Below are 57,671 nucleotides of genomic sequence, written 5' to 3'. Positions count from 1 at the left end.
TATGCGTAAAACTAAAATTGTATGTACTATAGGTCCTGCTAGTGAAAGTATTGAGAAATTAGAACAATTAATCGAAGCGGGTATGAACGTTGCTCGTTTAAACTTCTCTCATGGTAGCCATGAAGAGCACGGCGCTCGTATTAAAAACATTCGTGAAGCTTCAAAGAAAACTGGTAAAACAGTTGGTATCTTACTTGATACAAAAGGTCCAGAAATCCGTACTCACGACTTCGTAGACGGACAAGCTGAGCTTGTAACAGGTGCAGAAGTAGTTCTTTCTACTGAGCAAGTATTAGGTACTGCAGAGAAGTTCTCTGTATCTTATGCTGGTCTTTATGACGATGTAGACCCAGGTTCTCGTATTCTAATCGATGACGGTCTTATCGAACTAGAAGTAATCGAAAAAGCTGACGGAAACATCCGTACAAAAGTTTTAAACAGCGGAACTGTAAAAAATAAAAAAGGTGTTAACGTACCAAACGTAAGCATTAAGCTTCCTGGTATCACTGAAAAAGACGTAAAAGATATCGTCTTCGGTATCGAGCAAAAAGTTGATTTCATCGCAGCTTCATTCGTACGTAAAGCATCTGACGTATTAGAAATCCGTGAATTATTAGAAGGGCATAACGCTCAATACATCCAAATCGTACCAAAAATCGAAAACCAAGAGGGTATCGATAACATCGATTCAATCTTAGAAGTTTCTGACGGTTTAATGGTAGCTCGTGGTGATATGGGTGTAGAAATTCCACCAGAAGAAGTACCATTAGTACAAAAACGTCTAATCAAAAAATGTAACGTGTTAGGTAAACCGGTTATTACTGCGACACAAATGTTAGATTCTATGCAACGTAACCCACGTCCAACTCGTGCGGAAGCAAGTGACGTAGCTAATGCAATCTTCGATGGTACAGATGCAATCATGCTTTCAGGTGAAACAGCTGCTGGTCAATACCCAGTAGAAGCAGTAACAATGATGGCTAACATTGCAGTACGTGTTGAAAAATCATTACAATATGAAGATATGTTCAAAAAACGTATTAAAGAGTTCACTCCAACAATTACAGATGCAATTAGCCAATCTGTTGCGCATACAGCACTTGCTCTTGATGTAGCTGCAATCGTAGCTCCAACAGAAAGTGGACATACTGCGAAAATGATCTCTAAATACCGTCCGAAATCTCCAATCGTAGCTGTAACATCTGACGAGCAAGTAGGACGTCGTCTTGCACTTGTTTGGGGTGTACAAGCATTTATGGCTGGAAAACGTGCAGCGTCTACTGACGAAATGTTAGATACTGCAATTCAAACAGGTATGGATGCAGGTCTAATTGGACTTGGAGACACTGTAGTAATCACTGCTGGTGTTCCAGTTGCTGAAACTGGTACAACAAACTTAATGAAAATCCATGTTGTTGGTGAAGAAGTTGCGAAAGGGCAAGGAATCGGTCGTAAAGCTGCAAAAGGTAAAGTAGTTGTAGCGAAAACAGCTGCTGAAGCTGTAGCGAACGTAAACAAAGGTGATATCCTTGTTACAACAAGCACTGATAAAGATATGATTCCTGCAATCGAAAAAGCTGCTGCTCTAGTTGTAGAAGAAGGCGGTCTAACAAGCCATGCGGCTGTTGTAGGTGTATCAATCGGTATTCCTGTTATCGTTGGTGTAAACGGCGTAACAGCAACTTTAAAAAATGGCCAAGAAGTAACAGTTGATGCAGCACGCGGAATTGTTTATAATGGACATGCGGAAGTGCTATAAGTAATACGAAGAGAAGGATCGGAGTCCTTCTCTTTTTTTTACACAAAAACGAGGTGGAATCAGCTTGAAACGCCTGGAATTACGTTTAAAAGCCGTTTGTTACGAGGTTCAATAGGGAAAGGTGTTTAGTTTCTGTGTAGCGTATACGGGCGCTCTGGGTTCGTTTAAAGTGACGAGTGAGAGGAGTATAGAACTATGAAGTGGTTACTATTCTTGTTTATTTTAATACCGGCGATTGAGATTACAGTCTTAATTGGATCGAGTCATGTAATAGGTTTATGGTCTACGTTCGCTATGATTGTATTTACGGGTGTTGTAGGTGTCTATTTGGCGAAAAGACAAGGATTTAAAGTGCTTAGAGAGATTCAATCTAAGTTGAATAGAGGAGAAATGCCAGGAGGAGCGGTACTGGATGGTATTTTTATCTTTGTAGGAGGTATTCTTTTGGTACTTCCTGGATACGTAACGGATATAATAGGTTTGATCTTCGTTATCCCTATGACGAGGGCTTTGTTGAAGCCATTTGTTATGAAGTGGATGGAATGGAAGTTTAGAAAGAGTTCTACTATTATTGTGCAGAAATAGTGCTTAGATTATAGCGATCTAAGCACTATTTTTTTGCCCGCAAAAGGATGAGAGATGGATGAAGTTCTGTTGATCATAGTTTTGCTGTATCATGCCTTAAAATGTGGTGAATGCGAAGGAGTTAAGTGGAAATCAGACTGCTCATACAAGTCCGGTTGGTGAAAGTTAATAATCGGTGGTGGACAAAATCCTTACTGATCATAGTTTTGCCTTATTATATTTGCTATGTATTTTTCGATTGGATATGGAGGTAGTTCTTAATGAATGTGTTGTAGGGGAATTCATATGAACTCAAGCTGGTTTTTGTATATAAAAAGAGTCAATTGGTATGGAAAAGTTAGATACGAACAGGAAAAATGTTAGTTTAAGTCTTATTTTATACCATTTTGCATATTTATTCATTTACATAAAAAGTAATAAATGTAAGTAATAATTATAAAAATAACAGAATAAATATGTAAAAATACCTCGGAATATGCGTTTTCTATGCAAAAAAACAAGAGTATTATCCTTTTTGTGGGAAATTCTCTTGTTGTATGTAATGAGTGTGAAAAACAAGTATAAGGAATAATCAGTGGGAAATTCCCACTGATTACATATAAGTTTTTTGTTGTATATGAATTAGAAACTATTATCTTGAAGGTGAGCCTTTAATATATTTCCACAAATCATGGAATACACGAGCTTTGTGCAATGTATTAAGTAGTACTAAGATGACTGGACCGATGATTAATCCTAAAAAGCCAAAAAGCTTAAAGCCGACAAATAGAGCGATCAGTGTTGCTAATGGATCGAGGCCGATATTAGATGAAAGTACTTTAGGCTCCATAATTTGTCTTTGGACAATCACGACGATGTATAAGATGAGAAGACCGATGGCGAAAGCAGTATCGCCAGTGAAAAATACGTATATAACCCAAGGAACGAAGACGGCACCTGTTCCTAAATACGGGAGTAAATCTACAACCCCTGTAATAATCGCGATAGTAATGGCGTATGGTACGCGTAATATTAAAAGTCCGATTAGTACAATAACAGTTGTCATAGATACGAGTGTAAGTTGCGCTTTAACAAAACCAAATAAAGCTTTTCTTAAGTCCACAAAAATAGTTTTTCCATAGCCATGAACACGATTGGGCAAAAATTTTCTTACTTTCTGAGCAAGACGATGCCAATCGTAACTAATGAAGAAAGTGGCTAATAAAACGAATACAAGGACAGTTAAAGTGGTTGGTAATGCACTGATGAAATTTGTTAACCCGCTTATAATAGCAGTTAAAAGTTCTTTCATTTGCGTCGTTGCTTCGGTTCCTAAGTTTTGAATGTTTTGTGTAATCGTATAGCGCTGTGGTTCCCCAAGATGATTAAATTTAGAAATTAAATCATCATAGAGAGGCATAATATGATTAAGTGCAAATTGCTCTGCGAATTTAACGATATCCGGGAACTTTACTGTAACAAGTTGTAGTAAGTATGTTGTGGCCGATATTGCTTCCGTTACAAGATATGTAACGAGTCCGACGATAGCTCCGAATACGAGAATTAAGCTAACGAGTACTGCTAGTGCGCGAGGGAATTGTAGTTTTTGATTAAGGAAATTGACGACGGGATTAATCAAATAAGCAAATGCGAAAGCGATAATAAAAGGATAGATAAGTCCTGACATATATAGTAATGCATAGAACCCGGCTACCGTTGCTACAATGACAAATATGAGTCGCAATATCATATATAGTAAGTTTCGGTTCAAAGATGTATACCTCCCATTCCAATTTGGATTATCCTAATTCGTTCAACTTATAACGAGTGTGCCCCACTGATTAAAGTTTCACTTTACCCCGCATTAACGGGCAGTAAATCTCCTACCCGAAGTGCAGCTGGATCAAAGGAGTTAGATGGAGATAAACTGCCCGTAAATGCCCGATTGGTTCAACTAATAATCAGTGGAAAATGCCCCACTGATTAAAGTTTCACTTTATGTTATAGTGGAATGATGGATTTTTCCTGCTTTTTCAGTACATGAGTGACTGTAAAAGCTTGGTGTTGATGCTTCTACTATATGGTAAAAACTTCATTTTCTCTTCTTTTTATTTTACCTGTTTCTTATTAGAAAAGAAAGGAGGGACAATCGTTTTCAAAAATGTATATAGGCTTAAATTTTTGATGATGAAAGTCTCAGTTTAGCATTTTAAAATACATAAAAAATGAAGTGGTTATTGTTGAATATACATCGATATAGCATGTATAACGATAGGTTTAAAGGTATTTTTGTTTGGAAATGAGTTCATTATTTTCAGAAAGGAAGTGTAAACATGATTAGTCAGTCAACGTTATTTTTATTCATACTACTTATTATAGGACTTGTTGCTAAAAACCAATCGCTTACTGTAGCTATTGGTGTGTTATTTTTATTGAAATTTACGTTTCTAGGAGATAAAGTCTTTCCTTATCTACAAACGAAAGGGATTAACCTCGGTGTAACGGTTATTACAATAGCAGTACTCGTACCGATTGCAACGGGGGAAATAGGTTTTAAACAACTTGGAGAAGCGGCGAAATCGTATTATGCATGGATTGCTTTAGCTTCAGGGGTAGCGGTTGCTTTGTTAGCGAAAGGCGGCGTACAATTATTGACGACGGATCCTCATATTACAACTGCGCTCGTTTTCGGGACAATTATAGCGGTTGCTTTATTTAATGGAGTTGCTGTAGGTCCATTAATTGGGGCTGGAATTGCCTATGCAGTTATGAGTATTATACAGATGTTTAAATAAGGAATTTTATAGTAATATAAAATTTTTGAATTCTTTCTGTTCACAAAAGTCAGATAATTGTTTATAATAGGATTAGAAACTTTGAAAAGTTACATAACAGCAGAGACTTTACACCAGATAAAATAAAAACAACATAAAACAATTTTATAATGATATTGTTTTATGTTGTTTTTATCATAAAACTCTTCGGGATTAATTTTCCTCACTAACTTGTTGTTTTGAGCGTGAGGATTCGGGGAGACATTCACGCTCATGCTTTCCATGTAAACAATGGACAATAAGAGGGGAACATCGCAACAAATTTGCATGATCGTGCATTTTGCTTGCCTAAAGAGTGAACGGGCGTTCATAATTCAAAAGGGAAGCAAATAGATATAAGGAGCAAGGTTGGGAGAATTTTCAGGAAAAGGAGAGAATGTCATGACTGTTATTCGAGGTTTAGAAGGGGTAGTAGCAACAACATCATCTGTGAGCTCTATTATTGATGATACATTAACTTATGTTGGGTATAATATTGATGATTTAGCTGAGAATGCTACATTTGAAGAAGTAGTGTACTTATTATGGCATCGCAAGCTTCCTAATGAACAAGAACTAGCGAAATTTAAAGAGATTGTATCGGAATACTATAAAGTTCCAGGTGAGATTTTAACATATTTGAAACAAGTAGATTTAAAAATCGCACATCCGATGTCTGTTTTACGAACTGCAATTTCCATGCTATCATTATACGATGAGAGCGCTGAAATTATGGATGAAAACTCCAATTATTTGAAAGCGGTTAAATTGCAGGCTCAAGTGGGAACTTTAGTTGCTGCTTATGCAAGAATTCGTAAAGGTTTAGATGTTGTTGAGCCTAGAAACGATTTATCATTAGCTGCAAACTTCTTGTACATGTTAAATGATCGCGAGCCAAATGAAGTTGAAATTGAAGCTTTTGACAAGGCGCTTGTACTTCACGCAGATCATGAGTTAAACGCTTCTACATTTACTGCACGCGTTTGTGTAGCTACACTTTCAGATGTATATTCTGGTATTACAGCAGCAATCGGTGCGTTAAAAGGTCCTCTTCACGGCGGGGCAAACGAAAATGTAATGAAGATGCTAACTGAAATTGGCGAAGAAGAAAATGTAGAATCATATATTCATAATGCTCTTCAAAATAAAGTGAAAATCATGGGCTTTGGCCACCGTGTATATGAGCAGGGTGATCCGCGTGCAAAACATTTACGCGAAATGTCTAAGAGATTATGCGTGCTTTTAGGAGAAGACAAATGGTATAATATGTCTATCAAAATTGAAGACATTGTAACAAAAGAAAAAGGTCTTCCACCAAATGTTGATTTCTATTCAGCTTCTGTATACCATTGTTTAGGAATTGACCATGACTTATTTACACCTATTTTTGCAATTAGCCGTATGTCAGGCTGGTTAGCTCATATTCTAGAACAATATGAAAACAACCGTTTAATCCGTCCGCGTGCTGATTATAATGGACCAACACATCAAGTGTACGTTCCAATTGCACAACGATAAGCGAAAAACACTATTTTGATAGTGAAAATACGCTTTCAAAAGTCTGATTTTTTCGGAAAGACGTAATGATTAGAATATTTTAATTTAAATAACGGTTTGAACTGAGGGGTTATTCCCTCAGTTTCATACATATGAAATTTCAAACATGGGGGTTATCACATTGATGACAGGTGAAAAAATTACTGTAACTAATGGTGTTATGAATGTACCAAACAATCCGATTATTCCATTTATCGAAGGAGATGGAATTGGTCCTGATATTTGGGCAGCTGCATCTCGTGTACTAGAAGCAGCAGTTGAAAAAGCTTATGATGGTGAGAAGAAAATTGTTTGGAAAGAAGTGCTTGCAGGGGAAAAAGCATTCAACCAAACAGGCGAGTGGTTACCAGAAGAAACTTTAAATTTAATCCGTGAATATTTAATCGCGATTAAAGGTCCACTTACAACTCCAGTTGGCGGTGGTATTCGTTCTCTAAACGTAGCACTTCGTCAAGAATTAGATTTATATGTATGCCTACGTCCAGTTCGTTATTTTGATGGTGTTCCTTCACCTGTAAAACGTCCGGAAGATACTGATATGGTTATTTTCCGTGAGAATACAGAAGACATTTATGCTGGAATTGAATATGCACAAGGATCTCCGGAAGCAGAAAAAGTCCTTGCTTTCTTAAAAGAAGCAATGGGTGTTAATAAAATCCGCTTCCCAGAAACATCTGGTATTGGTATTAAACCAATCTCAGAAGAAGGGACAAAGCGTCTTGTTCGTGCTGCAATTCAATATGCAATTAACGAAAAACGTTCTTCTGTTACATTAGTTCATAAAGGAAACATTATGAAATTTACAGAAGGTGCTTTCAAAAACTGGGGTTACGAAGTAGCGGAACAAGAATTCGGCGATAAAGTATTTACTTGGGCTGAATATGATCGTATCGTTGAGAAAGATGGTAAAGATGCAGCGCATAAAGCGATGGCAGACGCTGAAGTGGTTGGAAAAATCATCGTAAAAGATTCTATTGCAGACATCTTCTTACAACAAATTTTAACTCGTCCACGTGAGTTCGATGTTGTTGCAACAATGAACTTAAACGGAGACTACATCTCTGATGCACTTGCTGCACAAGTAGGTGGAATTGGTATTGCACCTGGTGCAAACATTAACTATGTGACTGGACATGCTATCTTTGAAGCTACACATGGTACAGCTCCAAAATATGCAGGTTTAGACAAAGTAAACCCATCTTCAGTTCTTCTTTCTGGTGTATTATTATTAGAGCACTTAGGATGGAATGAAGCTGCGAAATTAGTAACTGATTCAGTTGAGAAAACAATTGCTTCAAAAGTAGTAACTTATGATTTCGCACGCTTAATGGAAGGTGCAACAGAAGTGAAATGTTCTGAGTTCGCTAATGAACTTATTAAAAACATGGATGTAGCGATAATCAAAAACGCATAATTAAAGCGGGGGGTAAATTATGACAATCAAACGCAAGAAAGTTTCAGTCATCGGTGCAGGATTTACAGGAGCAACAACAGCATTCTTATTAGCACAAAAAGAACTTGCAGATGTTGTATTAGTGGACATTCCACAACTGGAAAATCCAACAAAAGGGAAAGCGTTAGATATGTTAGAAGCGAGCCCAGTACAAGGTTTTGATGCTAACATTATTGGAACATCTGATTACGCAGATACTGCTGATTCTGACGTTGTCGTTATTACAGCAGGTATTGCACGTAAGCCTGGTATGAGCCGTGATGACTTAGTAGCAACAAACTCTAAAATTATGAAAAGTATTACGCGCGACATTGCAAAACATTCACCAAATGCGATTATTGTTGTGTTAACAAATCCAGTTGATGCAATGACATATTCTGTATTTAAAGAAGCAGGATTCCCGAAAGAGCGTGTTATCGGTCAATCGGGCGTATTAGATACAGCTCGTTTCCGTACATTTATTGCACAAGAATTAAATCTTTCTGTGAAAGATATTACAGGATTTGTTCTTGGTGGACACGGTGACGATATGGTACCTCTTGTACGTTATTCTTATGCAGGTGGCATTCCGTTAGAAACGTTAATTCCGAAAGAGCGTTTAGAAGCAATCGTAGAACGTACCCGTAAAGGTGGCGGTGAGATTGTAGGCTTATTAGGAAACGGTAGTGCATATTACGCACCAGCTGCTTCTTTAGTTGAAATGACAGAAGCAATCTTAAAAGATCAACGCCGTGTATTACCAGCTATTGCGTACCTTGAAGGTGAATATGGTTATAGCGATCTTTACTTAGGCGTACCAGTAATTCTAGGTGGTAACGGAATTGAAAAAATTATTGAGTTAGAACTTCTTACAGATGAAAGAGAAGCGTTAGATCGCTCTGTAGAATCTGTACGTAATGTAATGAAGGTTCTTGTTTAATAATTAAATATTAAGTAGAAAAAGATTCGGGGCCCCGAATCTTTTTCTACTATTTATTCAAATGTTTTTTTGAAATAATATGAAAACGCTATCATTTGGTGTATCCTATAATGAAACTATAGATTTATACTATACATTGCCCTCATCATAGTAAATTTCGGATAAGGTATCGCTATTAGTAGGATAATAAGGTGAAAAAATCGGAGGGGGTTGTAACATGTTAAAGAAAAAAGTTCAAATTGGTCGTAGAATGGATGAAATTACAGTAGGAGAGAAATTATCTATCACTGAAAAAATTGAGGATAAAGATTTGTTATTGTACTTAGGGTTAACGAATGATGCCAATCCATTATATATTCAGCATGATTACGCATCCCAAACTCCGTATGAAAAGCCGATTGTACCAAGCATTATGCTAACGGGAATGATTACAACGGCAGTTACGAAATATTTACCAGGTCCAGGCAGTCATATTACTAGGAAGGACCTTACGTTCGTGAAGCATGTTCATCATTATGAAACGTTACAAATCCATTTTGAAGTTGTAGCTGTTTCTGAGGAGGAACATACAATTGATATGCTTGTATCTGCTCATGATGAAAAAGGAGAAACGGTTGTAAAGGGTTCTTTAACAGTAACGCCGCCTTTTAAATCAGTTTCTATTATGGAAAAAGCATTAGATAATTTTTAAAACATGAAAATATGAATAGCGCTAGCACACCTTACTATAAGGGGGCTAGCGCTATTTTTAGTTGAAGAATCCTTGTGTGAATCCTTCGGCGAAATCAGAACAGCCTGTTTTAATAGTATCCCAGCTTGGGGCGTTGAAAGTAAGAATACATGTTACTACTAAAGATAGAATAGGTAGAACTAATCGCATAATAGACCTCCGTGTTTTTAATATTTATATATTTAAATTAATAATATAAATATTAATAATGTAAGTCAATAAAAGGGGTGATTTTTAAGGTGAAGTGGAAAAAAGAAGACGTTATCTTTGAAACGATAAGAGAAGCTGAAGTGTGGGCGGACGGGGTCGCGAATGAAATGTATGGAAGACTATTTGATAGATATGAAACACCGGACTATAAAATAGCGTATGCTCTTTCATTTTTCCTAGCGCAGGAGAGGGGATTTGTGGTTCATACGGAAAAATACTTTGAAAAAGGTAGGTTTATCTACCGAGTTTGGATAGCGGAGAGGGAGAGAGAATGAAGTTTTAATTACTTTTATTTTCGAAGCATTAGTAGAAACGAGCTCCATGAATAGACAATTATATTGAGAGGGAACTTGTTTTCTAGTATGATGAGAATAACGGGGAAAATACTAGGATGAAGAAGGTTTCAAGTCTATAACTTGGAGGAAAAGAATGAACAATCGTATTTTAGTAGTTGATGATGAGGAATTTATCTTAACTTTAATTGAATTTAATCTACAACAAGCTGGGTTTGAGGTTATAACAGCGATGGATGGAGAAATGGCGCTTCAAAAAGCGACAACAGAACGCCCAGATTTAATTATATTAGATTTAATGCTTCCAAAAATGGATGGTATGGAAGTGTGTAAAGAATTACGATTGCAGCGCGTTATGACGCCGATTTTAATGTTAACAGCAAAAGATGATGAATTTGATAAGGTGCTAGGTCTTGAACTTGGGGCAGATGATTATATGACGAAGCCATTTAGCCCAAGGGAAGTTGTTGCGCGTGTGAAGGCAATTTTGCGCCGCACGAAATTACAACAAGAAGAACAAGTGAAAGAAGCGTCAGATGAAGAGAGCATCACACTTGCTGAACTTAAAATTTTGCCGGAATTTTATGAGGCTTATTTCCAAGGAAGAAAGCTTGAATTAACACCAAAAGAATTTGAACTACTTGTTTATCTTGCGAAAAATAAAAGTCGCGTGTTGACACGTGATCAATTATTAAGTGCTGTATGGAACTATGATTTTGCTGGTGATACACGAATTGTTGACGTTCATATTAGCCATTTGCGCGATAAAATTGAACAAAATACGAAAAAACCGACGTACATTAAAACGATACGTGGTTTAGGATATAAATTAGAGGAGCCAAAAGGGGATGAATAAATTTCGTTCCAGGCTTCTTTTTACATTTGTTTCTCTTATTGTTTTTATTTTAGTTGGACTAGGTTTATTACTGGAAACCGTGTTTGAAAACTACTATATAGATCATGCAAAAGAGAGAATGGTAAAAGAGACAGAGTATGTTGCGGTATTAGCAGAAGAACAGGGTTTTGATGATGTTTTAAAAAATCCATATGTATTTGAAAAGTTAGAAGAAAAAATACAGGCTTCTATTGCATTTGTAGATGAAAAAAAGAAAGTTCAATATAGCGGAGGAGAACAGTCTGCTTTTAGTGAAGGGATAATTAAAGAACTTTCTTCTGAAACAACAAAACAAAGAAACAAAGTCATTACGAAAGAAACAGATCAGAATAATGAATTTTACCATGCGGTATTCGTTCAAGATGTAGCAGGGAAACAAGGGTACATTTTGGTGAAAAGTACAATTGAGCCTTTGAAATCTGTTCATCAAAAAACGTGGGGATTATTAATTATCGGATTTGTTATCGCTTGTCTCGTAGTCGTATTTTTAGGTATGAAAATTACAGGGCAATATATTAGGCCAATTGAATCCGTTACGAAAGTTGCTATCGAATTAGCGAAGGGAAATTATAAAGCACGCGCTTATGAAAGTCATTCGGATGAAACGGGAATGCTGAGTAAAGCAATTAATATTTTAGCCCGTAATTTACAAGAGATGACACTTGAGCAAGAAATGCAACAAGATCGTCTGCATACGTTAATTGAAAATATGGGAAGCGGAATGATTTTAATTGATAGCCGCGGTTATATAAACCTTGTAAACCGTTCTTATAAGGAAACTTTCCACGTAACAGATGAAGAATATTTAGATCGTTTATATTATGAGTCGTTTCATCATACAGAAATTATAGAGCTCGTGGAAGAAATTTTTATGACAGAAGTGAAAGTGCGTAAACAAATGTTATTGCCGCTTGGAATTGAGCGAAAGCATTTTGAAGTATATGGAGCACCGATTATCGGGACGAACCATGAATGGAAAGGGATTGTCCTTGTATTCCATGACATTACTGAGCTAAAGAAATTAGAACAAATGAGAAAAGACTTTTTAGCGAATGTTTCTCATGAACTAAAGACACCGATTACTTCTATTAAAGGTTTTTCAGAAACGCTCTTGGACGGTGCTATGGATAATAAAAAATTCTGCGAACATTTCTTGCACATTATTTTAAAAGAAAGTGAACGCATGCAAGGGTTAATTGAAGATTTATTAGATTTATCAAAGATTGAGCAACAAGGCTTTAAATTGAGTATGGGGACCGTTGATATGAAGGGACTTCTTGAAGACATTCATATGGTGCTTGATAACAAAGCAGGAGAAAAAGAAATTTCTTTACAAGTAAATGCGCTAAAAGGAGTCTCGGTCATTGGAGATCCAAGTCGTTTGAAGCAAATCTTTATTAATTTAATGAATAACGCAATCGTATATACGCCGGCTGGAGGCGTTGTTTCTGTAGAATTAGCAGAAGATAAATATAATGCTTATATAAAAGTATCGGATACGGGAATTGGTATTAGTAAAGATGAAATTCCGCGTATTTTTGAACGCTTTTACCGAGTGGATAAAGCGAGAAGTAGAAATACTGGTGGTACAGGCCTTGGATTATCGATTGTAAAGCATTTAGTTGAGGCGCATCACGGCACGATTACAGTGGATAGTGAAGTTGGGGAAGGGACAACATTTATAGTTGTTTTACCAAAATCAGCAACTGAAAAATAGGATGAAGGATGTTTACAATATATTAACAATGGCTTAATTAAATATTAATAAAGGTCTGTTAATATAATACATGAAAACCCCTTCATCCAAGGAGTAATTTTGGACGAGAATAGTTATGCTATTCTCGTCACTTCCCTTTTATGTTAGTAAACGTTTGTATATATGATAGAAAATAGCCGTTATTTTTCTTCTCTCTATTAGTCATGTTAATATAGAGAGAGGAAAGGAACGGTTTTTTTTCTGTGAAAAAAATCATTTCAAATTTGTATGGGGAGGTTTCTGGTTTGGAAAAAAAGGTCGTATTAGTAGATGGTAACAATATCGCGTATCGTGCTTTCTTTGCACTACCGCTTTTAAATAACGACAAAGGTATACATACGAACGCAATTTACGGTTTTACAATGATGTTAATGAGAATATTAGAGGAAGAAAAACCAACGCATATGTTAGTAGCGTTTGATGCGGGTAAAACGACATTCCGTCATAAAACGTATAGTGAGTATAAAGGAGGACGTCAAAAGACTCCACCTGAATTATCAGAGCAATTCCCGTTTATTCGTGAGATGCTTGATGCATTCAACGTACCACGTTATGAATTAGAAAATTATGAAGCGGATGACATTATGGGGACGTTAGCGAAAGAAGCGAGTGAACAAGGGTTTCATGTAAAAGTTATTTCAGGAGATAAAGACTTACTGCAACTTGTTTCAGATAATACACTCGTATGTATTCCTCGTAAAGGGATTACAGAAGTGGATGAATATACGAAAGAAGCTTTATTTGAGAAATACAGCTTATCACCAAAGCAAATTATCGATATGAAAGGTTTAATGGGAGACCAGTCAGATAATATTCCAGGTGTACCAGGAGTTGGTGAAAAAACTGCGATTAAATTGTTAACACAGTTTGAAACGGTCGAGGCAGTGTATGAAAATATAGATCAAGTAAGCGGGAAGAAATTAAAAGAAAAGCTAGAAGCAAATAAAGACCAAGCTCTTATGAGTAAAGATCTTGCAACTATTATTACAGATGCGCCGATTACAGTGCATGTGGATGATATGGAGTATAAAGGGTATGAAGCAAGTGATGTGATTCCAATGTTCGAGAATTTAGGATTTACATCCCTTTTAAATAAATTAGGTGTTACGCCAGAAGAAACGACTCCAGCTGAATTAGATGATATTACATTTGATATTGTGGAAGAAGTTACAGAAGAAATGCTAGTGCAAGATAGTGCGCTTATTGTTGAAGTACAAGAAGATAACTATCATAAAGCGGACATTCAAGGTTTTGGTATTCAAAATGAAAATGGCTGTTACTTTATTCAAACAGAAATTGCTCTTAAGTCAGACGCTTTTAAAGAGTGGCTTGCAGATGGAGAAATGAGAAAGTATACATTTGATGCAAAGCGCGCAATCGTTGCACTTAAATGGAACGGGATAGATATGCAAGGGATTGACTTTGATCTACTAATCGCTGCTTATTTACTTGACCCGGCTGATACGGATAAAGATTTCCGTACTGTAGCAAAAATGAAAGAAACACATGCTGTGAAATCTGATGAAGAAGTTTACGGAAAAGGTGCGAAGCGTGCTGTTCCAGAGCTAGAAGTAGTAGCGGAGCATGTAGCTCGTAAAGTGCACGTATTATATGATGTAAAGCAAACATTCGTTGAAGAGTTACAAAAGAATGAGCAATATGAACTGTTTACAGAGTTAGAATTACCACTTGCGCGTGTATTAGCTGATATGGAAGTAAAAGGTGTAAAAGTTGATACGGAGCGTCTTCGTAATATGGGAGAAGAACTTGCAGGTAGATTAAAGGAAATGGAACAGGAAATTTATAAGCTTGCGGGAACAGAATTTAATATTAATTCACCGAAGCAGCTTGGTGTTATTCTGTTTGAGAACTTAAACTTACCAGTTATTAAAAAGACGAAAACAGGTTATTCTACGTCAGCAGATGTACTAGAAAAGCTTATGGATCGCCATGAAATCATTCCAAACATTTTACATTATCGTCAATTAGGGAAACTAAATTCAACTTATATTGAAGGTTTATTAAAAGTTGTACATGAAGATTCATCTAAAATCCATACTCGTTTCAATCAAGTATTAACACAAACAGGTCGATTAAGTTCAACGGATCCTAACTTGCAAAATATCCCAATTCGATTAGAAGAAGGAAGAAAGATTCGTCAGGCATTTGTTCCATCAGAAGAAGGATGGATTATGTATGCGGCAGATTATTCACAAATTGAACTTCGCGTATTAGCTCATATTGCAAATGATAAAGGGCTAGTTGAAGCGTTCCAACATGACATGGATATTCATACGAAAACAGCGATGGATGTATTTGGCGTTGAAAAAGATGAAGTAACTTCGAATATGAGACGACAAGCGAAAGCTGTCAATTTCGGAATTGTATATGGTATTAGTGATTATGGTCTTTCACAAAACTTAGGAATTACAAGAAAAGCAGCAGCGGAATTTATTGAAAAGTATTTAGAAAGTTTCCCTGGTGTACAAGAATACATGAGTGACATCGTAAAAGATGCGAAACAAAAAGGGTATGTGGCTACATTATTAAATCGCCGCCGTTATATTCCGGAAATTACGAGTCGTAATTTCAATTTACGTAGCTTTGCTGAGCGTACGGCTATGAATACACCAATTCAAGGGACTGCGGCAGATATTATTAAAAAAGCGATGATTATTATGGCAGACCGTCTAGAAGAAGAAGGATTACAGGCGCGTCTACTTCTGCAAGTACACGATGAATTGATATTTGAAGCGCCAAAAGAAGAAATTGAAAAATTAGAGAAGCTTGTACCAGAAGTAATGGAGCATGCAATTGAACTCGCAGTTCCGTTGAAAGTTGATTATTCTTACGGTCCAACTTGGTACGACGCAAAATAAGGAAGTGATGAAATGCCTGAATTACCAGAGGTTGAAAACGTCAGACGGACACTTGAAAATCTTGTGACAGGAAAAACAATTGAAGATGTCATTGTTACCTATCCCAAAATAGTAAAACGTCCGGATGATGCAGAAATCTTTAAAGAAATGCTAAGAGGCGAGAAGATTGAAAATATAAAGCGAAGAGGAAAGTTTTTGCTTTTATATGTAACGAATTATGTTATTGTTTCACATTTGCGTATGGAAGGTAAGTTTTTACTGCATCAAGAGGACGAGCCAATTGATAAGCATACACACGTCCGTTTCTTATTTACAGATGGAACTGAACTACATTATAAAGATGTGAGAAAGTTTGGTACGATGCATCTCTTTAAGAAAGGTGAAGAATTGAATCAAATGCCTCTTGCTGACTTAGGTCCGGAGCCGTTTGATGCTGAATTGACACCGCAGTATTTACAAGAAAGATTGCAAAAGACCAATCGTAAAATAAAAGTCGTATTATTAGACCAGCGTCTTTTAGTAGGGCTTGGAAATATATATGTAGATGAGGTTTTATTCCGTTCTCAAATTCATCCGGAACGAGAAGCTTCGTCTTTAACAGCAGAAGAAATTGAACGAATTTACGAGGCGACTGTTACAACGTTAGGTGAAGCAGTGAAGCGAGGCGGAAGTACAATTCGAACGTATATGAATTCGCAAGGGCAAATTGGCTCATTCCAAGAACTTCTAAATGTATACGGAAAAAAAGGAGAACCATGTGTGACTTGCGGTACGATATTAGAAAAAACAGTTGTTGGCGGAAGAGGAACGCATTACTGCCCGATTTGTCAGCCGAGAATATAGAAAAGAGATAACATTGGATAGGCATTTGTCATATACATACAGCAGGGCTATGTATAAGGGAGGAGCTTACCGATGTACCTTTATTTATCTCTTATTTTATTAGCTTTTACATTAAGCTTAGATAGCTGTAGTGTAGGGCTAACATATGGTTTAAGAAGCGTAAGAATTCCACTAAGATCAATTATAATTATCGGAATGTGTTCAGCGGCTGTTATGCTTGTTTCAATGGGAATTGGACATATGATCGCGAAAATATTTTCACCTGTTATCGCAACGCGTATCGGTGGGCTTGTTCTTATTGGAATAGGAATTTGGGTATTATATCAATTTTTTCGAAGTGAGAAAAAAGAAGAACCAAAGCAAGAGGAGAAGGTTTGGAAATTAGAAATTGCTTCGCTCGGGCTAGTGATTCAAATTTTACGGAAACCGACTGTTGCAGATTTTGATAAATCAGGCACCATTTCTGCAGGAGAAGCGTTACTTCTTGGTATCGCTCTTTCTATAGATTCGTTCGGTGCTGGAATTGGTGCATCTTTATTAGGGTATGCGCCCGCTATGATGGCGATATTAGTTGCGGTTATGAGTTCTTTGTTTTTATTTATTGGAATGAAACTTGGAACGGTTTTATCAAATATGAAGTGGTTACAAAAATTTACATTCCTGCCTGGGGTATTACTCATTATTATTGGAATTTGGAAAATGTAAGTATGGGCGTGGAACATTAGTTTCGCGCCTTTTATTATGAGGATGGGAGGACGGTAAGTATATATTTATAGATAAAAAACCATTGTCAGGGTAAAGTAGCCTCATGGGGTGAAAAATCTTAAATTATATTCAATTGGTGATTTTGCAAAAAAGGCAGGTAGGACAGAGTAAACTAGTTGCCATCTTCAAGGAAAAAGAGCAAATATAGCTAAGAAGATGGTTAAGGAGTTGTTGGAAAGTGATGCTTGCGAAGAAAGTGAGAATCAAGCCAAATGAAGAACAAGAATTGCAACTTTGGAAATCTGTTGGCACGGCAAGATGGGCTTATAATTGGACACTGGCGAAGCAAGAGGAGAATTATAAGAATGGCGGAAAGTTCATATCAGACGGTTTTTTACGGAAAGAATTAACTGTATTGAAGCAGACTGAAGAATATGCTTGGTTGTATGATGTTTCGAATAATATAGCCAAACAAGCAATCAAAGATGCTTGTGAAGCATATAAACGATTTTTTAAGGGGCTGGCTGATAAACCACGATTCAAAAGCAGAAGGAAATCAAAACCCTCTTTCTACAACGATAACATCAAGTTAAAAGTAAAAGAAAAACAAGTTTTGATTGAGAAAGTTGGTTGGGTAAAAACATCCGAAAAGTTACCTGTAGAGGTGAAGTACTCTAATCCACGCGTTAGCTTTGACGGTAAGTATTGGTATTTATCTGTCAGTATCGAACAGGAGTTTACAAAAGAGAAGTTAACGGCTGTTTCGTTAGGAATAGATATTGGAATCAAAGAATTAGCATATTGTTCTGATGGTCAGAAAAAGAAAAATATCAACAAAACAAAGGTGGTAAGAAAGGCAGAGAAACGCCTTCGTAGGTTGCAACGTCAAGTTTCTCGTAAATATGAAATGAACAGGGAGGGAAACCGTTTTGTCAAAACGAGCAACATTATAAAAATCGAACAAGAGATACGACAACTACATAGAAGGTTATCGAATATCAGAAAGAATCATCTTCATCAGTCAACGAGCGAAATTGTGAAAACCAAGCCATTTCGTATTGTGATGGAGACGTTGCATATGAAAGGTCTGATGAAGAATAGACACCTAGCTAAAGCGATTGCGAAGCAGTGTTTATATGAGTTCAAAAGACAAATTCAATACAAGTGTGAAAAATATGGTATTGAATTTGTAGAAGCTGATACATGGTATCCTTCTTCAAAAATGTGTTCCAATTGTGGAAGCATCAACAAAGAACTAAAACTTTCTGACCGTGTATACAAATGCACTTGTGGTCACGAAATGGATAGGGATTTAAATGCGGCTATCAATTTGTCACGGTATGAATTAGCCAGTTAATATCTAAAAAAGTTACGGCTAATATGTAGGATTCGTTGTATCCGAATTTACGCCCTCGGAGTGTTTGATCAAACGAAAGTAGCTTTCTGCAAAATCGGACACGTAGAACAGGGAAATAAACAAAATTTATAGATTTTTATAAGTTTATGGCAACGGATTATGATGACAGTAGTAATTGGATTAACGGGAGGCATTGCAAGCGGAAAAAGTACAGTGTCTCAAATGTTTCGTGAACTGAGTATACCAGTTATTGATGCAGATATTATTGCAAGAGAAGTTGTAGAGCGAGGAAAACCAGCATATAACAAAATTGTAGAAGTGTTTGGAACGGAAGTATTACAAGAAGATGGAGAATTGGATCGCCCGAAATTAGGAAATGTCGTTTTCTATAATGAAGAAAAACGATTGCAGTTAAATAAAATCGTTCATCCTGCAGTTCGTGAGGAAATGAATACACAAAAGGAAAGGTACATAAAGGAAGGTATGCAAGCGGTTGTGTTAGATATACCTCTCTTATTTGAAAGCAAATTAACAAGTCTCGTTGACCGCGTATTAGTTGTAGCGGTTAAGCCACATACGCAATTAGAACGTTTAATGAAACGAAATAATTTTTCAGAAGAAGAAGCAACAGTTCGTATTCAATCTCAAATGCCGTTAGAAGAAAAAGTGAAAAATGCAGATGAAGTGATAAATAATGATGGCACAATTATGGGAACGAAAACACAATTACAGGTGATTTTAAAGAATTGGAACATTATTGACTAAAAAATTGTGAAATTAATGAAAATGCTTAGTGACATATCCCCTTTTTGTGTTATACTATTATTGGGATTGGAGATAAATAGTATAACGCATTCAAGGGGGATAACATATTATGACTCGTGTGGCAATTAATGGATTTGGACGTATTGGGAGAATGGTATTTCGTCAGGCAATAAAAGAAAGCGCATTCGAAATTGTAGCAATCAATGCAAGCTATCCATCTGAAACGTTAGCACATTTAATTAAATATGATACAGTTCACGGCAAGTTTGACGGAACAGTAGAAGCATTTGAAGATCACTTATTAGTTGATGGGAAAATGATTCGCCTTTTAAACAACCGCGATCCAAAGGAATTGCCTTGGACAGATTTAGGTGTTGAAGTTGTAATTGAAGCAACTGGTAAATTTAATTCAAAAGAAAAAGCAATTCTACATGTTGAAGCTGGAGCGAAAAAAGTTATTTTAACAGCGCCTGGTAAAAATGAAGATGTAACAATTGTAGTTGGTGTGAACGAAGACCAATTAGATATTACAAAACATACTGTTATTTCAAATGCATCTTGCACAACAAACTGTTTAGCGCCTGTTGTTAAGGTGTTAGATGAGCAGTTTGGAATTGAAAACGGTTTAATGACAACTGTTCACGCTTATACAAATGACCAAAAAAATATTGATAACCCACATAAAGATTTAAGAAGAGCACGTGCTTGCGGACAATCAATCATTCCGACAACGACAGGCGCTGCGAAAGCGCTTGCAAAAGTTCTTCCGCACTTAAACGGAAAACTTCATGGTATGGCACTTCGTGTACCAACACCAAACGTATCTCTTGTTGACTTAGTAGTAGATGTAAAACGTGATGTGACAGTTGAAGCTATTAATGAAGCATTCAAAACTGTTGCAAACGGTGCATTAAAAGGTATTGTAGAATTCAGTGAAGAGCCTTTAGTATCTATTGACTTTAATACAAATACACACTCAGCTATTATTGATGGTTTATCTACAATGGTAATGGGTGATCGTAAAGTGAAAGTACTTGCTTGGTATGATAACGAGTGGGGCTACTCTCGTCGTGTTGTAGATCTTGTAACGTTAGTTGTTGACGAATTAGCGAAGCAAAAAAATGTGCAACATATTTAAGTGAATAAGGGAGAGGGCAAGCGAATATTTGCCCTCTTTTTTTATTTTTTTCTGAAAAGGAAAAAAATTATAGGAGTATATTTTTGAAAGTGGACATACCACGAAACGTTGTGATTACTGTATTTGTGAATCATTTATTTTTTTTAGGGAAAAGTAAAGAGGAAAATATGACAGAAAATCGAAAAAACTGTTGTTGCAAAATGAAAATAAACAAAGTATACTAACACTCGTAAACTTAAGAGCTGAGGTACGTAGTCACTACTTAAAGGGTTAGGACCTCTCTGGACTAACTTTCCCCCGTGGTAGTGGAGCAAGCCAAATTGCAAATTAGTTTTCAATTCGAACAGTTAGAATAAATTTACAAGGGGGAACTGTAGAATGGATACTATGGATACGATGGGTCGTCACGTAATCGCTGAACTTTGGGATTGTGATTTCGACAAGCTTAATGACATGCCGTATATTGAACAATTATTTGTGGATGCAGCACTGAGAGCTGGTGCTGAAGTGCGTGAGGTTGCTTTCCATAAATTTGCACCACAAGGTGTAAGTGGAGTAGTAATTATCTCGGAATCACATTTAACAATTCATAGCTTTCCGGAGCACGGTTACGCAAGTATTGATGTTTATACTTGTGGGGATCGTATTGATCCAAATGTTGCTGCAGAATATATTGCAGAAGGTTTAAACGCGAAAACGCGTGAGAGCATCGAGCTTCCTCGAGGCACTGGTAGCTTCGAAATTAAGCAGAGAGAAACAAAAGCTCTTTAAAAAAGAACATAATTGATTTAAAATGTAAAGAGGTGTATAATGCACCTCTTTTTTAGTTTATAAAAAAGGAAAAATATAACGTACTCGTTAGTGAGATAAATTGGGCTCTTACGAATAAGTTAGCACCCCATCTACCATCTTATTTTTGAAAACGAGATGATAAAATAATGTGCTTAAACTTAAAGTGGTAAGAGAGTTAGAATGAGTTATATAATATTGTATATATATTGTCAGATGAAGTAAGTAGAGAAAAAATAAAGAGTATAGTGTAAAGGAGTGAATATATTGCGTTGTCCATCCTGTTCGCATAATGGTACAAGAGTGTTGGATTCGCGTCCGGTAGACGAGGGGCGCTCTATTCGAAGAAGGAGAGAGTGTGAAAGTTGTTTAAGTCGCTTTACGACATTTGAAAGAGTAGAAGAGTCACCTCTTATCGTTGTAAAAAAAGAAGGCACACGAGAAGAGTTTAATAAAGAAAAGATTTTGCGCGGCTTAATTAAAGCGTGCGAAAAAAGACCAGTATCTTTAAGACAATTAGAAGAAGTAACTCAAAGTGTGGAACGTGAACTTCGTAATTTAGGTATATCAGAAGTGAAAAGTGATATGATTGGTGAAATTGTTATGGAAGAACTGCGTGATATTGATGATGTTGCTTACGTGCGTTTTGCTTCTGTATATCGCCAATTTAAAGATTTAAATGTATTTATTGAAGAATTAAAAGATATACTGCAAAAAGAAAGAGAGTAGAAGTTGTATTTTATTCTCTTTACATACCGTAAGTAATGAGATAAGAGAGCTAGAAGCGAAAGCTAATAGCTCTTTTTCGCTAAGCAATTATATAATGAAGATAGAACGAATGAAGTAGAGGATAGATTGGATGAGAGAAAGGAAAAGCAAGAATGGAAAAACAGTCATGGATGGAGCTATTGCCAATTGATCGTTATAAAGTAAGTGCGAAAGGGTTACTGCATAATTACGACCGAAAAGTGTTAACGATGTTGTATCAGCCGTTAATAGGTAGTAGAGCTTTTAGTTTGTACATGACGCTATGGGGAGAGTTAGAGCAAGATCGTGTGTTTGGAAAAGAGAATACACATCATTCCCTTATGGTGACCATGCAGATGCAGCTTCCCGAAATATATGAGGAACGAGTAAAGTTAGAAGCAATTGGGCTTTTGAAGGTATATATTAAGAAAGAAAAAGATATTCGAATGTTTATATACGAATTGCAACCACCTTTATCTCCGAAGCAGTTTTTTGATGATATTGTGTTAAGCATCTTTTTATACAATCGATTGAGTCGGACAAAATATAATCAAGTAAAGCAATATTTCTTAGAAGAAGAATTTGATTTTGCTTCTTATGAAAATGTTACGCGTTCTTTCAATGATGTGTTTGGTTCGTTTAATCCAGGACAGCTTGAGCATGCGCAAGAAGATCTTCGTATTCCAAAAACGACAGCTATGCCAAGTAACGAGAAGGGAGACGCTCCAAAAGTTTGGAATGATTTCTTTGATTTCTCCTTATTTGTAGATGGCTTGTCCGCTCTTGTCCCTAAAAAGGCGATTACAGATCAAGTGCGAGAATGTGTCAGTACACTTGCTTACGTATACGATGTAGATGTGTTATCGATGCAAAATATCGTTCTTGGTACGGTGACAGAGATGCAGACAATTGATATCGAAAGGCTTAGAAAAGGAGCACGTGATTGGTATCAGTTCGAAAACGGTCAAGCGTTACCTGTATTAAGTGAAAGAGTACAACCTCACGCTGCACGTATGATGGAAGGAAAAGAGCCTTCTACGCAAGAAGAGATGTTAATAAAACAGTTAGAGGAAATCTCACCAAAACAACTATTAAAAGAAATCTCTGGTGGTGCAGAGGCGACAAAGGCTGACTTACAGATCGTTGAAGATGTAATGATCAATCAAAAATTAACGCCAGGTGTTGTGAATGTACTTATTTATTACGTTATGCTACGCTCAGATATGAAGCTTGCGAAAACGTATGTGGAGAAAATTGCTGGGCATTGGGCACGTAAAAAGGTCGGTACAGTAGCTGAAGCAATGGCGTTAGCGAAAGAAGAAAACCGTCAATATCAAGAATGGGCTGAGACGAAGAAAAAAGGCCGTACGTCGAAGAAAACGATAAGAAAAGAAATGGTACCAGATTGGCTGAAAGAAGAGCCGAAAGAACAAGAGAAAGAAATAGTGAAGAAAGATGTAAGTAAGAAAAAAGATGCAAGTACGTTAGATGATGAACGAAAACGACTAGAAGAAGTGTTAAAAAAATATAAGCGTGATTAATAGAAGAGAATGAACGCTCTTTGAGGTGAGAAAATGGAGCATATTCAAAATTCATTTGCAAAGTTAATGGAAAATAAAAATTTTAAAAATAGATATGAAGTATTAAAGGCGGAAGTAATGGCGCATCCGCGTGTGAAAGAATTTATAGACGAACATCAAGGTGAAGTAACAACTTCTATGATTGAGCGCAGCCTTGTGAAGTTATACGAATATATTGGACAAAGTGTAGGTTGTGCGGATTGTCCGGATCTAGGTTCGTGTAAAAACATGCTGCAAGGATATGAGCCAAAGCTCGTTATCCAAGGGAAGATGATTGATATTCAATACGATCGTTGCGTTAGAAAAGTAGCATATGACGAGAGAAAGAAATATGAAAAACTCGTTCAAAGTGTATATATGCCAACTGACATTTTACAGGCAACGATGGAAAACTTAGATCCTTCAGATTTAGATGCGCGTATTGATGCAATTGGTGCAGCTAATGAATTTTTAAGTACATATGAACCTGGTAAAAAAGTACAAGGTTTATATTTGTACGGTAAATTTGGTGTAGGGAAAACGTATTTGTTAGGAGCAATGGCGAATGAACTTGCTCAAAAGAAAATAAGTTCGATGCTCGTATACTTCCCTGAATTTTTACGTGAAATTAAAAGTTCGATTCAAGATAATTCGATTGGGGAAAAGATTGATGCGGTGAAACGCGTACAAGTTTTAATGCTAGATGATATCGGAGCAGAAGCGATGTCAAGTTTTGTGCGTGACGATGTGCTTGGTGCAATTTTGCAATTCCGTATGTTAGAAAACTTACCGACGTTCTTTACGTCTAACTTTGATTTCAAGGAATTGGAACATCATTTAACGTATACACAGCGTGGTGAAGCAGAACAAATGAAAGCAGCACGTATTATGGAACGAATTAAATATTTAGCGAAGCCGATTCCGATTGGCGGGAAAAACCGACGTCATAAGTAAAGAGTAAGCTGAAAAGCTTGCTCTTTTTTTCGTTTTGAACACTTCTCAGAATAGGTGAATTGCAAAACGAAAAACTTCTTATAGAAAATTCATTGTAGCTTGTATCATTTTTTTCTCCCTCCCTTAATATATATAAAATTAGCAAGCCATATTGAGTGGATTTTCTAACGATAGGAAATGTAATTCTACTAAGAGTGAACTTCACGCGGGACGGACTCTTATAGGATTTGTAACGTATAGATACAATCCTTTAGAGCAGGGATAAAAGGGGGGACAAAAGTGATTGAAATTTGCTTCGAAGAAAAAAATGATGCTATGCATGTATATAGACAACTATTGAAAAGAGCGGAACTGTTATATAAGGAAACGAGTGTGTATTTACAGGAACAAAAAGTGGTGATTCACATACCAGTATGTGAATCGAATTATATTGAAAAGATTTTATTGCCGGTAATGGTATATTTCATTGTGAATGTAAAGCAAAATAAGTGGATTTATACAATCTTAAAAGAGAAGTTTTTTTATGAAGAAGAGGAAGAGTGTCATCAAATATTGCATATGGCACAAGAGATTCTAAAGGGAAGAAGAAAAGGGATTGCTCGTGAATTAACACGTCACACATTTGAATCATATATTAAATCTTCTTTAAATAACTGGCTTTGTGATCCGCTTTCGTTCTCGTTTTCATCATATGTTCGTTTTCGCCTTCGTACATATAGGGAAATGGTAGCTAAGCTTGCTGAATTGTCGATTGATGAGTATAAGTTGGAACAAGAATATCAAATGTTTATTGAGACGCTAAGGCAACAAGTGCGTAGCCGAAAATCACGTTTGTCCTGTGTGCATCTTATTTTTGATGAAAGTTTTATTTTCTATGATGATAAAGGTAGACGTTTAAAACAGGAGAAATTGGTCCAATATATAGACGAGGAATTATTAAAGCAAAAGGATGTATATATTGATACGAAAGTAATTGCACCACTTCTTTCTATTTCGCCGAAAAAAATTTATTTATATACGAAAGAACAAGACCATAATATGATTATTACTTTGCGAAATGTATTCCAAGAACGGATCCAATTACATGGATTACATGAGTTTGAGCGCAATGTGAAAAATTTAAAAAATAAAGGTAACGCCCTTGATTTTCTAAGTTTTTGAGCATATAATTACCTACATAAATGAAATATATTGAAATGTCATGATGAGGACATGAGTAGTTTTCTACGATTTTCAGAGAGGGAAGCCTTAGGGTGTGAGCTTCCTAGTACGGGATTATTACTTACCACCTCTAAACTTTAGCAGTGAACGGTTTTTTCTAGTAATTGCTAACGGACAACACCGTTATGTTGAACTTGAGCAATTAACAATAATGTTAATTGGAACAAGGGTGGAACCACGAATTCAACACTCGTCCCTTTTTACGGGATGAGTGTTTTTTATTTTGAAAAAAAGAGGAGTGACCAGTGATGGCAGATGTAGTTAAAATTACTTTCCCTGATGGAGCTGTGAAGGAGTTTCCAAAAGGCGTAACAACTGAAGAAATCGCAGCTTCTATTAGCCCAGGCTTAAAGAAAAAAGCTGTGGCTGGAAAATTAAACGATGAGATGATCGATCTTGTTACACCAATCGAAGAAGATGGTGCAGTTTCTATTATTACATTAGATTCTGAAGATGGCTTATACATTTTACGCCATTCAACAGCCCACCTATTAGCACAAGCGTTAAAACGTTTATATAAAGATGCTAAGCTTGAGCTCGGCATTGGTCCAGTAATTGAAAATGGCTTCTACTACGATATTGATATGGAAGAAGCAATCACAGTTGAAGACTTCAAGAAAATCGAAAAAGAAATGCAAAAAATTGTGAACGAGAACTTAGAAATCGTTCGTCATGAAGTGCCACGTGCAGAAGCACTTCGTCGCTTTGAAGAAATCGGCGATGAGTTAAAATTAGATTTAATTAACGATCTTCCAGAAGATGCAGTTATTTCAATCTATGAGCAAGGCGAATTCTTCGACCTTTGCCGTGGTGTTCACCTTCCATCTACAGGGAAAATTAAAGTATTTAAATTATTAAGCGTTGCAGGTGCTTACTGGCGCGGCGATAGCAATAATAAAATGCTACAACGTATTTACGGTACTGCATTCGTTAAGAAAGCAGAATTAGATGAGCACTTACGTATGCTTGAAGAAGCGAAAGAGCGCGATCACCGTAAATTAGGTAAAGAATTAAAACTATTTACTAATAGCCAAAAAGTAGGACAAGGTTTACCACTTTGGTTACCAAAAGGTGCAACTATCCGCCGCATTATCGAGCGTTACATCGTTGATAAAGAAGCAAGCTTAGGCTATGATCACGTATACACTCCAGTACTAGGAAGCAGAGAGCTTTATGAAACTTCTGGTCACTGGAATCACTACCGTGATGGTATGTTCCCATCAATGGAAATGGATAATGAAGAGTTAGTTCTTCGTCCGATGAACTGCCCTCACCACATGATGGTTTATAAAAATGATATTCACAGCTACCGTGAATTACCAATCCGTATTGCGGAACTTGGAACAATGCACCGCTATGAAATGTCTGGAGCATTATCTGGATTACAACGTGTACGCGGAATGACTTTAAACGATGCGCACATTTTCGTTCGCCCAGATCAAATTAAAGAAGAGTTAAAACGTGTTGTAAACTTAACTCTAGAAGTGTACAAAGATTTTGGTTTAGAGAACTATTCATTCCGTCTATCTTATCGTGACCCAGCTGATACTAAAAAGTACTATGCTGATGATGAGATGTGGGAAAAAGCGCAAGGTATGTTAAAAGAAGCTATGGATGAAATGGGTCTTGATTACTATGAAGCTGAAGGTGAAGCGGCATTCTACGGTCCAAAACTTGACGTTCAAGTTCGTACTGCTCTTGGAAAAGACGAAACACTTTCAACTGTACAATTAGACTTCTTACTTCCAGAACGCTTTGAATTATCTTACGTTGGTGAAGACGGTAAACAACATCGTCCAGTTGTAATTCACCGTGGTGTTGTATCAACTATGGAACGTTTCGTAGCCTTCTTAATTGAAGAATACAAAGGTGCATTCCCAACTTGGTTAGCTCCAGTTCAAGCGCAAGTAATTCCAGTTTCTCCGCAAGTACATTTAGACTATGCGAAGAAAGTACAAGATGAATTACGTCGTGCTGGTATCCGTGTTGAATTAGATACTCGTGAAGAGAAAATTGGTTACAAAATCCGTGAAGCACAAATGCAAAAAATTCCGTACATGCTTGTAGTAGGTGACAATGAAGTAACTGAAAACGGCGTAAACGTACGTAAATATGGTGAACAAAAATCAGAAACAATTGCATTAGATGCTTTTGTTGATATGATTAAAGTAGAAGGAAAACGATAAGACAGAGCCGCGGTATACCGCGGCTTTCGTATGTATTATAAAAAAGAAAAACTAGAAAAAATAACCAAACTATACTTATCATAAAAAAGTATTGCAAGTATGTTAGTTGTTTGTTACAATATTTCTTGTTGTTAGTAAAACACATAGCGTCTTCTTGACAGACGTCATGTCCTATGATAAACTCATCAAGGATAATAGAATATTGTTTTGTGGAACAAGTAGAAGCACCCGCTTCTCACCTGATGGACGCATTCGCAGTTTACAGGTAAATGTATTTCTTACTTAAGAATTTACAAGTGTGGGTGTCGTATGCCCGCACTTTTTTTGTCGGGTTCTATGACTACAAAAGATGTTCTGAAAAAACCTTGGAGGTGGCTTACTATTAGCAAGGATATGATGATTAACGAGCAAATTCGTGCACGTGAAGTACGTTTAGTTGGTGCAAATGGCGATCAACTTGGAATCAAGTCTCGTAATGATGCTTTAGACTTAGCTGCAAATCTTAATCTTGATTTAGTATTAGTTGCTCCAAATGCGAAACCGCCAGTATGCCGCATTATGGACTACGGTAAATTCCGCTTTGAGCAACAGAAGAAAGAAAAAGAACAGCGCAAAAATCAAAAAGTAATTAGCATGAAAGAAGTTCGTTTAAGTCCAACAATTGATGAACACGACTTTAACACAAAACTTCGTAATGCTATCAAGTTTTTAGAGAAAGGCGACAAGGTTAAAGCGTCAATTCGCTTTAAAGGACGTGCCATTACTCATAAAGAAATCGGTCAACGTGTTTTAGATCGCTTCTCAGAAGCTTGTGCTGAAGTTAGTACAATTGAATCTAAGCCTAAAATGGAAGGACGTAGTATGTTCTTAGTTTTAGCACCGAAAAACGATAAGTAATAGATAGAGGAGGAAATACCTATGCCTAAACAAAAAACTCATCGCGGCTCTGCAAAGCGTTTCAAAAAGACTGGATCAGGTAAACTGAAACGTTCTCACGCTTACACAAGCCATTTATTCGCTAACAAATCTACAAAAGCTAAACGTAAACTACGTAAAGCTGGTGTAGTAAGCGCTGGTGACTTCAAACGCATTCGTCAAATGCTTGACAACTTAAAATAAGTTCGGCTGATATATAGAACAATTAGGAGGTAATATTATGCCAAGAGTAAAAGGTGGTACAGTTACTCGTCAACGTCGTAAAAAAGTTATAAAATTAGCAAAAGGTTACTACGGTTCTAAGAGTACATTATTCAAGGTTGCTAACCAACAGGTTATGAAATCTCTAATGTATGCATTCCGTGACCGTCGTCAAAAGAAACGTGACTTCCGTAAATTATGGATTACACGTATCAACGCAGCAGCTCGTATGAATGGTCTTTCTTACAGCCGTTTAATGCACGGTCTTAAAAATGCTGGCATCGAAGTTAACCGCAAGATGCTTGCTGACTTAGCTGTTCATGACGAAAAAGCTTTCGCTGAATTAGCAACAGTTGCAAAAAACAACATTAACTAATTAATTAGTTGAAACCTTAGAAGATTTTTCTTCTAAGGTTTTTTATTTGTATGCAAAGAGAAGTATGTCGTTATCGATATGACAAAATCAATATAAAAGCTATAGCGATATAGAAGAATATACATATGAAGCTAGGAGAATTCTCCTGGCTTTTTTCAATTATCCCCCTTTGGAAAGAAGAGTATCTTTCCTACCTGAAACGACACTGCTATAATGGAAAGATGATATGGAACTTTCATCAGATAAAATAAATTTTTTATCAGTGGACAATCCCCGGATAATGATTAACTATCACCAATCCGAGTGAACAATCTAATCGTGATGATTGAAACGTATTTGTGAATTAAGGACAAGCTATTTTGTAAAGAGATAAATGGCTGACTTATTAATAAGAAACGAAAAATAATAATGAACTTTGAGATGAAACAACATTGTTGCGTAAAATGCGATGTTGGAGGAGGACAATAGAATGGACTTACTACAACTGTTTAAATTACAAAAAGAATTAGATGACCGTATTGTGAAAGAGCATGATTTACAACCGAAAAAGTTGTTAAAAGAAAAAATGTTAGCTCTTCTTGTAGAAATTGGAGAACTTGCAAATGAAACACGTTGTTTTAAATATTGGAGCAACAAACCAGCATCAGAACGTGAAGTAATATTAGAAGAATACGTAGATGGCTTGCATTTTATTTTATCAATCGGAATTGATTTAGGTATTGATAAAAACTTCCTATTCTATAAATGTGCACAAACGAATAAAACACAAGTAGAAATTTTCTTAGACACATATGCGAAAGTAATTCGTTTTACAGATCAACCATCTATTACGAACTATATTGAATTATTTACAAGCTACCTTCGACTTGGACAAGCGCTAGAGTTTGAGCAAGAAGAAATTGAAAAGGCATATTTAGATAAAAATGAAGTAAATCATCAGCGTCAAACACAAGGATACTGATTTAATTTTTGAATATTTCAATTTCCTTTTGTATAATGAAGTGACTGAAGAAAAAGGAGGGTGTTGGCAATGACAAAATTAGACGCGACATTGACAATGCTAAAAGAATTAACAGATGCACGTGGTATTGCGGGTAACGAGCGTGAACCACGCGAAGTAATGAAGAAATATATTGAGCCGTTTGCGGACGAACTTTCTACTGATAATTTAGGAAGTTTAGTTGCGAAAAAAATAGGGGAAGAAAACGGCCCGAAAATTATGGTTGCAGGTCATTTAGATGAAGTTGGCTTTATGATTACGCAAATTGATGACAAAGGTTTCCTTCGTTTCCAAACAGTTGGTGGCTGGTGGTCACAAGTTATGCTTGCGCAGCGCGTGACAATTGTAACGCGTAAAGGAGATGTAACAGGTGTAATTGGTTCAAAACCACCACACATCTTACCTCCAGAAGCGCGTAAAAAGCCAGTTGAAATTAAAGACATGTTCATCGATATTGGTGCTTCTAGCCAAGAAGAGGCAATGGAGTGGGGCGTACGACCTGGCGATCAAGTTGTACCTTACTTTGAATTCCAAGTGATGAAAAATGAAAAAATGTTACTTGCAAAAGCATGGGATAACCGAATTGGTTGTGCAATTGCAATTGACGTATTAAAACAATTAAAAGATGAAAAGCATCCAAACGTTGTATACGGCGTAGGGACTGTACAAGAAGAAGTTGGTCTTCGTGGTGCGAAAACATCTGCGAACTATATTAAACCAGATATCGCATTCGCCGTAGATGTTGGTATCGCTGGTGACACACCAGGTGTAACGGCAAAAGAAGCGCAAAGTAAAATGGGTGATGGACCACAGATCATTTTATATGATGCTTCTGTTATTGGACATACAGGTTTACGTGACTTTGTAGTTGATGTTGCTGACGAATTACAAATCCCGTATCAATATGATTCAGTAGCGGGCGGTGGAACGGATGCAGGCGCAATTCACATTTCTGCAAATGGTATTCCGTCTATGGCAATTACAATTGCAACGCGCTACATTCATTCTCATGCGGCAATGTTACATCGTGATGACTATGAAAATGCAGTGAAGTTAATTGTAGAAGTTATTAAACGTCTTGATAAAGAGGCTGTACATAACATTACATTTAATTAATAGAAAAAGCGAAGGAGATTTTCCTTCGCTTTTTTATGTTTTAAAAAGGTCGTTCTAATCCTGCAGCAGTATGAGCACCTAAAATGATTAAACGAGTTAATTGCATGGCCATAAAATGCGGGGTATAAATCATCCCTCTTTTTAACCATGACATAATCATCCCGATATGAGCTCCTGTCACATAACTAATTAAAATATCACGAGGAACCATAAGATCTTTATCATCTGGCTGTGAAATAGACAGGCTTAATGTTAAATGTGTTTGTATTGTTTTCATCATTTTATAAGAGTAGTTTCCAGCGGCTTTATCACCAAGCATAACGTTATAGAAGTTCACATTTTCTGCAATATGTTCGAACAAAGCCAAAAATGTCGGATGTGGTGAATCAAATGTAAGTTGAAAATCTTCTTTATTTCTATTTTTCGGCTTAATAACTTCTGTTAACTTCTCTAACATTTCTTCAATGCTTTTGTCTAATAGGTCATATTTATCATGGTAATGGCTATAAAACGTAGCGCGATTTACAGGAGCACGTTCTGCAATATGTTGAACAGTTACATCATCAAATCCTTTTTCGCCTACTAAAGCGACAAAAGCATCCTGTATGAGTTGTCTCGTCCGCTTTACACGTGGATCATTTGTATTTTTAATAGACATTTTTACTTCTCCTCGTTTAATTTTCTATACTTAAACAACATATAGGTATTATATTGTTGTTTAAGCGACATTTCATACTTAAATTGTCGGTTGTAGATTCAAAATAATTATTTATAATTATAAACGATAGTCCTTCAGAAATCAGCACCGCTCGCAGGTAGATAAATTTCAATTTACACCGCAGATGGTGTGATTTTTTTGTCTAAAAGTTAATATAATTAACAATTAAACAATCTAAACAATAAGGACGTAAATAGTTTAGAAAAAAATTATATGCGATATAAGGAGAGGAATGCAATGAATCAGTTTCGAAGAATGGTGATTATCAACATTATCACATTAATTGTACTAGTTGGCGGTGGTATTGGCGGTTATTACTATTACAATCAAGCGGAAAATTATTTAAAAACAGAAAATGCAAAAATTGATGGAAAGGTAATTCCGATTGCATCACCAGTAGCAGGTAAATTAACTGACTGGAAAGCTGAAGTAGGAAAGAATTACAATGAAAATGATAAATTAGGTGCTGTTACTGTAGCGGCAGCAAATGGAGAACAAACAGTAGATGTAACAATTCCACAAAATGCAACAATTGTACAATCAAATGCAACAACAAATGCTTTCGTTGGAGCAGGTAGCCCAATTGCTTATGCATTTGATATGAACAATTTATGGGTAACAGCAAACATTGAAGAAACAGATGTTGACGATGTACAAAAAGGTCAAGATGTAGATGTGTATGTAGATGCATACCCAGATACAACTTTATCAGGAAAAGTAGAGCAAGTTGGATTAACAACAGCGAATACATTCTCTATGTTACCATCAAGCAACGCAACAGCGAACTATACGAAAGTAACACAAGTAGTACCAGTTAAAATTTCTTTAGATCATAGTAAATCAGTAAATATTGTTCCTGGAATGAATGTGTCAGTTCGTATTCATAAGTAAGGGGGAGATGAGATGTCCTCAATTGCAATTGCAGGATATGCACTATTTTGTATAATCGTCTTCTTCCTTGTAAATCGTCTTTTACGAAAGAAAAAAACGAACGTGGGAGAAGAACAAGTCCCAGCCGTAAATAAAATAGAAGTAAGTAAGGTAGAAACAGAAGAGAAAGAAATTGAACGAAAGCAAGAAGCAGAAATTTCTAATGTAGTTGAGTTAGAAACAGGAAAGCAAGAAGAAGTAAAACAAGAAAAAGAAGAGCCGAAAAAACAAATGTCTACGCCTGTAGAAAATGTGAACGTAAAAGCAGTTGTAGCTGTATTAATTCTCGGCATGTTCGTTTCTATTTTAAACCAAACAATTATTAACGTTGCATTGCCTCCGTTAATGAATGAATTTAACGTATCAACTTCAACAGCACAATGGTTAATTACAGGTTTCATGCTTGTAAATGGTATTTTAGTACCGATTAGTGCCTTTTTAGTTTCACGATTTACGTATCGTAAATTATTCGTAGCGGCAATGTTATTCTTCACGGTAGGATCTATCATTTGTGCTACTTCAGGAAACTTTACAATGATGATGACGGGCCGCGTTATTCAGGCGGTGGGTGCAGGTATTTTAATGCCGGTTGGTATGAATATTTTCATGACATTATTCCCGCCTCATAAGCGCGGAGCAGCGATGGGACTACTAGGTGTAGCGATGATTTTAGCACCAGCTATCGGACCAACTGTAACGGGCTGGGTGATTGAAAACTATAGCTGGAACTTAATGTTCTATGCGATGTTTATTATCGGTTTAATTATTACATTCCTATCTTTAAAATTCTTTACACTAGCTCAGCCGGTATCTAAAACGAAGTTAGATGTATTCGGTGTTGTTAGTTCAAGTATTGGACTAGGTAGCTTATTGTACGGATTTAGTGAAGCAGGAAATAATAGTTGGACTAGTGCAGAGGTTGTTATTTCACTTATCATTGGTGTAGTAGGTATTGCGGTATTTATTTGGAGAGAGCTAACAACGGACAATAAAATGCTTGATTTACAAGTGTTTAAATACCCAGTATTTACTTTTACTTTAGTAATTAATGCAATTGTTACGATGGCATTATTCGGAGGTATGTTATTACTTCCGGTATATCTGCAAAACATTCGCGGTTTCACACCGATAGAATCAGGTTTATTACTACTTCCAGGATCATTAATTATGGGGATCATGGGACCTATTGCAGGTAAACTATTTGATAAGTATGGTATTCGTCCGTTAGCAATTGTCGGTTTAGCCATTACAACGTTTGCGACATATGAATTCACAACGTTATCAATGGATACACCGTATAGTGTAATTATGACGGATTATATTATACGTTCGATTGGTATGTCATTTATTATGATGCCAATTATGACAGCAGGTATGAACGCACTGCCGATGAAATTAATTTCTCACGGTACAGCAACGCAAAATACGTCAAGACAAGTAGCTGGTTCAATTGGAACAGCGATATTAATTACACTTATGACGCAACAAACGACTGCTCACGTAGCAGATTATGGCAACATGTTAACAACGTCAAACCCAATTTTAGTTGATAAAGTACACGGCATGGGGCAAAGTTTAGCAGCGATTGCTGGATCAGCGCAAGCAGGAGATGCGATGAGCACGCAACTATTATTTGGACAAATTTCGAAGTTATCTGCAATTAACGGTATTAACGATGCCTTCTTAATTGCGACGATACTTGCAGGGATTGCTTGGGTATTATCGTTCTTCTTACCATCAGGCAATAAACCAAATAGAAAAGCAGGGAATTAATTTCCCTGCTTTTTTGTCTGTTTAAAGAGTTAAATATAAAAAATGATAACCAGTTACGGAGCACAGCCCTGTTATAAATAAAACCATTCCCATAGCACGAATACTGGATATTTGTCTTCCGCTTATAATAGCTAATAGTCCAGCTAAAGAGAAGAAATACCAATATAAAGTTCCCGAAACTGGAACAATCTCCTCTAAATCTATTCCATAACCTATACAAATGATAGGAACAAAGATAAGCGATATACTAATCAAACTAGCCATAATAGTAAGTGATTTACGACATTTAATACCAACAATAATTAAAAAAATGCCAATGATGAAGTTGCATAACATCAAGGTAAGAGCGAAAATCATCCAAGTTAATATTCCGAACACTTTTGTATTACCTCCGATTTATGGGTTTCTAAAAAATATTATATATAGTATGAATCACCTACAGTCATGAGTAACCAGAAGGTAACCCTTAATATACCAGCGATAAAAATAATGAATCCCATATTACGTATACGTATACTTTTAATTTTGGCTTGGACTCCACTTACCCCTGCTAATAATCCAGTTAAAGAAAACAGTATCCAATATAAAGTAGTTGAAATAGGGAGGATTGCATTGCTATCCACTCCCATGCCCCAAAAAACAAAAGGTAGTGTGACAAAGGAGAAGCTAAGTATCCCCATTAAACCAACGAGTAATTAACGGTGTTTAATTCCTTTTACTACTAAAAAAATACCGCCAGCAATTCCGCAGAGTAAGAGAAGTGGCATAAAAGCCATCCAAATAATACTGAACATATATAAACTCCTTGATAATAATTAAGGTATATTTTACTACATGAGGTTTATTTTGGATATTAGTTGAACCAATCGGGCTTTTATGGGCGGTTGATCCCCCACCTAAATTCTTTGCTTTCGCTGCATTTTGATGTGGGGGTCTTACTGCCCATTAAAGCGGGATAAATATGTATAAATTGATAGAAATGAGAAGTAATGATACGAATTAATAAAAAAGGTATCGCGATGATACCTCTTTCTAACTCAAGAATGCCAACATATTATTCATAATATGAAATAACATAGCTGGAATAATGGATTTTGTTTTTTTACATAAAATAGCCATTAATAATCCCATGAAGAAAGTAATTACCATTACGCCAAGTGAGTATGTATGAGCGATACCGAAGAAGAAACTTGTTATGATGGCTGCAATCCAAAATGGAAATCGCTCTGAGAAGAAGCGGAGTATAAAACCACGGAAAATAAGCTCTTCAAAAATTGGTGTAAGTATTGCGAAGCCGAGAAGTAATAATATTTGATACTGCTTAAAAACGTCTAAGTTTAATGCGGAAGATTGCTGCTTTGTTGCGTCTTGGAACATATAATTTAACAAGATGTAATTGAGTAAAATATTTATAGTGAAGAAAAGAAGTAAGTATACGTATGTACGCCATTCTTTAAGTGCTTTAAAGTTAAAAGATTTTAGTAGCAATTTTTTTGCGGGTTCGAATTTAAAAATGAAGAATAACAACACGGCTAGTTGTAATACGATACTTGCAGTATTTACGATAGATTCATACAAGGCAATTTGTTTTTTATCTGTAAGACCTGATGTATAAATTGTTAAGGGCATTGCGAGGAACACAGTAATAAGTCCGGTTCCGAAAAAAGCGAATAGAACGGAGCTAATAAATTGTCCCCATGACATAGAGTATTTCTGTTCATTAGAAAGTTGTGTAGCGGGTTGCATTTATAAAATCACCTCTTTATATTTATATATTTAATTATAAAGTATTTTGTTTTTATATGTAACATTTAAATATTACATATAAAGTGAAACTTTAATCAGTGGGGAGGTTCATCCCACACTGATTATTAGTTGAACCAATCGGGCTTTTACGGGCAGTTGATTCCCCTACCTAATTTCTTTACTTCCGCTGAATTTTGAGGTGGGGGTCTTACTGCCCGTTAATGCGGGGTAAAGGTATATTTTCCATGAAATAATAAAAGAGGTATCACCCTATAGTGATGCCTCTTTCTCATTGATAACTATGTTCTGCCTTGTTATTCGATTTTGATTGCTCTATTTGCAATTCACGTTCTACCAATCGGTCTAACTGTTGAATAGCTTTTAATGCTTTTTCATAAGAAATCGTTCTATAATGGTGCGCTCCGCCCGGTTCTTCATCTGCTTCGTCTGCCCATTTAATAATGTTTTGAAGAGATGTTCTTTCAATTTCTTGCTGTACTAAGAAAGAATCTGTATGAAGAAGAATCGCGATAGAAATTTCTTTTGCTAGTTTCGGATGTTCTCCTAATCTAATAAGCAATTTATGAGCTCTTTCTGCTCCTTTAATCGCATGTATATCATTCTTTTTATACAAGTCATAATCCCATTCTCCTTCGCTGTACCATGTGTGATGTCCGATATCATGAAGGAAACCAGCTTTTGTTGCAGCATCGACTGAGGCATGATGCTTTTTCGCTAAGTGAAACGCATGGTAAGCGACAGCAATCGCGTGGACCATTCCAGAACGGTTTACATATTTTTGTGTAATGTGATGTTTAAAAACTTGTTCGAGCGTAATACGTTGCATAAAACATTCACTCCTTTTATCTAATGGTGTCTATAAAGAAAATCGATCGGTTTAAATGTATTTTGAATATTGTACTCCATCTGTGTAGCGTTAGTAAAGTAGAAATGTTTAGGAGAAGAAAAATTTTATAGACATAAAAGGTCACCTTAGTTTTTTTTCTAAGGTGACCTTTTATTGTTTATTTTTTTAATCCTTGCTCCAGTGTTTCTAACATTTCGTGTTTTTCATTTTCATCAGCATTTTTCCAAATGACTTCGAATAAAACGCCAAGACCTGGAAGCATTTTTTCTTCACCGCTTTGAATTGCATCGACAATCGTTTCTTGTAATTGGTCTTGTGAATTCCCAGTTACATTCGCTAATACAGCGCCGCGTAAATTAAAACTCATGATTTTCACCTCTTCTTCAGAATTGAAACTGACGTTAGTTTTTGTTCTTTTTTATGTAAATATGTATGAAAAATAGGCTATAATGATAAGACAAGAAGAGAGGGAAATATATATTATGAAAAACATTGATTCAGTGCAAAATCCGCGTGTGAAGCAGTGGAAAAAGCTGCAGACGAAAAAAGAGCGCGATAAAAAAGGTTTATTTTTTGTAGAAGGATTCCACTTAGTGGAAGAAGCTTTAAAAGCAGGAGTTGTAACAGAACTTATCGTTTCTGATCAGACAGATCTTCCGAAAGAGTGGACAGTTAATGATGTGGAAATGTATATCGTACCTGAAGCAATCGTAAAAGTACTCCGTGAAACAGAAACGACGCAAGGGGTATTTGCTGTTTGTGAGAAACACGAGAGTGAAGTAGCTCTTGCAGATGGAAAGTTTCTTTTATTAGATGGTCTTCAAGACCCGGGCAACTTAGGGACAATTATTCGTACAGCTGATGCAGCTGGTATTCATGCTGTTGTGCTTGGAGAAGGATGCGTTGATGCATATAATAGTAAAGTGCTTCGCTCTACACAAGGTTCTATTTTCCATTTACCAGTTGTAAAAGGGAACTTAGAAGAGTGGGTAGACAAGTTAAGAGAAAATAACGTTCCTGTATATGGAACAGCTCTTGAAAATGGAGTTCCGTATGGTGAAGTAACACCAGCTGGTGGTTTTGCATTAATTGTAGGAAATGAAGGAAGCGGCGTAAGCCAAGAAATTCTTGCAAAAACGGATCAAAACTTGTATATTCCGATTTACGGCGGGGCAGAATCATTAAATGTTGCGGTTGCAGCAGGGATTTTAACGTATTATTTACAAAGCCCAGTTGCGAACAAATAAAAAACTTCTTATAATAAGTTGAAGTATATTATATTAAAAGTTAAATAACGAAAAACGTTGATAGAGAAGAGTAACTTACAAAATCGCCATATAGGGAGAGAGTGCCTTAGACTGAAAGCATTCTTATGGTAGACGGAAGTGAATTCACCTCTGGAGTTGACGCCAGGACCATATATATGTAAAGGCGTTCCGGTCAGAATTGATCGTTATAACTAATGAGTGGGCAGACCTGGTCTGTCAATTTAGGGTGGTACCGCGAATTTACCTCGTCCCTTTTTGGGAGCGAGGTTTTTTTATTTTTAAAATTAGGAGGGTTCCAAATGGAAGCACGTTTAAAAGAGCTAAAGCAAAAAGCGTTAGAGCTTATTGAAGAAGCGAAAGAGCTAAAGGGCTTAAACGACGTACGCGTAGCGTATTTAGGAAAAAAAGGTCCAATTACAGAAGTATTACGCGGCATGGGAAAATTATCAGCAGAAGAGCGTCCACGTATGGGAGCATTAGTAAATGAAGTACGTGAAGCGATTCAAACGCGTCTAGACGACAAAATTGGTAACTTAGAAAAAGCAGTAATTGAAGCGAAATTAGCTACGGAAACAATTGATGTTACACTACCAGGTCGTCCTGTTGAAACAGGTTGTCACCATCCGTTAACAGCTGTTGTTGAACAAATTGAAGATGTATTCATCGGTATGGGTTATGAAGTAGCTGAAGGAACAGAAGTAGAAAAAGACTACTACAACTTCGAAGCATTAAACTTACCGAAAGATCACCCAGCGCGTGATATGCAAGATACATTCTACATTACAGAAGAAACGTTACTACGTACACATACATCTTCTGTGCAAGCACGTACGATGGAAAATAATAAAGAAAAAGGCCCAATTAAAATTATTTGTCCTGGTAAAGTGTATCGCCGCGATGACGATGATGCGACGCATTCACACCAGTTCATGCAAATTGAAGGTCTTGTAATTGATAAAAACATTCGCATGAGTGACTTAAAAGGTACACTGCAAGTATTCGTGAAAAAGATGTTCGGTGAAGATCGTGAAATCCGTCTTCGTCCAAGTTTCTTCCCATTCACAGAGCCATCTGTAGAGATGGATATTTCTTGTATGATGTGTCACGGCAAAGGTTGCGGCACTTGTAAAGGAACTGGCTGGATCGAAATTTTAGGCGCAGGTATGGTTCATCCGAACGTACTTGAAATGGCTGGTTATGATTCAAAAGAATATCAAGGTTTCGCATTCGGTATGGGCGCAGAGCGTATCGCAATGTTGAAATACGGCGTAGATGACATTCGTCATTTCTATACAAATGATGTACGTTTCTTACAACAATTCAAACGAGCGTAAGGGAAGGAGAGGATAAGTATGTTCGTATCATATCGTTGGTTACAAGAGTATGTAGATATTAAAGATGTAACAGCACAAGAACTAGCAGACAAAATCACGAAAAGTGGTATTGAAGTAGAAGGCGTTGAAGTATTAAATAAAGGTGTAAAAGGTGTTGTAGTAGGTCACGTATTAGAATGTGAAAAACACCCAGAAGCTGATAAGTTAAGCAAATGCTTAATCGATATCGGTGAAGAAGAGCCAGTTCAAATTATTTGTGGAGCTGCTAACATTGCAAAAGGTTTAAAAGTACCAGTTGCAAAAGTTGGTGCTGTACTTCCTGGCAACTTCAAAATTAAAAAGGCAAAACTACGTGGTGAAGCTTCTCACGGTATGGTTTGTGCGCTTCAAGAGCTTGGCATTGATGGAAAGTTAGTTTCAAAAGAATATGCAGACGGTATCTTCATCTTCCCGAGTGACGCTGAAGTTGGTGCAGATGCACTTGAAATTTTAAACTTACACGATGAAGTACTTGAGCTTGGTTTAACACCAAACCGTGCAGATTGTTTAAATATGTTAGGTGTTGCATATGAAGTAGCTGCTATTTACGGCCGTGAAGTAAAACTTCCAGCTATCAGCTTACAAGAAACAGCAGAAAAAACTTCTGATTACATTTCTGTAAGTGTAGAAGCGAAAGAAGAAAACCCATTATATATTGCAAAAATGGTGAAAAACGTAAAGATTGGTCCATCACCAATGTGGATGCAAACGCGCCTTATGGCAGCTGGCATTCGTCCAATTAGCAATGTAGTTGATATTACAAACTACATTTTAATGGAATACGGTCAACCGTTACATGCATTCGATTACGATAAATTAGGTTCAAAAGAAATCGTTGTTCGTCTTGCAAAAGAAGGCGAAAAAATTGAAACGTTAGATGATCAAGAGCGTACGTTACAAAGCCACCACCTTGTAATTACAAACGGAACAAAAGCTTTAGCTGTTGCTGGTGTAATGGGCGGAGCGGATTCTGAAGTTACAAATGAGACAGTAAACGTTTTAATTGAATCTGCATACTTTGCAGGTCAAACAGTGCGCCGTACATCAAAAGACTTAGGTCTTCGCAGTGAATCAAGCGCACGTTTTGAAAAAGGAATCGATCCAACACGTACATTTGAAGCAATTCAACACGCAGCTGCTTTAATGGCGAAATACGCTGGCGGAGAAGCACTTGAAGGTGTAGTAGAAGCTGACAACTTACAAGTACAAGAGCGTACAGTATCTGTTACTGCTGAAAAAGTAAACCGTGTATTAGGTACAAATATTTCTGCAAGTGAAATGGGTACAATGTTCACAAACTTGAAATTCCCATTCACAGAAGTAGAAGGAACATTCCATGTGAATGTACCAGCACGTCGTCCTGATATTACAATTTCAGAAGACTTAGTAGAAGAAGTGGGTCGTCTATACGGTTATGACCACATTCCAGTTACATTACCTTCTGGAACAATGACTCGTGGTAAATTAACATCAGCACAAACGAAACGTCGTAAAGTACGTCGCTTCCTAGAGGGTGCTGGTTTATATGAAGCGATCACATATTCATTAACAAGCGCTGATAAAGCGAAGCAATATATGGTCGAGCCAAATGAAAAAGCTCCTGTAAACCTTGCACTTCCGATGAGTGAAGAGCGTAGCCAACTTCGTTTAAGCTTAGTACCGCAATTACTAGAAGCTGTTTCATATAATGTGGCACGTAAAAACGATAGTGTTGCTTTATACGAAGTAGGTTCTGTCTTCTTACCGACAGAAGAAGGAGAACTTCCGAAAGAAGAACAACATCTTGCTGGTGTTATGACAGGACTTGCTCTTCACCATGCATGGCAAGGTGAGAAAAAAGTAGTAGACTTCTTCGTTGTGAAAGGTGTACTAGAAGGATTATTCGACGTACTTGGCGTTGTAAACCAAATCACTTATGCACCAGCAAAACGTGAAGGTATGCACCCAGGTCGTACAGCTGACATCGTATTAGATGGCGAAGTAATTGGTTTCATCGGTCAATTGCACCCAGAAGTAGAAAAACAATTAGATGTGAAAAATACATTCGTATTCGAATTATCTCTTGTAAAAGTATTTGGTGCAGACGCAGAAGAAACTTACTACACAGCAATTCCACGTTTCCCATCTATGACACGTGATATGGCTGTTGTCGTAACGAAAGAAACAAAAGCTGGTGAAATGAAGCAAGTTATTGCTGAAGCTGGCGGAGAACTTCTGAAAGACGTAACGCTATTTGACTTATACGAAGGTGAAAAAATGGAAGAAGGCAAGAAATCACTTGCATTCTCTATGACATACTTCGATGCAGAACGTACGTTAACAGACGAAGAAGTAACAGAAGCACATAACCGTGTATTAACAACGGTAGAAGAGAAGTTTGGTGCGGAGTTACGTAAGTAATGAGAAATTGCCGGATTAAGTCCGGCAATTTTTTTTATGGCACGATTGTCGGAAAATCGATATATTACAAAAATCGCTGATATATTTTTTGGTATCTTGCATCTTTCTCTCGAATGTAGTACATTAATTTTAGTTTAACAAAATGAAAGACGATGATAAGGAAAAGTAGTATATACTATAATCCAAAGCGAGTCAGGGACGGTGAGAGCCTGATGAGGCGGTATATGTGAAGAACACCTTGGAGTTGCTAACCGAAATTGAATCTTGTATTCAAGAGTAGACTTAGACGGGAATCCGGCCTGTTACAAACCGGGAAGTATGTATTACATACGAGTTAAAGTTGGTCTTTATGACAAATTGGGTGGTACCGCGAAGTTTAACCTTTCGTCCCTTTATGGATGAAAGGTTTTTTTGTATTTAAATATATGTGCAAAGGAGAATTTCACTATGGAAAACACATTAGTAAAAAGTCTGTATAGAGATACAGATAAATACGCAGGTCAAACAGTACAAGTATCAGGGTGGATTCGTAACTTACGTGATTCAAAAGCATTTGGTTTCATCGAATTAAACGACGGTAGCTTCTTCAAAAGCGTTCAAATCGTTTTCGATACAGAGTTAGAAAACTTCAAAGAAATTGCAAAACTTCCACTTAGCTCTTCAGTTAAAGTAGAAGGTACAGTAATTGCAACGCCTGGAGCGAAGCAACCATTTGAAATTAAAGCAGAAAAAATTGATATCGAGGGCTTATCAGATTCTGATTACCCACTTCAAAAGAAACGTCACACGTTTGAATACTTACGTACAATCGCTCACTTACGTCCAAGAACAAATGCATTCTCTGCAACGTTCCGTGTACGTTCTGTCGCAGCATTTGCGATTCACCAGTTCTTCCAAGAGCGTGGATTCGTACATGTTCATACACCAATCATCACTGGTAGTGATACAGAAGGTGCAGGCGAAATGTTCCGCGTAACAACGCAAGATTTAAACAACGTACCAAAAGGCGAAGACGGACAAGTTGATGAATCAAAAGACTTCTTCGGCAAAGAAACAAACTTAACAGTAAGTGGACAGCTGAACGCTGAAGCTTATGCATTAGCATTCCGTGACGTATACACATTCGGACCTACATTCCGTGCAGAAAACTCAAACACAACTCGCCACGCTGCTGAGTTCTGGATGGTTGAGCCGGAGATTGCATTCGCTGAATTAGGTGATGTAATGGATCTTACAGAAGATATGCTGAAATATGCAATGAAATACGTACTAGAGCATGCACCAGAAGAAATGGAATTCTTCAACAGCTTCGTTGATAAAACAGTTCTAGAGCGCATGAACAACGTAATCAACTCGGACTTCGGTCGTATCACATATACAGAAGCAATTAAAGTGCTTCAAGAGTCAGGTGCTGACTTCAAATACCCAGTAGAATGGGGTATTGACTTACAAACAGAGCACGAAAGATACTTATCAGAAGAAATCTTCAAACGCCCTGTATTCGTAACTGACTATCCGAAAGACATTAAAGCGTTCTACATGCGTATGAATGAAGATGGAAAAACAGTAGCTGCTACTGACCTTCTAGTTCCTGGTATCGGCGAATTAATCGGCGGAAGCCAACGTGAAGAAAGAATGGACGTTTTAGTAGACAGAATTAAAGAATTAGGTATGAACGAAGAGGACTACTGGTGGTACTTAGAACTTAGAAAATACGGCGGTACAAAACACGCTGGATTCGGTCTAGGTTTTGAGCGCTTCTTAATGTACATCACTGGCATGGCTAACATCCGTGACGTAATTCCATTCCCAAGAACTCCAGGTTCTTCTGAGTTTTAAGATATGAAAAAGCGAGAGGGTTTCCTCTCGCTTTTTTCCTTTTCGGCAAGAAGACTCCATCTGATTTGTGTTACGGGTGAAATCCAACAATTCAGGTGGAGATGAATTGCCGTCAGAAGGTAGGCTGAACTCTTTTGTTTCGTTCATAACAATTTTTCGATAGCGAATATTTGTTTCTTTTTGTCTTACGATATAATCTGCGTAGATAAGGAGGGAATAGATTGTAAGACAACGAAATTGGATAATGATCATCATTCAGCTACTTGAGCCAAAAGGAATTAAGATGAAGAACATGTTCGCATTTTGTTCCAAATATTGATTTGTCAAAAATAATTTTAATGAACTCTCTAAGATAGGTGGTGAAAACAATGGCTAGAAAGAAAGCAGTGAAAGTATTACGAAAACAAAAGAAAAGAGAAAGCATACAACGATTCACTCAGAAACAGAATATCGGAAGAGCGTGCCTTACTGCAAAAGAATTTCGCTTACTTCAGCGTATGTCACATAGTTCAAAAGCTTTGCGAAATGTTGGATTGTACACGATTAAACAAAGTTACTTGAATAATAAAAAGATGGCTACTGTAAAAGAAGTGGACACTGCCATGCAAACCGATACAAACTACTGGGGCATGCAATCAAACTCTGTTCAAGCGATTCGTAGAGCCTTATTTACAGAAGTAAAAAGCTTTTTTAAGGCATTGGAACAGTGGAAGAAAAAAAATGAAACCTTCACAGGTCGTCCTAAGTTTCCGAATTATTCTCGTTCCACTGACAAACGAATTATTGAAATCTATCAAGTTCCAAAAGTTGATGATAACGGGTATTGGATGATTCCGATGAATGTTGCATTCAGAAAAAAATTCGGTTCCATTAAAATACGTATGCCAAAAAACTTAAGAAATAAAAAAATCTCCTACATTGAGATTGTACCGAAGCAAAAAGGTCGGTTCTTTGAGGTGCATTATACATATGAAATGCACGTTTCTCAAATGAAGAAACCATCCACGACTACTAGTAACGCTTTGAGTTGCGATTTAGGTGTAGACAGATTAGTAAGTTGCATAACAAATACAGGTGATGCATTTTTAATTGATGGAAAAAAACTAAAATCCATTAACCAATACTTCAACAAAATGATACGTAATCTGCAACTAAAAAATAGGGAAAATGGACTTTCAAAACGTGTTGTAACGAATCAAATGGCTGCACTTTGGCATAAACGAGAACGACAAATACATGGTTACATTTCACAAACTGTAGGCCTGTTGTTCAAAAAAGTGAGAGCATGCAACATAGATACGATTGTCGTAGGGTATAACGCTGGTTGGAAACAAAAATCTGATATGGGAAAAAAGAATAATCAAACATTTGTTCAAATCCCATTTCATAAACTGATGGCAGCGATTGAGAATAAATGTGTAAAAGAAGGTATCCGATTTTTAAAACAAGAAGAAAGCTATACTTCAAAAGCTAGTTTTCTGGATAAAGATAGGGTTCCAGTTTGGTCTAAGGATGATAGGACTCAGTATCGCTTTAGTGGCAAACGAATCACTCGTGGTCTGTACCAAAGTAAAGCAGGAACATGTATCCATGCTGATATTAATGGTGCATTGAATACATTGGAAAAATCAAAAGTTGTAGAATTGGATGAAAATCTTAAAGTGAAAACGCCGGTTCTATTAGAAGTGCAAAAACGTAAGGCTGTTGCTTCGCGCATAGCTTAGTGGGTGCGTCAACCATCCATGTGTACTCGACTTGTCGGGGCTTGTAGCACACGCCAGATTCATCTGAGTGGTGGCTTCTTCTGGAAGGAAGAATTGCTCTTTTTCGAAAGGGTGGTGCAAGTGGGAAAACAATAGTTCGTTGCCAGTACCAACCAAAAACTTACTTGGGGTGTTACCATAAGGTGGCATGAATGCTAGAGCGTCAAACTGTCTAGCGATAGACGAAAAGACCTAGCATTCTAACTCAAGCCCTCACTGAAACGCTTTATCTCAGTGGGGGGAGTTGACTTTGCATAGTTTATTACCTCGTAGCAAAAAGTAACGCGAAGGGGTGAATATAAATGAGTAAAAAAGTGAAAAAAGATCATTCAAGATCAAGCCTTGGTTCTCCAGAAGTAGAAGGACAAGGAACGACGACACATGAAACAGGTTCTCATAAAGTATCTTCATCAAATAAGAAGCAGAAAAGAAGTTAACATAAAAAAGGAGAGTCTTGGCGGCTCTCCTTTTTTTATATGTATTACACCTTATTATCATTAATCTCTTTTGTAATTTTATTTACATCTTTGTTTAATCGATCTAAATAGAAAAACTACAGTAAGCTCATGAGCACGTAATAGATGGCCATCACACCAAGATTATCAGATATATTTTCGAATGTGGATTTAGAAGTGAAAAAAGCTCCCCAAATGGTAGAAATAGTGAGGTAAGAAAGTGGGCCTACGAGGTGTACGAAAACATATAATAACTTTTAAAGCGTTCATATGAATTCCCTCCTTATGTAAACAATCTTTTTCTTCTAATCATACATTCAAGTTCCTCACAGAAGTGTTGTAGTTTTGCTGGATTATGTATTAACAAGCGGGCATCGTGTTTCCCGATAAATCTTCGAATCCGAAAGTTTAATAAGAAAGATCGGCCATAACGCTCTATTAAATCGTTGAACTCTCGTTGTTCACTTAGTAGCTGAATGTTTTCTCTAATTTCAAACTGTCTTTCGTGTGGATCGCCTAGTAAAATATTTAGAATCATTTGTAGAAGTAGCAATGGGAATCTCCTCCCATATTAGAATAATCTGTATATTTTAATTGTAACAAAAATAAAAGGTTAATAGTAGAGTGAAACAAAAAACAGGAGTTTGTAGGCTCCTGTTTTTGTCGATACTATTTTAGTAAGCGAAGCGCCTTCTCCCTATTAGCAAAATGCATTTTCACAAATTCAGGTAATCGTTCTTCACCAAGTTTCTGAATTAATTTAGCGGCAGCGATATCAACTTGTTTACCAGCACCCTTTGGAAGGGGCATACCAGCTTTTTTACTTAGTTCGTCAAATTGTTTCACGAATGAGTAACGAGCTAAAATGGAGGCAGCGGCTACTGCTAAATGGACACTTTCGCCTTTCGTCGCGAAGTAAACATTTTCACGTTGTACCAGCTTTTGTTTTGCTAAATATTTGTAGTATGTATCAGGTTGTGTGAATTGGTCGATTAAGACGCCTTCAGGTTTTGTAGGTGCCATTTTAGCTAATAAGTTTGTAATAGCCTTATTGTGTAGTAAAGCTTTTAACTTACCTTGGTTGTTTCCTTTATCAAATAGCTCGTTATATTTTTCGTTATGAAGGACAAGAGAGCTATAAGGAACAACGTGTAGAAGTTGTTTTGCAATGGCGGTAATTTGATCGTCATTTAAGTTTTTAGAGTCTTTTACACCAAGTTCTTTTAGTAGTGGAATTTGCTTCGCATCCACATATACAGCAACTACTGTCATCGGTCCGAAGAAATCACCAGTACCAACTTCATCTGACCCTACGATAGACATTGTACCGATGGAAGCAGGGGGTGCATAACGGTGTGAATCGACAGATTTTTTTACAGCTGTTTTCGGTGTTTGAGAGACAGTTTGCCAACGAGAAGCTTCTGCTTCAGCACGGCCACCTTGGAACATTACTTTTCCAGATTTATACGCTGTAATGGTGCAAGACGGCACCTTTGCCATGAAGATTCCGCCTTGTGGGGTTTTTGGGCTAAGTGCCTGTTTGTATTGTTGTTTCATGTCTTCAATTACTGTAGAATTTGTTTGAATTACGATAGAATTTGACATAGTGGTCGCCCCTTTTTTTATATTGTTATTTTTATCATATCGGATTGTTCTTTCTGTTTCCATAATATGATGGTTCATGGTATGATAAACTTTAGGATTCTGTACGTGATTGGAGGCCGGTGAGTTGTCACAACAAAAGGGAAAGAAAAGTCGAATTAATGTAGAAATCTATGGTCAACAATATTCAGTTGTTGGCGATGAAAGTACAAGTCATATCCGCATGGTAGCAGCGATTGTGGATGATAAAATGCGCGAACTCAATGCCAAGAATCCTTCGCTTGACACGAGTAGACTAGCGGTATTGACGGCGGTAAACGTCATACACGATTACATAAAATTAAAAGAAGAACATGAGAAATTGAAAGAAAGTATGACAAAAAAAGGAATGGAATAACATGATTGATATTATTATCATTTTACTGCTTGTTATGGGATTTTTCCTCGGCTTACGCAGAGGGTTTATTCTGCAACTTGTAAAGTTAACAAGCTTTATTATCGCATACCTTGTTGCATACTGGTACTGTAAAGATTTAGCGCCAGCACTTGCGAAATTTATTCCGTATCCATTTGATAAAAACGTGTCTGTTCCAGAATGGATTGATGCAAATAATATTGAGACAGTATTTTATCAAGCGCTTGCGTTTATCATATTGTTTATTATTACAAAAATTGCACTTTCATTACTTGGTAATTTGTTAAATATGTTTGCAGAAATACCGGTTTTAAAGCAAGTCAATGCGTTTGCGGGGGCAATCCTCGGATTTTTAGAAGTATATATTATTTTGTTTGTTTTAATTATCGTTGGAAACATTCTTCCAATTGAACAAATACAAACACCATTACAAAAATCATCAATTAGCAAAATAATTGTAGACGATACACCGATTCTCTCTGAAAAGGTGAAGGAACTATGGCAGACAGGTAGCAGAGTATAACTTCTCTTTTTTCGGAAAGAGGAGTTTTTTTCTATGAAAGAAAGGCGGGGTAATGATGAAAGTAAATAAAAAACAAGTTATTAAATTACTAGAGACAATTGGGCTTTTTATGGAACTAAAGGGCGCGAATCCATTTAAAATATCTGCATTTCGTAAGGCGGCGGCAGCATTAGAAAGTGATGATCGTAGTCTTTCTGAGATTGAAGATTTCACGAAGATTCCGGGCATTGGAAAAGGAACAGCAGCAGTTATTCAAGAATATATAGAATCGGGAACATCTGAAGTATTACAAGAGCTTGAAAAAGAAGTGCCAAGTAGCTTATTACCGTTATTAAAATTACCAGGCCTTGGTGGTAAAAAGGTAGCTAAGTTATATAAAGAACTTGGTGTTGTTGATATGGAATCGCTAAAAGCGGTTTGTGAGGAAAATAAAGTACAAGCTTTAGCAGGTTTCGGTAAGAAGACAGAAGAGAAAATATTAGAAGCAATCGATCAAGTAGGCTCTCGTCCAGAGCGTTTACCAATCGCAATGGTATTACCTATTGCCGGGGAAATAGAGGAGAAATTGTCGAATATTGCTGAAGTAATTCGTTTCTCTCGCGCTGGTAGTTTGCGCCGAGTTCGTGAAACAGTGAAAGATTTAGACTTTATCATTGCAACGTCAGAACCAGCTACAGTACGTGAGCATTTACTGCAATTCGATAATATGATTGAAGTAATCGCAAGTGGAGATACGAAAGTTTCTGTTCGTCTTCAATATGAATATGATATTTCAATCGATTTCCGTTTAGTAAAACCTGAAGAATTTATTACAACTCTTCATCATTTCACAGGATCAAAAGACCATAACGTAAAAATGCGCCAAATCGCGAAAGATAGAGGCGAGAAAATTAGTGAGTACGGTGTAGAAAGCTTAGAAACAGGTGAAGTGAGAACATTTGAAACAGAAGAGGAGTTCTTCGCTCATTTCGGTCTTCCATTTATCCCACCAGAAGTGCGTGAAGATGGAAAAGAAATTGAATTAATTAAAGAGTATCCGAACTTAATTCAGTTCTCTGACATACAAGGTGATTTACATATGCATACAACATGGAGTGATGGTGCTTTTTCCATTGAAGAGATGGTACAAGCGTGCCGTGCTCGTGGATATAAGTTTATGGCGATTACTGATCACTCACAATACTTGAAAGTAGCGAACGGTTTAACGAAAGAGCGCCTTCGTGAACAAGCGAAAGAAATTGAACGTATGAACGAAAAGTATCCAGACATTACAATTTTACGCGGAATTGAAATGGACATTTTACCAGATGCAACACTTGATTTTGATGATGAAGTATTAGCAGAATTAGATTATGTCATTGGAGCGATTCACTCTAGCTTCTCACAAGACCGTGAAACGATTATGAAACGTCTTCGTGCTGCGCTGGAGAATAAGCATGTCACAATGATTGCCCATCCGACAGGACGCCTTCTTGGGCGTCGTGAGGGTTACGATGTAGATACAGATTTATTAATTGAACTCGCAAAAGAGACAAATACAGTTTTAGAATTAAATGCGAATCCAAATCGTCTAGATTTAAGCGCGAAATTATTAAAACAAGCACAGGATGCTGGTGTAAAAGTAGCGATTAATACGGATGCTCATACGCTTGAAATGTTAGAAGATATGGAAACAGGTGTAGCCGCAGCACGTAAAGGTTGGATTCAAAAAGATAACGTGATTAACACGTGGGATATCGAACGTTTATTAGACTATATTAAACGTAATAAGTAACACAAGGGGGACCTGCAACATGTTAGAAAGAACGTTGCGTGTATTAGAATACAATAAAGTAAAAGAACAATTACTTGAACATACAGCCTCTTCACTTGGCCGTGACAAAGTGAAGCATTTAGTGCCAAGCACTGATTTTGAAGAAATTGTAGAAATGCAAGATACAACAGATGAAGCAGCGAAAGTCATTCGTTTAAAAGGTAGTGCACCATTAGGTGGTATTACGGATATTCGCTCAAATGTGAAGCGTGCAAAGATTGGAAGTATGTTAAGCCCGAATGAACTACTTGATATTGCCAATACGATGTATGGTAGTCGCAATATGAAACGTTTCATTGAAGATATGGTTGATAATGGTGTCGAGCTTCCAATTTTAGAAACTCATGTCGCTCAAATTGTATCTTTATATGATTTAGAAAAGAAAATTACAAATTGTATCGGTGATGGCGGTGAAGTAGTCGATAGCGCAAGTGATAAACTGCGTGGTATTCGTACTCAAATTCGTACTGCGGAAAGTCGTATTCGTGAAAAGTTAGAAAATATGACGCGTTCTTCCAACGCGCAAAAGATGCTGTCTGACGCGATTGTAACGATTCGTAACGAACGTTACGTAATCCCAGTAAAACAAGAATACCGCGGTGTATATGGCGGTATTGTCCACGATCAATCAGCTTCTGGGCAAACGTTATTTATTGAACCACAAGTCATTGTAGAGTTAAATAACGCGCTTCAAGAAGCACGAGTGAAAGAAAAACAAGAAATCGAACGCATTTTATTGATGTTAACAGAAGAAGTGGCAGTAGAAGCAGATATCGTTTTATCTAACGTAGAAGTAGTTGCGAATCTTGACTTTATTTTTGCGAAAGCTTTTTATGGGAAGCGTATAAAAGCAACGAAACCAATCGTAAATAACGAGCGTTATATGGATTTAAGACAAGCACGTCATCCGCTTATTGATCCAGAAATTATCGTGCCAAATAACATTATGTTAGGTAAAGATTTCACGACAATTGTTATTACAGGGCCGAATACAGGTGGTAAAACAGTTACGCTGAAAACAGTTGGTATTTGTGTATTAATGGCGCAATCTGGCCTTCACATTCCAGTAATGGATGAGTCAGAGATTTGTGTATTTAAAAATATCTTTGCCGATATCGGTGATGAGCAATCGATTGAACAAAGTTTAAGTACGTTCTCCTCACATATGGTGAATATTGTTGATATTTTAGAAAAAGCTGATTTTGAAAGCTTAGTTTTATTTGATGAATTAGGTGCTGGAACAGACCCGCAAGAAGGGGCTGCATTAGCAATTTCAATTTTAGATGAAGTATGTAATCGTGGTGCTCGCGTTGTTGCTACGACGCATTACCCAGAATTAAAAGCATACGGATATAACCGTGAGAAAGTTATTAATGCGAGCGTTGAGTTCGACGTGAACACATTAAGCCCAACGTATAAATTATTAATCGGTGTACCAGGACGTAGTAATGCCTTTGAAATTTCGAAGCGCCTTGGACTATCTGATCGCGTGATTGATCAAGCTCGTAACCACATTAGTACAGATACAAACAAAATTGAAAATATGATTGCGAAGTTAGAAGAAAGTCAAAAGAATGCAGAGCGTGACTGGAACGAAGCAGAAGCACTTCGCAAGCAATCTGAAAAACTACATCGCGAATTACAGCGTCAAATTATTGAATTTAATGATGAGCGCGATGAAAAATTATTAAAAGCGCAAAAAGAAGGGGAAGAAAAAGTCGAAGCTGCAAAGAAAGAAGCAGAAGGTATTATTCAAGAACTTCGTCAATTGCGTAAAGCACAGCTTATAAACGTGAAAGACCATGAGCTTATTGAAGCGAAGAGCCGTCTAGAAGGTGCGGCGCCAGAGCTTGTGAAGAAACAAAAAGTAAACGTGAAAAACACAGCGCCAAAACAACAATTACGCGCAGGTGATGAAGTAAAAGTGTTAACGTTTGGTCAAAAAGGTCAATTGCTTGAAAAAGTAAGTGATACAGAGTGGAGCGTACAAATTGGTATTCTGAAGATGAAAGTGAAAGAATCCAATATGGAATACATTAATACACCGAAGCAAACTGAGAAAAAAGCAGTCGCAAGTGTGAAGGGTAGAGATTATCACGTTTCGTTAGAGCTCGATCTTCGCGGTGAACGTTATGAAGATGCAATGATGCGCGTTGAAAAATATTTAGACGATGCACAGCTTGCAAGCTATCCTCGCGTATCAATTATTCACGGTAAAGGAACAGGAGCGCTTCGCCAAGGTGTACAAGATTACTTGAAGAAGCACCGCGGCGTGAAGAATTACCGTTACGGTGACATGGGCGAGGGAGGCCTAGGCGTAACAGTTGTCGAATTAAAATAGAAAACAACGAAACAAAGGGGAAACCATTATATGTTTATGGACAAACTTGCAAAAGTATTGTTAGCTTGTTGTGGAATATTTTTGGTGATTGGGGTTATTTATTTAGTTGTTTTTGCGAAGTAAAAGAGCGTCAATCGTGGCAGAGTGATATTGCCATAGATTGACGCTTTTAATATATAGGAAAAGGAATAAGCTATGAAAATCAACCAATACATAAGCGAAGCAAAATCCTGTTCAAGACGTGAAACAGACCGTCTCATTAAAGCAGGACGCGTGGCTATTAACGGCGAAATATGTACGCACGGTGCACTCGTGAGCGATGGTGATGTGGTAACGATTGATGGACAGGTTATTGCAAAAGAAGAGAAGGAAAAGGTGTATATTGCCTTTCATAAACCAATCGGAATTACTTGTACAGCAGCCGATCATATTGAAGATAATATTATTGATTATATTAATTATCCAGAACGAATTTTTCCTGTGGGACGATTAGATAAAGCATCGGAAGGACTTATTTTATTAACGAATGATGGCGCCATTGCCCATCAAATTTTACACGGAGATCATGAACATGAGAAAGAATATATTGTTACAGTTGATAAGCCGTTTACAGGTTGGTTTATTGATAAGATGGCCAGCGGTGTAAAGATTAAAGATGGAATGACGAAGCCTTGTAAAGTGACGAGAGTGGATCAATCTACATTTCGCATCGTTTTAACGCAAGGAATGAACAGACAAATTCGTAGAATGAGCCGTGCTTTCGGATTTACTGTAACAAAGCTAAAGCGGGTTCGTATTCTGAATATAGAGCTAGACGATCTTGAAGTGGGAAAATGGCGGAGCGTTACATCTGAGGAATTAGACATTTTAATAAATCAGTTATAGGGAGGAAAAATTTTCTCCCTATATTTTTTTGTCAGAAAAAATAAAACTATTGATTTTTTAAAAAATAGCCCATATAATAAAAAACAACAAGTTTCGACAAGATATTTTATAAAAGTAATGATGAGGACATGAGTTGTTTTTGACGATTCTCAGAGAGGGAAGCCTAGGCTGCGAGCTTCCTAATACGGAAAGACAAACTTACCACCTCTAAACTTCAAGAGTGAACTGCATGATGCATTGTAATTCTTGGCGGATAAAACCGTTATCAATTTACACGAGCTATAAAATGAGCTTATTTTGTTATAAATTCATTTTATTAGAATAAGGGTGGAACCACGATTTCAACACTCGTCCCTTTGTTAGGGACGGGTGTTTTTTGCGTTCTTTTACGGGGAAGTATGCTTGAAAGAGGATATGTGACGGTCTTTAATTCAGAATATTTTGTTAATATAAAAATATGTAGGAGGTTAGTAGAAATGAAATCATCTTTAAAGTTTTCTGAGATGTTTGCAATAAGTTTAATGTTGTTTGCACTATTTTTCGGTGCAGGTAATATGATTTTCCCGCCGGCTTTAGGGCAAGGTGCTGGAACAGACGTATGGATCGCGTTATTTGGCTTTATCGTAACAGGTGTTGGATTACCTTTATTAGGGGTAATTGTTATAGCTCTAAAGGGAGATATTAATGAGCTAGCGGGACGTGTACACCCTGTATTCGCACTTGTTTTTATCACTGCAATTTATTTATGTTTAGGCGTATTCGTAAGTGTTCCGCGTACAGGAACAGTTGCTTATGAAATGAGTGTTGCACCATTTTTACCAAGTGAGATAGCAGGTCAATCTTATCCACTTGTTATCTTTACATTCATTTTCTTTGCAGTAACTTTCTATTTAGCTTTAAACCCATCGAAATTAGTGGGCCGCATCGGTAAAGTATTAACTCCGATTTTGTTAGCTGTTATAGCAATTATCGTAGGTAAAGCAATTATTACACCAATTGGAGAATTTGGTGCACCGACAGAAGCGTATAATGCTCCGCTCTTTAAAGGTTTTATTGATGGATATTTAACTTTAGATGGACTTGCAGCACTTGTTTTCGGAAATGTTGTTATTAATGCTTTAAAAGCAAAAGGCGTTACAAATAAGAACAGCATTGCAAAAGTAACAATCTTTGCAGGATTTATTGCAGCGCTCGGTTTACTACTTGTTTATTTAGCACTTGCTTATCTGGGAGCTTCTAGTGTGTCTCTTGGAATGGGAGCAAACGGAGGAATTATTTTAACAAACGTTGTAAATCATTTATTTGGTAGTTACGGAACTTTATTATTAGGGATCGCAATTACAGCGGCATGTTTAACAACTTCTGTAGGTATTGTTGCAGCTTGTGGGGAATATTTTTCTTCCTTATTACCAAAGCTTTCTTATCAAAAGGTCGTTTTCATCTTCTGTGTATTAGCATTTATGGTAGCAAACCTTGGGTTAACTCAGTTAAACGCATTAGCATTACCGATTTTAATTGCAATTTACCCAATTGGTATCGTACTGATTGTATTATCACTTGTTGAAAACTATATTCGTCTTCCATTAGCTATGTATGTAGGCGGTATTGTAGGAGCATTTGCAATTAGCTTCTTTGATGGATTGCATAATGCAAATCTTCAAGTAGCGGCCCTTGCTCCTATCTTAGATAAAATTCCACTATATAGTGTAGGGATTGGTTGGCTAGTTCCGGGTATCATTGGAATTGCAATTGGATATGTAGTTTCTTTATTTCAAAAGCAAGAAGTTGCTGTAGAAAAATAGTGAAAAGAGGCTTTCTATGAAAGAAAGTCTCTTTTTTTGTAGAAAAAATTGCATATAGGGAAATTTAGATATTAAAAATTTTATACGTAATATAGTTGACAAAAAAATTAGCATTAGGCTAAGATTGACTTAGTTGTGGAAATATTGGAAGGAAAGTGAGGAGTGAAAGGTATAAGGTTTTCTATAACGATATCATTTTGTAGATAGAGGTGATAGAGTAGGAGAATGGTTAGTTTTATTTTTTTTGACCTTCATTGAGAATGATAATCATCAAAAGAAATAGGGACTTATGTTAAAATGTAAATCGCTCTTTATAAGGAATAGGGAGGGATATTATTTTTAACACGCAGTGAGAATGATAATCAATAATATCTACATTACATAAATAAATTACAATTAAATAATGATAGAGGATTATTATTTTTTTCTTATAAATTGAGAATAATTATCATTTTCAAAAAGTATGGATGAAAGATAAACAAGGAGGAAGTAAGCCAAATGAGAAAGATTTCTGTATTACCCGCTTTTATTATGACATTCGTATGTATGCTAGCTTTTTTCGTAGTGCCATTTGGACAAGCTTCGGCAAATGTAGCTGACGGTACTTATGATATTAACTATGTCATACAAAAAGCAGAAAATGATTCAGCTTCAATGGCAAATGATTATTTTGAAAAACCAGCTAAGTTAATTGTGAAAAATGGTGAGATGAGAGTACAAATTCCGATGAATCATAGTGCTTGGATTACAGAATTTAAAGCACCAGAGAACGGGAACTTTGTTGATGCAAAAGTTGTTAGTAAAGATGAATCTGCAGATAAAAGAACTGTAGAGTTTAAAATAGACGATTTATCTAAGCCAGCAGCTGCAAAAATTCATGTTGTTGTACCTAACGTAAATTATGACCATAACTACACAATTCGCTTTGCGTTTGATGCAAATGTAAAAGCGGTAGGTGGAGAAAATAAAGCAACTGCTACAACAAAGAATACTGATCAGACAAAAACAGATACAAAAGTAAAAGAAGAAGTGAAGAAAGAAGAGAATAAAGAAACAAATAAAGAGGCAAGCAAAGGAACAAATGAAAGTGGTAAAGCTGAAAAAACAGATAACCCAAAAACAGGCGATGAAGCACGCATCGGATTATTTGCAGTGTTAATTCTTATTTCAGGTGTTTTCTTAATTCGTAAAGTGAAGTTAAGTAAATAAATCTTTTGAAGGGTGATGAATATATGTTTAAACAATTTAAAATGATTATTGCCGTATTTGCTGTTTTATTTACGTTTATAGCAACACTAGGTTTACAAGATACAAAGGCTGCTACAAAATTGGCTGATGGAAAATATAATATTGCTTTTACTGTATGGAAAGGCGATAAAGATGAATCATCTAGAATGAATAGTTATTTTGAAAGTCCGGCAACATCAACAGTTAAA

General features: G+C 36.7%; 52 protein-coding genes, 3 pseudogenes and 5 other annotated features (1 of these 60 running past the window's edge). Of the genes and pseudogenes, 44 read left to right on the top strand and 11 right to left on the bottom strand.

Annotated features, from left to right (window positions below; all coding sequences use genetic code 11):
• Nucleotide 1 precedes the first annotated feature (1 nt).
• A complete protein-coding gene (gene pyk, locus ACLBWW_RS04525; RefSeq protein WP_001232679.1) occupies nt 2-1,759 on the top strand; it encodes a pyruvate kinase in 1,758 nt (585 codons plus the stop codon).
• Between the two features lie 195 nt (nt 1,760-1,954).
• Nucleotides 1,955-2,344: an FxsA family protein gene (locus ACLBWW_RS04520; RefSeq protein WP_048544357.1), complete on the top strand. Its 390-nt coding sequence runs from the start codon at nt 1,955-1,957 to the stop codon at nt 2,342-2,344.
• A gap of 631 nt (nt 2,345-2,975) precedes the next feature.
• On the opposite strand, the gene ytvI is transcribed toward ACLBWW_RS04520, so the two are convergent.
• The gene (ytvI, locus tag ACLBWW_RS04515; RefSeq protein ID WP_048544356.1) at nt 2,976-4,094 is read right to left on the bottom strand and encodes a sporulation integral membrane protein YtvI; all 1,119 of its coding nucleotides are present in this window, start codon (nt 4,092-4,094) and stop codon (nt 2,976-2,978) included.
• 562 nt (nt 4,095-4,656) lie between these two features.
• Here ytvI and ACLBWW_RS04510 point away from each other — a divergent pair.
• The 5 genes from ACLBWW_RS04510 (at nt 4,657) to ACLBWW_RS04490 (ending at nt 9,756) form a co-directional block, all read left to right on the top strand.
• Complete coding sequence (locus ACLBWW_RS04510; RefSeq protein ID WP_000625511.1) at nt 4,657-5,118, top strand: DUF441 domain-containing protein; 462 nt, start codon at nt 4,657-4,659, stop codon at nt 5,116-5,118.
• Between the two features lie 387 nt (nt 5,119-5,505).
• Nucleotides 5,506-6,654: a citrate synthase gene (citZ, locus tag ACLBWW_RS04505; protein WP_000503659.1), complete on the top strand. Its 1,149-nt coding sequence runs from the start codon at nt 5,506-5,508 to the stop codon at nt 6,652-6,654.
• Between the two features lie 160 nt (nt 6,655-6,814).
• Nucleotides 6,815-8,107 carry an NADP-dependent isocitrate dehydrogenase gene (gene icd, locus ACLBWW_RS04500; RefSeq protein WP_447613914.1) on the top strand — a complete coding sequence of 431 codons (1,293 nt, stop codon included), beginning with the start codon at nt 6,815-6,817 and terminating at the stop codon, nt 8,105-8,107.
• Nucleotides 8,108-8,126: 19 nt separating this feature from the next.
• The gene (gene mdh, locus ACLBWW_RS04495) at nt 8,127-9,065 is read left to right on the top strand and encodes a malate dehydrogenase (protein WP_000153236.1); all 939 of its coding nucleotides are present in this window, start codon (nt 8,127-8,129) and stop codon (nt 9,063-9,065) included.
• A gap of 217 nt (nt 9,066-9,282) precedes the next feature.
• A complete protein-coding gene (locus ACLBWW_RS04490; RefSeq protein WP_000914190.1) occupies nt 9,283-9,756 on the top strand; it encodes a MaoC family dehydratase in 474 nt (157 codons plus the stop codon).
• 57 nt (nt 9,757-9,813) lie between these two features.
• Here the strand turns inward: ACLBWW_RS04490 and ACLBWW_RS04485 are convergent, their stop codons facing one another.
• Nucleotides 9,814-9,945 (bottom strand): hypothetical protein, encoded by a 132-nt coding sequence (locus ACLBWW_RS04485; protein ID WP_002122970.1) that lies wholly within the window; start codon nt 9,943-9,945, stop codon nt 9,814-9,816.
• A gap of 89 nt (nt 9,946-10,034) precedes the next feature.
• On the opposite strand from ACLBWW_RS04485, the gene ACLBWW_RS04480 reads away from it, so the two are divergent.
• The 21 genes and pseudogenes from ACLBWW_RS04480 to ACLBWW_RS04380 all read left to right on the top strand — a co-directional run bounded on the left by ACLBWW_RS04480 (nt 10,035) and on the right by ACLBWW_RS04380 (nt 31,721).
• Nucleotides 10,035-10,280: a hypothetical protein gene (locus ACLBWW_RS04480; protein WP_000871398.1), complete on the top strand. Its 246-nt coding sequence runs from the start codon at nt 10,035-10,037 to the stop codon at nt 10,278-10,280.
• Between the two features lie 154 nt (nt 10,281-10,434).
• On the top strand, nt 10,435-11,154 hold the full coding sequence (gene phoP / locus ACLBWW_RS04475) for a two-component system response regulator PhoP (protein ID WP_001065223.1): 720 nt from the start codon (nt 10,435-10,437) through the stop codon (nt 11,152-11,154).
• Nucleotides 11,147-12,910 carry a sensory box histidine kinase PhoR gene (phoR, locus tag ACLBWW_RS04470; protein WP_048544348.1) on the top strand — a complete coding sequence of 588 codons (1,764 nt, stop codon included), beginning with the start codon at nt 11,147-11,149 and terminating at the stop codon, nt 12,908-12,910. The genes phoP and phoR overlap by 8 nt, the downstream gene beginning before the upstream one ends.
• Before the next feature lie 284 nt (nt 12,911-13,194).
• Nucleotides 13,195-15,828 (top strand): DNA polymerase I, encoded by a 2,634-nt coding sequence (polA, locus tag ACLBWW_RS04465; RefSeq protein ID WP_048544346.1) that lies wholly within the window; start codon nt 13,195-13,197, stop codon nt 15,826-15,828.
• A gap of 12 nt (nt 15,829-15,840) precedes the next feature.
• Nucleotides 15,841-16,671, top strand: a complete 831-nt coding sequence (mutM, locus tag ACLBWW_RS04460) for a DNA-formamidopyrimidine glycosylase (protein WP_001114486.1) — start codon at nt 15,841-15,843, stop codon at nt 16,669-16,671.
• Nucleotides 16,672-16,743: 72 nt separating this feature from the next.
• On the top strand, nt 16,744-17,376 hold the full coding sequence (gene ytaF / locus ACLBWW_RS04455) for a sporulation membrane protein YtaF (RefSeq protein WP_000281739.1): 633 nt from the start codon (nt 16,744-16,746) through the stop codon (nt 17,374-17,376).
• A 174-nt stretch (nt 17,377-17,550) separates the two neighbouring features.
• Nucleotides 17,551-17,652 (top strand): annotated as a pseudogene (locus ACLBWW_RS04450) (IS607 family transposase); the annotation flags it as partial.
• On the top strand, nt 17,615-18,733 hold the full coding sequence (locus tag ACLBWW_RS04445) for an RNA-guided endonuclease InsQ/TnpB family protein (protein ID WP_223265763.1): 1,119 nt from the start codon (nt 17,615-17,617) through the stop codon (nt 18,731-18,733). The pseudogene ACLBWW_RS04450 and the gene ACLBWW_RS04445, both read left to right, overlap by 38 nt.
• Nucleotides 18,734-18,895: 162 nt before the next feature.
• Nucleotides 18,896-19,498: a dephospho-CoA kinase gene (gene coaE, locus ACLBWW_RS04440; protein ID WP_048544511.1), complete on the top strand. Its 603-nt coding sequence runs from the start codon at nt 18,896-18,898 to the stop codon at nt 19,496-19,498.
• A gap of 109 nt (nt 19,499-19,607) precedes the next feature.
• Nucleotides 19,608-20,636, top strand: coding sequence for a glyceraldehyde-3-phosphate dehydrogenase (locus ACLBWW_RS04435; RefSeq protein WP_000198978.1), 1,029 nt, complete (start codon nt 19,608-19,610; stop codon nt 20,634-20,636).
• Nucleotides 20,637-21,023: 387 nt separating this feature from the next.
• Entirely contained in the window at nt 21,024-21,407 is a 384-nt protein-coding gene (gene speD / locus ACLBWW_RS04430; RefSeq protein WP_002003660.1) for an adenosylmethionine decarboxylase, read from the top strand.
• 285 nt (nt 21,408-21,692) lie between these two features.
• Nucleotides 21,693-22,154 (top strand): transcriptional regulator NrdR, encoded by a 462-nt coding sequence (gene nrdR / locus ACLBWW_RS04425; RefSeq protein WP_001203687.1) that lies wholly within the window; start codon nt 21,693-21,695, stop codon nt 22,152-22,154.
• A 152-nt stretch (nt 22,155-22,306) separates the two neighbouring features.
• Nucleotides 22,307-23,713, top strand: coding sequence for a replication initiation and membrane attachment family protein (locus ACLBWW_RS04420; protein WP_046956233.1), 1,407 nt, complete (start codon nt 22,307-22,309; stop codon nt 23,711-23,713).
• Between the two features lie 33 nt (nt 23,714-23,746).
• Nucleotides 23,747-24,685: a primosomal protein DnaI gene (gene dnaI / locus ACLBWW_RS04415; protein WP_000400114.1), complete on the top strand. Its 939-nt coding sequence runs from the start codon at nt 23,747-23,749 to the stop codon at nt 24,683-24,685.
• Nucleotides 24,686-24,964: 279 nt separating this feature from the next.
• Nucleotides 24,965-25,846: a putative sporulation protein YtxC gene (gene ytxC / locus ACLBWW_RS04410; RefSeq protein ID WP_098048083.1), complete on the top strand. Its 882-nt coding sequence runs from the start codon at nt 24,965-24,967 to the stop codon at nt 25,844-25,846.
• A 31-nt stretch (nt 25,847-25,877) separates the two neighbouring features.
• Nucleotides 25,878-26,107, top strand: a binding site (T-box leader).
• Nucleotides 26,108-26,154: 47 nt separating this feature from the next.
• Nucleotides 26,155-28,092, top strand: a complete 1,938-nt coding sequence (gene thrS, locus ACLBWW_RS04405; RefSeq protein ID WP_000786074.1) for a threonine--tRNA ligase — start codon at nt 26,155-26,157, stop codon at nt 28,090-28,092.
• A gap of 210 nt (nt 28,093-28,302) precedes the next feature.
• Nucleotides 28,303-28,423: a sequence feature (ribosomal protein L20 leader region), on the top strand.
• 62 nt (nt 28,424-28,485) lie between these two features.
• Nucleotides 28,486-28,989, top strand: coding sequence for a translation initiation factor IF-3 (infC, locus tag ACLBWW_RS04400; protein ID WP_000973214.1), 504 nt, complete (start codon nt 28,486-28,488; stop codon nt 28,987-28,989).
• Between the two features lie 21 nt (nt 28,990-29,010).
• Nucleotides 29,011-29,211 carry a 50S ribosomal protein L35 gene (rpmI, locus tag ACLBWW_RS04395; RefSeq protein WP_001125946.1) on the top strand — a complete coding sequence of 67 codons (201 nt, stop codon included), beginning with the start codon at nt 29,011-29,013 and terminating at the stop codon, nt 29,209-29,211.
• Nucleotides 29,212-29,248: 37 nt separating this feature from the next.
• Nucleotides 29,249-29,605: a 50S ribosomal protein L20 gene (gene rplT / locus ACLBWW_RS04390; RefSeq protein WP_001138364.1), complete on the top strand. Its 357-nt coding sequence runs from the start codon at nt 29,249-29,251 to the stop codon at nt 29,603-29,605.
• A gap of 469 nt (nt 29,606-30,074) precedes the next feature.
• Complete coding sequence (locus ACLBWW_RS04385) at nt 30,075-30,566, top strand: dUTP diphosphatase (protein ID WP_000365057.1); 492 nt, start codon at nt 30,075-30,077, stop codon at nt 30,564-30,566.
• A 69-nt stretch (nt 30,567-30,635) separates the two neighbouring features.
• Nucleotides 30,636-31,721, top strand: a complete 1,086-nt coding sequence (locus ACLBWW_RS04380; RefSeq protein WP_048544341.1) for a M42 family metallopeptidase — start codon at nt 30,636-30,638, stop codon at nt 31,719-31,721.
• Between the two features lie 40 nt (nt 31,722-31,761).
• Here ACLBWW_RS04380 and ACLBWW_RS04375 read toward each other — a convergent pair whose 3' ends face one another.
• Entirely contained in the window at nt 31,762-32,379 is a 618-nt protein-coding gene (locus ACLBWW_RS04375; protein WP_048544339.1) for a TetR/AcrR family transcriptional regulator, read from the bottom strand.
• Nucleotides 32,380-32,676: 297 nt separating this feature from the next.
• Between ACLBWW_RS04375 and ACLBWW_RS04370 the strand changes: the two genes are divergently transcribed.
• Nucleotides 32,677-33,330: an HlyD family secretion protein gene (locus tag ACLBWW_RS04370; RefSeq protein ID WP_001071411.1), complete on the top strand. Its 654-nt coding sequence runs from the start codon at nt 32,677-32,679 to the stop codon at nt 33,328-33,330.
• 12 nt (nt 33,331-33,342) lie between these two features.
• The gene (locus ACLBWW_RS04365; protein ID WP_048544338.1) at nt 33,343-35,142 is read left to right on the top strand and encodes a DHA2 family efflux MFS transporter permease subunit; all 1,800 of its coding nucleotides are present in this window, start codon (nt 33,343-33,345) and stop codon (nt 35,140-35,142) included.
• Between the two features lie 21 nt (nt 35,143-35,163).
• On the opposite strand, the gene ACLBWW_RS04360 is transcribed toward ACLBWW_RS04365, so the two are convergent.
• The 5 genes and pseudogenes from ACLBWW_RS04360 to sspI form a co-directional block, all read right to left on the bottom strand.
• Nucleotides 35,164-35,520, bottom strand: a complete 357-nt coding sequence (locus tag ACLBWW_RS04360) for a hypothetical protein (protein ID WP_048544336.1) — start codon at nt 35,518-35,520, stop codon at nt 35,164-35,166.
• A gap of 38 nt (nt 35,521-35,558) precedes the next feature.
• A pseudogene (locus ACLBWW_RS04355) lies at nt 35,559-35,936 on the bottom strand (DNA-binding protein).
• 238 nt (nt 35,937-36,174) lie between these two features.
• A complete protein-coding gene (locus tag ACLBWW_RS04350; protein ID WP_048544332.1) occupies nt 36,175-36,888 on the bottom strand; it encodes a CPBP family intramembrane glutamic endopeptidase in 714 nt (237 codons plus the stop codon).
• A 289-nt stretch (nt 36,889-37,177) separates the two neighbouring features.
• A complete protein-coding gene (locus ACLBWW_RS04345) occupies nt 37,178-37,735 on the bottom strand; it encodes an HD domain-containing protein (RefSeq protein WP_001189002.1) in 558 nt (185 codons plus the stop codon).
• A gap of 178 nt (nt 37,736-37,913) precedes the next feature.
• Entirely contained in the window at nt 37,914-38,123 is a 210-nt protein-coding gene (sspI, locus tag ACLBWW_RS04340; RefSeq protein ID WP_000009515.1) for a small acid-soluble spore protein SspI, read from the bottom strand.
• A gap of 82 nt (nt 38,124-38,205) precedes the next feature.
• Here sspI and ACLBWW_RS04335 point away from each other — a divergent pair, with 82 nt between their 5' ends.
• The 6 genes from ACLBWW_RS04335 (at nt 38,206) to ACLBWW_RS04310 (ending at nt 46,836) form a co-directional block, all read left to right on the top strand.
• On the top strand, nt 38,206-39,003 hold the full coding sequence (locus ACLBWW_RS04335) for a TrmH family RNA methyltransferase (protein ID WP_447613913.1): 798 nt from the start codon (nt 38,206-38,208) through the stop codon (nt 39,001-39,003).
• A 48-nt stretch (nt 39,004-39,051) separates the two neighbouring features.
• Nucleotides 39,052-39,280 (top strand) — a binding site (T-box leader).
• A gap of 43 nt (nt 39,281-39,323) precedes the next feature.
• Nucleotides 39,324-40,358: a phenylalanine--tRNA ligase subunit alpha gene (gene pheS, locus ACLBWW_RS04330; RefSeq protein ID WP_000388217.1), complete on the top strand. Its 1,035-nt coding sequence runs from the start codon at nt 39,324-39,326 to the stop codon at nt 40,356-40,358.
• Between the two features lie 18 nt (nt 40,359-40,376).
• Nucleotides 40,377-42,797, top strand: a complete 2,421-nt coding sequence (gene pheT / locus ACLBWW_RS04325; protein ID WP_048544328.1) for a phenylalanine--tRNA ligase subunit beta — start codon at nt 40,377-40,379, stop codon at nt 42,795-42,797.
• Between the two features lie 143 nt (nt 42,798-42,940).
• Nucleotides 42,941-43,192, top strand: a binding site (T-box leader).
• A 52-nt stretch (nt 43,193-43,244) separates the two neighbouring features.
• Nucleotides 43,245-44,636: an asparagine--tRNA ligase gene (gene asnS, locus ACLBWW_RS04320; protein ID WP_000432172.1), complete on the top strand. Its 1,392-nt coding sequence runs from the start codon at nt 43,245-43,247 to the stop codon at nt 44,634-44,636.
• Nucleotides 44,637-45,004: 368 nt separating this feature from the next.
• Nucleotides 45,005-46,360 carry an RNA-guided endonuclease TnpB family protein gene (locus tag ACLBWW_RS04315; protein WP_098221214.1) on the top strand — a complete coding sequence of 452 codons (1,356 nt, stop codon included), beginning with the start codon at nt 45,005-45,007 and terminating at the stop codon, nt 46,358-46,360.
• A 341-nt stretch (nt 46,361-46,701) separates the two neighbouring features.
• Entirely contained in the window at nt 46,702-46,836 is a 135-nt protein-coding gene (locus tag ACLBWW_RS04310) for a YuzL family protein (RefSeq protein ID WP_000039594.1), read from the top strand.
• Nucleotides 46,837-46,880: 44 nt separating this feature from the next.
• Here ACLBWW_RS04310 and ACLBWW_RS04305 read toward each other — a convergent pair.
• The 3 genes and pseudogenes from ACLBWW_RS04305 to rnhC all read right to left on the bottom strand — a co-directional run.
• A pseudogene (locus tag ACLBWW_RS04305) lies at nt 46,881-47,111 on the bottom strand (hypothetical protein); the annotation flags it as partial.
• Between the two features lie 26 nt (nt 47,112-47,137).
• Nucleotides 47,138-47,407 (bottom strand): hypothetical protein, encoded by a 270-nt coding sequence (locus ACLBWW_RS04300; RefSeq protein WP_000925541.1) that lies wholly within the window; start codon nt 47,405-47,407, stop codon nt 47,138-47,140.
• A 116-nt stretch (nt 47,408-47,523) separates the two neighbouring features.
• A complete protein-coding gene (gene rnhC, locus ACLBWW_RS04295) occupies nt 47,524-48,459 on the bottom strand; it encodes a ribonuclease HIII (RefSeq protein ID WP_098977624.1) in 936 nt (311 codons plus the stop codon).
• A 124-nt stretch (nt 48,460-48,583) separates the two neighbouring features.
• Here rnhC and zapA point away from each other — a divergent pair, with 124 nt between their 5' ends.
• The 8 genes from zapA to ACLBWW_RS04255 form a co-directional block, all read left to right on the top strand.
• Entirely contained in the window at nt 48,584-48,853 is a 270-nt protein-coding gene (gene zapA / locus ACLBWW_RS04290; RefSeq protein WP_000082701.1) for a cell division protein ZapA, read from the top strand.
• A 1-nt stretch (nt 48,854) separates the two neighbouring features.
• Nucleotides 48,855-49,394, top strand: a complete 540-nt coding sequence (locus tag ACLBWW_RS04285) for a CvpA family protein (protein WP_000565411.1) — start codon at nt 48,855-48,857, stop codon at nt 49,392-49,394.
• 55 nt (nt 49,395-49,449) lie between these two features.
• Nucleotides 49,450-51,168, top strand: coding sequence for a DNA polymerase/3'-5' exonuclease PolX (gene polX / locus ACLBWW_RS04280; protein ID WP_048544319.1), 1,719 nt, complete (start codon nt 49,450-49,452; stop codon nt 51,166-51,168).
• 19 nt (nt 51,169-51,187) lie between these two features.
• Nucleotides 51,188-53,548 carry an endonuclease MutS2 gene (locus tag ACLBWW_RS04275; protein ID WP_048544317.1) on the top strand — a complete coding sequence of 787 codons (2,361 nt, stop codon included), beginning with the start codon at nt 51,188-51,190 and terminating at the stop codon, nt 53,546-53,548.
• Nucleotides 53,549-53,743: 195 nt separating this feature from the next.
• Nucleotides 53,744-54,433 carry a 23S rRNA pseudouridine(2604) synthase RluF gene (locus ACLBWW_RS04270; RefSeq protein WP_048544312.1) on the top strand — a complete coding sequence of 230 codons (690 nt, stop codon included), beginning with the start codon at nt 53,744-53,746 and terminating at the stop codon, nt 54,431-54,433.
• Between the two features lie 108 nt (nt 54,434-54,541).
• Nucleotides 54,542-54,792 (top strand) — a binding site (T-box leader).
• A gap of 117 nt (nt 54,793-54,909) precedes the next feature.
• Nucleotides 54,910-56,235 (top strand): branched-chain amino acid transport system II carrier protein BrnQ6, encoded by a 1,326-nt coding sequence (brnQ6, locus tag ACLBWW_RS04265; RefSeq protein ID WP_048544310.1) that lies wholly within the window; start codon nt 54,910-54,912, stop codon nt 56,233-56,235.
• Between the two features lie 498 nt (nt 56,236-56,733).
• On the top strand, nt 56,734-57,444 hold the full coding sequence (gene isdC, locus ACLBWW_RS04260; RefSeq protein WP_048544308.1) for a heme uptake protein IsdC: 711 nt from the start codon (nt 56,734-56,736) through the stop codon (nt 57,442-57,444).
• Nucleotides 57,445-57,467: 23 nt separating this feature from the next.
• Nucleotides 57,468-57,671 carry the beginning of an NEAT domain-containing protein gene (locus ACLBWW_RS04255; RefSeq protein WP_098706370.1) on the top strand. Its footprint extends 255 nt past the window's final position, so 204 of the gene's 459 nt are visible here — the first part of the coding sequence; the start codon lies at nt 57,468-57,470; its stop codon lies beyond the right edge, outside the window.

The organism is Bacillus sp. M5A3_1b (assembly GCF_053345335.1).
This window is presented reverse-complemented; position numbering and strand designations above follow the sequence as displayed.

What these genes read in the sequence shown, in the direction of transcription:
- phoP (WP_001065223.1), top strand. Translation starts at nt 10,435, where the DNA reads ATGAACAATCGTATTTTAGTAGTTGATGATGAGGAATTTATCTTAACT.
- rplT (WP_001138364.1), top strand. Translation starts at nt 29,249, where the DNA reads ATGCCAAGAGTAAAAGGTGGTACAGTTACTCGTCAACGTCGTAAAAAA.
- mutM (WP_001114486.1), top strand. Translation starts at nt 15,841, where the DNA reads ATGCCTGAATTACCAGAGGTTGAAAACGTCAGACGGACACTTGAAAAT.
- ACLBWW_RS04285 (WP_000565411.1), top strand. Translation starts at nt 48,855, where the DNA reads ATGATTGATATTATTATCATTTTACTGCTTGTTATGGGATTTTTCCTC.
- polX (WP_048544319.1), top strand. Translation starts at nt 49,450, where the DNA reads ATGAAAGTAAATAAAAAACAAGTTATTAAATTACTAGAGACAATTGGG.
- brnQ6 (WP_048544310.1), top strand. Translation starts at nt 54,910, where the DNA reads ATGAAATCATCTTTAAAGTTTTCTGAGATGTTTGCAATAAGTTTAATG.
- pheS (WP_000388217.1), top strand. Translation starts at nt 39,324, where the DNA reads ATGGAAGCACGTTTAAAAGAGCTAAAGCAAAAAGCGTTAGAGCTTATT.
- thrS (WP_000786074.1), top strand. Translation starts at nt 26,155, where the DNA reads ATGGCAGATGTAGTTAAAATTACTTTCCCTGATGGAGCTGTGAAGGAG.
- ACLBWW_RS04420 (WP_046956233.1), top strand. Translation starts at nt 22,307, where the DNA reads ATGGAAAAACAGTCATGGATGGAGCTATTGCCAATTGATCGTTATAAA.
- ACLBWW_RS04275 (WP_048544317.1), top strand. Translation starts at nt 51,188, where the DNA reads ATGTTAGAAAGAACGTTGCGTGTATTAGAATACAATAAAGTAAAAGAA.
- speD (WP_002003660.1), top strand. Translation starts at nt 21,024, where the DNA reads ATGGATACGATGGGTCGTCACGTAATCGCTGAACTTTGGGATTGTGAT.
- coaE (WP_048544511.1), top strand. Translation starts at nt 18,896, where the DNA reads ATGACAGTAGTAATTGGATTAACGGGAGGCATTGCAAGCGGAAAAAGT.
- ACLBWW_RS04385 (WP_000365057.1), top strand. Translation starts at nt 30,075, where the DNA reads ATGGACTTACTACAACTGTTTAAATTACAAAAAGAATTAGATGACCGT.
- ytaF (WP_000281739.1), top strand. Translation starts at nt 16,744, where the DNA reads ATGTACCTTTATTTATCTCTTATTTTATTAGCTTTTACATTAAGCTTA.
- infC (WP_000973214.1), top strand. Translation starts at nt 28,486, where the DNA reads ATGATGATTAACGAGCAAATTCGTGCACGTGAAGTACGTTTAGTTGGT.
- ACLBWW_RS04375 (WP_048544339.1), bottom strand. Translation starts at nt 32,379, where the DNA reads ATGTCTATTAAAAATACAAATGATCCACGTGTAAAGCGGACGAGACAA.
- ACLBWW_RS04310 (WP_000039594.1), top strand. Translation starts at nt 46,702, where the DNA reads ATGAGTAAAAAAGTGAAAAAAGATCATTCAAGATCAAGCCTTGGTTCT.
- pheT (WP_048544328.1), top strand. Translation starts at nt 40,377, where the DNA reads ATGTTCGTATCATATCGTTGGTTACAAGAGTATGTAGATATTAAAGAT.
- ACLBWW_RS04365 (WP_048544338.1), top strand. Translation starts at nt 33,343, where the DNA reads ATGTCCTCAATTGCAATTGCAGGATATGCACTATTTTGTATAATCGTC.
- ACLBWW_RS04345 (WP_001189002.1), bottom strand. Translation starts at nt 37,735, where the DNA reads ATGCAACGTATTACGCTCGAACAAGTTTTTAAACATCACATTACACAA.
- ACLBWW_RS04370 (WP_001071411.1), top strand. Translation starts at nt 32,677, where the DNA reads ATGAATCAGTTTCGAAGAATGGTGATTATCAACATTATCACATTAATT.
- ACLBWW_RS04490 (WP_000914190.1), top strand. Translation starts at nt 9,283, where the DNA reads ATGTTAAAGAAAAAAGTTCAAATTGGTCGTAGAATGGATGAAATTACA.
- sspI (WP_000009515.1), bottom strand. Translation starts at nt 38,123, where the DNA reads ATGAGTTTTAATTTACGCGGCGCTGTATTAGCGAATGTAACTGGGAAT.
- ACLBWW_RS04270 (WP_048544312.1), top strand. Translation starts at nt 53,744, where the DNA reads ATGAAAATCAACCAATACATAAGCGAAGCAAAATCCTGTTCAAGACGT.
- pyk (WP_001232679.1), top strand. Translation starts at nt 2, where the DNA reads ATGCGTAAAACTAAAATTGTATGTACTATAGGTCCTGCTAGTGAAAGT.
- rnhC (WP_098977624.1), bottom strand. Translation starts at nt 48,459, where the DNA reads ATGTCAAATTCTATCGTAATTCAAACAAATTCTACAGTAATTGAAGAC.
- phoR (WP_048544348.1), top strand. Translation starts at nt 11,147, where the DNA reads ATGAATAAATTTCGTTCCAGGCTTCTTTTTACATTTGTTTCTCTTATT.
- ACLBWW_RS04335 (WP_447613913.1), top strand. Translation starts at nt 38,206, where the DNA reads ATGATAAGACAAGAAGAGAGGGAAATATATATTATGAAAAACATTGAT.
- ACLBWW_RS04315 (WP_098221214.1), top strand. Translation starts at nt 45,005, where the DNA reads ATGGCTAGAAAGAAAGCAGTGAAAGTATTACGAAAACAAAAGAAAAGA.
- ACLBWW_RS04435 (WP_000198978.1), top strand. Translation starts at nt 19,608, where the DNA reads ATGACTCGTGTGGCAATTAATGGATTTGGACGTATTGGGAGAATGGTA.
- isdC (WP_048544308.1), top strand. Translation starts at nt 56,734, where the DNA reads ATGAGAAAGATTTCTGTATTACCCGCTTTTATTATGACATTCGTATGT.
- ACLBWW_RS04510 (WP_000625511.1), top strand. Translation starts at nt 4,657, where the DNA reads ATGATTAGTCAGTCAACGTTATTTTTATTCATACTACTTATTATAGGA.
- rpmI (WP_001125946.1), top strand. Translation starts at nt 29,011, where the DNA reads ATGCCTAAACAAAAAACTCATCGCGGCTCTGCAAAGCGTTTCAAAAAG.
- ACLBWW_RS04485 (WP_002122970.1), bottom strand. Translation starts at nt 9,945, where the DNA reads ATGCGATTAGTTCTACCTATTCTATCTTTAGTAGTAACATGTATTCTT.
- asnS (WP_000432172.1), top strand. Translation starts at nt 43,245, where the DNA reads ATGGAAAACACATTAGTAAAAAGTCTGTATAGAGATACAGATAAATAC.
- ACLBWW_RS04380 (WP_048544341.1), top strand. Translation starts at nt 30,636, where the DNA reads ATGACAAAATTAGACGCGACATTGACAATGCTAAAAGAATTAACAGAT.
- ACLBWW_RS04520 (WP_048544357.1), top strand. Translation starts at nt 1,955, where the DNA reads ATGAAGTGGTTACTATTCTTGTTTATTTTAATACCGGCGATTGAGATT.
- dnaI (WP_000400114.1), top strand. Translation starts at nt 23,747, where the DNA reads ATGGAGCATATTCAAAATTCATTTGCAAAGTTAATGGAAAATAAAAAT.
- mdh (WP_000153236.1), top strand. Translation starts at nt 8,127, where the DNA reads ATGACAATCAAACGCAAGAAAGTTTCAGTCATCGGTGCAGGATTTACA.
- ACLBWW_RS04350 (WP_048544332.1), bottom strand. Translation starts at nt 36,888, where the DNA reads ATGCAACCCGCTACACAACTTTCTAATGAACAGAAATACTCTATGTCA.